The organism is Wenjunlia tyrosinilytica (assembly GCF_014646055.1).
Classification (GTDB): domain Bacteria; phylum Actinomycetota; class Actinomycetes; order Streptomycetales; family Streptomycetaceae; genus Wenjunlia; species Wenjunlia tyrosinilytica.
Map to the genome: position 1 here is coordinate 57,672 of NZ_BMMS01000021.1, position 57,671 is coordinate 115,342.

Sequence of the window (57,671 nt, forward strand, 5' to 3'; positions counted from 1 at the left end):
CGGGGTTGCGGAAGCGCTGGTCGAGGTTGGTGAAGGCATGCGGCATGTTGGCCGGGTCGAGCTTTTGCACCCAGCCGAGCCGGATGAGCCGGGAGGCCATCCAGTCGGTGAGCACCATCAGATCGCGGCCGGTGTCCTGTCCGGCGGCGAGCTGCGGCTTGATCTTGCCGAAGAACGCGTCGTTGTCGCTGATGTCCTCGGTGTAGTCGACCTTGATGCCGGTCTGCTTGCTGAAGGCGCGCAGGGAGGGCCGGAGGTTCTCGTCCTTGTCGTCGACGTCGATGTACAGGGGCCAGTTGGAGAAGTGCAGCACCTTCTCCTTGTCGGACCTGTCCTCGGTGCTCCCGCTGTTGGTGCTCGTCGCGGCGGGAATGCCGCAGGCGCTGATCGCGCCGAGGCCGAGCGCGGCGCCGCAGGCGCCCACCAGGGACCGGCGGGTCAGCGCCGCCCGCCCCGAGGTCAGACTGCGCTCCATCGCCGCGCGCACCGGCGGCGACAGGGTCTCGAAACTCTCCATACGTACAGCCCTCTCCGGCCGGCTCGCGGCTATCTGTCCCCGAAGATCGTCCGGTGCCAGTCCTTGCGGGCGACACCGGTCGTGTCCTGCATGACGTGCTTGATCTGCGTGTACTCGTCGAAGGAGTACTGCGACATGTCCTTGCCGTAGCCGGAGGCCTTGCAGCCGCCGTGGGGCATCTCGCTGATGATCGGGATGTGGTCGTTGACCCACACGCATCCCGCCTTGATCTCCCGGGTGGCGCGCAGCGATCGGTAGACGTCGCGGGTCCACGCGGAGGCGGCCAGGCCGTACGGGGTGTCGTTGGCCAGGGCCACTGCCTCGTCGTCGCCGTCGAAGGGCAGGACGACGAGTACGGGTCCGAAGATCTCCTTCTGCACGATCTCGCTGTCCTGGGCGGCGTCCGTGACCAGCGTCGGCCGGTAGTACGCGCCCTTGGCCAGCTCGCCGCCGGGGGCCCCGCCGCCGGTGACGACGGTCGCGTAGGAGCGGGCCCGGTCGACGAATCCGGCCACGCGGTCCGCCTGGCTCTGGGAGATCAGCGGCCCGAGGTCGGTGCTCGGGTCGAACGGGTCGCCGAGGCGGACCTGGCCGAAGAGGTCGGCGACGCCGGAGACGAATGCCTCGTAGAGCGGGCGCTGCACATAGGCGCGGGTCGCGGCGGTGCAGTCCTGGCCGGTGTTGATCAGGGAACCCGCCACCGCCCCGTTGACGGCGGCCTCGAGGTCGGCGTCGTCGAAGACCACGAACGGGGCCTTGCCGCCCAGCTCGAGGTGGAGCCGCTTGACGGTGCGGGTGGCGATCTCGGCGACCCGGCGGCCCACGGCGGTGGAGCCGGTGAAGGAGGTCATGGCCACGTCCGGGTGGCCGACCAGGCGCTCCCCGGCGTCCGGTCCGGCGCCGGTCACGACATTCACCACGCCGTCCGGGATGCCCGCCTCCTTGGCGGCCCGCGCGAACATCACCGAGGTCAGCGGGGTCAGCTCGGAGGGCTTGAGGACGATGGTGTTGCCCGCGGCGATCGCCGGGAGGATCTTCCAGGCGGCCATCTGCAGCGGGTAGTTCCAGGGCGCGATGGAGCCGACCACGCCGATGGGCTCACGGCGCACGTACGAGGTGTGGTCGCCGGAGTACTCGCCCGCGGCCCTGCCCTCGAGGCTGCGGGCGGCGCCCGCGAAGAAGGCGGCGTTGTCGACCGTGCCGGGCACGTCGAACTCGGTGGAGAGCTTGATCGGCTTGCCGCACTGAAGGGTCTCGGTGCGGGCGAACTCCTCCGCCCGCGCGTCGATGGCCCTGGCCAGCGCGGTCAGCGCGGCCGAGCGCTCACCGGGAGTGGCGCCCGCCCAGCCGGGCAGCGCTTCCTTGGCCGCGGCGACCGCTTCCTCCACGTCCTGCGCACCGGCGAGCTCGAAGCCGAGGACCGCCTCACCGGTGGCCGGGTCGACCACGTGGTGGCGCACCCCGGACGAGCCGTCGCGAAGCCGTCCCCCGATGTACTGGGCTCCTTCGGCGAACCGGGCACTCACATCCTGCCGGTCGTCCATTGCGCGTACTCCTCGGTTGTACGGGTGGCTGTGCGGGGTGTGGCTCTCAGCGGAGATGATGGCTGATCCTGACAGAATGACCTCACCTCAACAAGGGATTCCGTAGTTGCCATTTGGTTACGCGACGGAATCTGTCTTCTGCGGATACTCGCCAGGCAGGCCCGGCGATGCAAGTGCGCACTTCGCAAACCGATGCGAGAGCGGCTTTACACTTCGCCAAAAGCACAAGCCCGGAGGTCGCCCGTGTTCCCCACCGTCGCGCAGGTCCTCAAGCTCGGCGCCCTGCGGTCCGGGGCGCCTGAGGTGGTCGCCGGGGCCCAGGGGCTGCAGCGTCCCGTCCGCTGGGTGCACATCAGCGAGCTCGCGGACATCGCCGGGATGCTGCACGGCTCCGAGCTCGTCCTCACCACCGGAATCGCCCTTCCGGAGGACAAGGAGGCACTGGCCCGCTACATCAACGAGCTGTCCGAGGTGGGCGCCGCCGGGCTCGTGGTGGAGCTGGGCCGCCGCTACGCCGACGAGCTGCCCCGGCCCCTGATCCGCGCCGCCGACCGCCGCGGCCTGCCGCTGATCGCCCTGCGCAACGAGGTCAGGTTCGTCGCCGTCACCGAGGCCGTGCACGCCCATGTGGTCAACTCCCAGCTGACCGAGCTGCGCGCCTCCGAGTCGGTGCACCAGACCTTCAACGAGCTGTCCGTCGAGGGGGCGGAGCCGGAGGAGGTGGTCCGCGAGGTCGCCAGGATCGCCCAGGGCCCGGTGGTGCTGGAGAACCTCGCCCACCAGGTCCTCGCCTTCGACCCGGCCGGCCAGGAGCCGAGTGTGCTGCTGGACGGATGGGAGCGGCGCTCGCGAGGGGTACGGCCCGCCGGGCGGACCGGCCGCGATCCGCGCAGCGGCTGGCTGGTCACGGCGGTGGGCGCCCGCGGCCAGGACTGGGGGCGCCTGGTGCTCGTGGACGCCCCCTCGGACGCCCCGCGCTACAGCGTCGTGCTGGAACGGGGCGCGGCCACCCTCGCGCTGAACCGCCTGCTGGAGCGGGACCGGGAGAGCCTGGAGCGGCAGACCCACCGCACCCTGCTGTCGGGCATCCTCACGCACGCGCTCACCGTGTCCGACGTGGCGCTGCGGGCCCGGGCGCTGGGGGTGCCGCTGGAGGGCCGCAGGCTGGTGGGGGTGGTGCTGCGCCGCCGGGGCGGTCCGGCGTCGGCGGCGCTGGAGGCTCAGGCCAGGCTGCGCGACTTCACCGAGACGGTGGCGGTGGCGGCGCGCGACCAGCGGCTGAGCGCGCTCATCGGCTCCCTCGACGACGACGGCGTGGGCATGCTGATCTCGCTGGGGCCGCACGACGGCGAGCACAAGGCCCTGGAGGGGTTCGCCGCCGGTCTCGACGCGCTGTGCGGCAGCGGCGAGGACAAGGGACCGGCCTTCATCATGGCGGCCGGGTCCTCCGTGGGGTCGCTGCGCGATGCCCGGCGCAGCCTGCTGGAGGCCGCGCAGGTCGCGGACGCGGCGCTGCACGGCGGCCGGAAGGCGGGGACCTACTACCGGCTGCCGGACGTACGGCTGCGCGGACTGCTGCACCTGCTGCGCGACGACGCGCGGATGCAGACCTATGTCGAGCGGGAGCTGGGCCCGCTGCTCACCCATGACGCGGAGCACGGCACCGACCTGGTGCGGATACTGGCCGTCTACCTCGACCACGGCCGCAACAAGTCGGCGGCCGCCGACGCGGCGCACCTGTCCCGGCCGTCGTTCTACGACCGGCTGCACCGGGTGGAGCGCATCCTGGGCGTGGACCTGGATCAGGTCGAGTCGTGCCTGTCGCTGCACGTGGCGCTGCTGGCGCTGGAGGCGGTGCGCAGCGTGGGGTCGGCGGGAGCAACAGGGACGGTGGGGCAAGGGGGAGCAGTAGGGCAAGGGGGAGCAGTGGGACAGGCGGGAGCGGTGGGCCCGACGGGTTAGCGTCGCCACCATCGGGTTGATCACGCCGCCTCGGACAGCTGCGGCACCGCGGTCGCGGGGGTGCGGGCCGGGCGCATGCTGACCTGGGCGGACTCGCGGCGGCGGTGCGCCAGCAGGCCCGCGCCGATGGCACTGGCGGTGACCAGACCGCCGAGGACCAGGGCGCCCCGGGCACCCGCGAACTCCAGCAGGAGGCCGAGCACGGGCGGACCGGCGAGGCTCCAGCCGGTGCTCACACTGCGCCACACACCGAGGACACGGCCGCGCATGTGCGCGGGCGGGTCGGTCTGCAGGACCGTGGTGCCCGCGGTGTCGGAGACGGACTCCGCGACGGCCATCGGCACGACCAGCAGGATCAGCGGCATCAGCGTCGGGGACAGCCCCGCGAAGACCTGGAGCACGGCCCCGGCGGCGGCCAGCACGCCGACGAGGCGCACGGACGGGCGGCGCAGGCGTCCGGCGAGGACCGCCCCGGCGATGCCTCCGGCGGCCAGCACGGTGGAGACCGCGCCGAACGCCCCGGAGCTGCCGTGCAGCGGGCCGGTGACCAGGACGGCAAGGGTCAGCGCGTAGTTGCGCCCGAAGACCGAGCTCAGGCCGGTGATCGCCGCGAGCGCCACGAGCCGGGGGCGGCGCAGGAAGAACGCCAGCCCCTCGCGGGCGGCGCCGCCCTTGGGTGCCCGGTCCTCGGCGGCGAGGTCCTTCCGCGGCTGCGGAGCCGCGGGAGTCGCCGGGGCGGCCTCGGGCTCGCTCCGGGGCTCCTCGGCGGGGGCTCGCAGCGCGTTGTCGACCGGGCGCAGGAAGGGAATGACGGAGGCGACGAACAGGAAGGACAGGCCGTCGGCCACATAGGCGGAGGCGGTGCCGAACACCGCCACGGCGACGGCGGCCATCGCCGTTCCGGCCAGGCGGCCGACGCTGTGGACGACGGAGCCCAGCGCGATCGAGGACGGCACGTCCTCGGTCTCGACCAGGTCGTTGCCGAGCAGCGCGCACGCCGGGCCGTCCACGGTGGCGACCAGGCCGGTCACGGCGGCCAGCACCATCAGTAGCGTCACATTGAGCTGCCCGAACGCCACGAGGGCGGCCGTGGTGAAGGCCACCAGCCCCAGGACCGCCTGGCTGACGGCGGCGGTGAGCTTGCGCGGCCAGGCGTCGACCGCGGTACCCCCGACGAGGCCGAGCAGCAGGCCGGGCGCGGCCTGCACGGCCAGCGACAGACCGGTGGCCGCCGCGGAGCCGGTGATCTGGAGGACGAGCAGGTTCTGGACGGTGAGCTGCATCCACGTGCCCGCGTTGGAGACGAGGTTGGCGACGGACCACCAGCGCATGCTGCGGTAGCGCAGGCAGCGCCAGGGCGCACGGTCCTCGCGCTCGCCCGTCCTGCGGAAGCGGGCGGGGACAGGGAAAGAAGGCATGGTGGGGGTTCTCGCCGGAGCACGGCGGGGCAGGGGGCGGAGTCGTTCGGCACGCGAGAACCCCGACACGGGCCTGCCGGTCGAGGCTCTTTGGCGCAGTGCCATTCTCAGCACCGTTTGGCCCGCCGAAGAAGCGCCGATCGAGCGCCCCGGGACGGTCCCTGGCGCCAACTCCCCACCCCGGCAGGAGCCGTGGGGCGGTGGTGGCGTTGCTCACAGGGCCCTAGGTCCCGGGCCGCCTCAGGTCGAAGTACCAGTAGGCGCTGTCGTAGTGCCACCCCGGAGCGAGCTCGAGGTCCAGGACCTGTTCCTCTTGCGGCACGCTGAACGCGAAGTCGGCCGTCGCCGACCTTCCCGGCCCCACCGTCGCGGGGAGGCCCTGGCCGACGCGGTCGGTGTCCGACCAGATCTGGTCGAGCTGCGCCTCGTCACCGCCCTCGGCGAGCACGTGGTAGCGGGTCGTGTCGATGTCCCGGTCGCCCTCGTTGCGCACGGTGACGGAGATCCGGTAGGCGCGCTCCCCCAGAGTCCGGCCGCGGACCCCTGCCGCGGGGGTGAACTCCTTCGGGGCCGAGACCGTGACGTGCAGGCCGCCCCGGTACGTGGCGGTGCCGTTGTCCCCGAGGGGGCGGGAGACCGTGCCCTGGGCGCCGGTGAGCGGGACCGCGTCGAACTCGTCCATGAGCGTGCCGACCGCCAGCACGCCGATGGCCGCGGACAGCAGCAGCCCGCCCACCCCGAGGAGGACTGCGGTGAGCGCCATGGGTCCGTTGGTCGCCCGGCCCTTCTTCGCCCGGGCCCGGCCCATGAGGCCGAGGATGAGCGCGAGGGCGCCGAGGACCACGCCGATGAAGAAGAACAGGACGCTGCACGCGGCCAGGACCGAGAGGATCCCGAGGACGAGGGCGGCGACAGCCGCGCCGTTGCGCGGCTGGACCGGGTACGGGTACCAGCCCACGGACCCCATGGGGTAAAGCGGGACGGACCAGGGCGGCGACGGCCGCGCCGTGGCGGCGGGTTCAGCGGCGCGGGGCCCGGGCGCGGCGGGCTCAGGGGCGGGAAGCTCAGCGGGGGGAGGCTGAGCGGCGGGAGGCTCAGGGGTGGGAGGCCGGACGGCGGCGGGCGGGACGGCCGCCGGTGAGGACGCGGTGGGCGAGGGGGCCGCGGGGCGGACCCACGGGTGGTCGTGCCTGACCGGGTCCGGTGTCCCGGTGCGGTCCTCGGACGGGGCGGACCACGGGTCCACGTCCGGCTGCGGCTGCGGGGACGGCTGCGGGGACGGCTCGGTCACCGTTTCAGGTTAACGTCGGCGGCTAGGATGACCCGATTCGCCCTGACGCAGGAGGAGCAGCATGTCCGACACCGCAGCCGCAGCCGACCTGGAGACGTTCATCGCCGGTCTGCCGAAGGCCGAACTGCACGTCCACCACGTGGGCTCGGCATCGCCGCGGATCGTCGCCCAGCTCGCCGCCCGCCACCCGAACGCGAAGGTGCCCTCCGACCCCCAGCAGCTCGCGGAGTACTTCACCTTCCGCGACTTCGCTCACTTCATCGAGGTCTACCTGTCCGTGGTCGACCTGATCCGCGACGCGGAGGACGTTCGGCTGCTCACCTACGAGGTGGCCCGGGACATGGCCCGGCAGAACATCCGCTACGCGGAGCTGACGGTCACTCCGTTCAGCTCCACCCGGCGCGGCATCCCCGACCGGGAGTTCTGCGACGCCATCGAGGACGCCCGCAAGGCCGCCGAGGCGGAGCTCGGTGTCGTGCTGCGCTGGTGCTTCGACATCCCCGGTGAGGCGGGGCTGGAGTCCGCGGAGGAGACCGCGCGGATCGCCACCGAGCTCCAGCCGGCCGGCCTGGTCGGCTTCGGCCTCGGCGGTCCGGAGATAGGGGTGCCGCGCCCGCAGTTCAAGCCGTACTTCGACCGGGCCCGGGCGGTGGGCCTGCACAGCGTTCCGCACGCGGGCGAGACGACGGGCCCGCAGACGGTGTGGGACGCGCTGCGGCACCTGGGCGCCGAGCGCATCGGGCACGGCACGACCTCCACCCAGGACCCGGCGCTGGTGGACTTCCTGGGCGAGAACCGGATCCCGCTGGAGGTCTGCCCGACGTCGAACATCGCCACGCGGGCGGTGGCCACGCTCGAGGAGCACCCGATCAGGGAGATGTTCGCCGCCGGGCTGAAGGTCACGATCAACAGCGACGACCCGCCGATGTTCGGCACCGACCTCAACCACGAGTACGCGGTCGCGGCCCGTCTGCTGGACCTGGACGAGACAGGGGTGACGGCGCTGGCGAAGAACGCGGTCGACGCCTCCTTCCTCGACGACGCTGGCAAGGCGGCCCTGGGCGCCGAGATCGACGGCCATCTGGCCGCGCATCGGGCCGACCCGCGGCACCGGGCGTGACGGTGCCCCTCGGCTGCTAGAGCCCCACGACCTTGTTCCACGCCGACGAGAAGCCGGGGCGTTCCTCCGGGGTGATGTCCCGCATCACCTGGAGGCGCCTCCGCATGGAGGCGGTGGGGAAGATCAGCGGGTCCTCGGCCAGCGCCGCGGTGTCCTTGTCCTTGGAGGAGGCGAGGACATCGCGGGCGGCCGGGACGGGGCAGACGTAGTTGACCCAGGCCGCGAGCCGGGCCGCGACCTCGGGCTCGTAGTAGTAGTTCATCAGCGCTTCGGCATTGGCCTTGTGCGCCGCCTTGTTGGGGACCATGAGGCTGTCCGACCACAGCTCGCCGCCCTCCTCGGGCACGACGAACTCGATGTCCTCGTTGTCCGCCTGCAACTGGATGACGTCGCCCGACCAGGCCTGGCAGGCCAGCACATCGCCCGAGGCCAGGTCCTTGGTGTAGTCGTTGCCGGTGAACCGGCGGATGTGCTTCTTCGCCACCAGGCGGCGCACCTCGTCGACCATGTCGTAGTACTGGTCGGCGGTGAAGGCCCTGCTGTCCGCACCGCGTCCCATCAACAGCAGCGCGGGTGCCTCGTCCATCGCCGAGAAGAGCGTCACCCGGCCCCGCAGGTCGTCCGCCCACAGGTCGGAGACGGACCTGATCTCGCGGCCGAGGCGCTTGCGGTTGTAGGCGATGCCGGTGATGCCGGACTGCCAGGGCACGCTGTGGTGGCGCCCCGGGTCGAACGGCGGGTCGCGCAGGAGCGGGTCGAGATTGGCCCTGACGTTGCCCAGCCGCGCGGAGTCCAGCCGCTGCACCCAGCCGAGCTTCACATAGCGGGCGCCCATCCAGTCACTGGGCACGATGATGTCCCGGTCGAGGGGCTGCCCGTTCTGCAGGGCGGGGCTGACCTTGCCGAAGAACTCGTCGTTGTCGTTGATCTCCTCGACGTACTTCACCGAGATGCCGGTACGCCGGGTGAACTCCCGCAGGGTGGGCCTGACCTGTTCGTTCCCCTCCGCGACATCGATGTAGAGGGGCCAGTTGGCGAAGTCCAGGCGGTGCTCGCGCTTCGAGCGGTCGGGAGCGGCCCGCTCACCCGGGGGGACGTAGGCGGGCGGCACTCCGCATCCGGCGAGCGCGAGGGCTCCGGCGCCGCCGGCGGCGGCGCGCATCAGGGAGCGGCGGGAGAGGCTGCGGTCCATGGTGGACAACCTCACCCCGCCGCGTTCCCTTCCACAACGGGCAGACCGTCAGTCGAGCGGCGCCGCGCATGACACCCTGTCCGGCGCGCGCGGCCGACTCCGGTGTGCGCCGCGCCGTGCCTCAGGCCACCTGCCGCTCCTCCACGGACAGGTCGTAGACCCATTGGCGGCGCTCGCGGGGCGGCTCGGACTTGGCCCCGTTGAAGGTGCGCACGACCAGGTGCGGGTCGACGGTCACCGTGGTCACCCCGAGCGGCAGGAAGAGCGCCCTGAGCGGGCCCTGGGCCAGGCGCACCCACCGCTGCCCCCGGCCGAGGGCGCGTACGAGCTGCTGTTCACTGGTGAACGCCACGGCGGTCGGCGTCCCCCGCGGTGTGCGGTACATCTGCGGAACGCATCCGACGGGAGCGGTCCGCACGGGCACGTAGTACGGCCCCCGGCGCGACGGGTGGGGCGGCCGGTCCGCGGGCGCACCGCCCTGCGGACGACCGTCCCGCGCAGGGGCACCGCCCTCCGGAGGGGCACCGGCTGGTCCGTCCGGGACGGTCCCGGACGCTTGGGCGGTCCGCATGGCGCTCAGGCCCCCCGCTCGATCGGGTAGCCGCCCCGCTTCCAGTACTCGAAGCCACCGATCATCTCCTTCGTCCTGAAGCCCAGCTCGGCGAGCCTGGCCGCGCCCCGGGTCCCCCCGTTGCAGGCCGGGCCCCAGCCGTAGGTCACATAGAGCGTGTCCGGGTCCAGACCGGCCACCGCCTCCGCGGTGATCCCGGCGTGGGGCAGGCTCCTGGCACCGGGGACATGGCCCTCGGCATGGGCGGCCGGCTGCCGGACGTCCAGGACGACGAAGCCCTGGACCCCCTCGGTGAGGTCGTGGTGCACGTCGAACGGGTCGGTCTCACTGGCGAGCCGCGCCCGGTGGTACGCCGCCGCCTCCAGGGCAGGCGCCGCGGGGATGCCCAGGACCCTGGACGCAGTGCGGTAGCGGATCGGCCGGTAGCCGGCCAGGCGCTCGAAGTCCCGGTAGGCGGCGTCGTAGTCCTTGTTCGACACCAGGAAGGTGCCGCCGTTGGCGGTCAGGGAGTTGCTCTTCTCGATGCGCTCACCGACCCTGACCTTCCAGGTCATCTCGACGTCGCTCTCGAGGTCGGGCTCGATCAGCTCCTCGACGACGCCGCTGGCCTTGGGGACCACGCCGTCGAAGCAGTAGATCTGCTCGCCGTCGTAGGGAAGGCTCTTGATGCCCGACTCGATCTCGAAGGCGAGATTGACCAGCGCCACACCGTAGTTGCGCTGCATGGCGGCCAGTCCCGCGAGGCCCTTGAAGCGGGCGCCCACCTCGAGGAAGATCAGCTCGTCGTCCGGGGTGAGGAACAGCTCCAGGTGCGAGCCTCCGTCGAGCCGCCCGAGGGCGTCCAGGGCACGCTCCCCGAAGGCGACCATGCGGGGCACCCGGGGGTCGGAGTCGATGAGGTTGATGTCGGCGTTGACCTTGCCGTTGGGCACCTCGAAGGAGTTGACGAGGTACTCGGTGACACCGGCGAAGACGGTCGCGCCGTCCTCGGTCACGATGTTGACGCTGTAGATGGTCCCCTCGACGAACTCCTCGTACTCGTAGGAGCGTCCGAGGTCACCGGGCAGCGCGGCGAACTCCTCCCAGTCGGTGATCTTGTGGACGCCCTCGGCGCAGGCGGCGTCGACCGGCTTGAGGATGAACGGCAGGCCGACCTCCCCGACGATCCTGGCGTAGTAGGCGGCCTCGTCGAAGGCGCGCAGCTGGGAGTCGAAGCGGCCGAACTTCGGCACCCGCACCCCGGCGGCCACCAGGCGCTGCTTCATCAGGCACTTGTCGCGGTAGGGCAGGATGTCGGCGGTCTTCGGCCCCCGGATCCCGAAGTGCGCGCGGATCTCGGCGGCGACCATCATGTCCTGCTCGTCCCAGCAGTGCAGTGTCAGGTCCTCGAGCGCGACGTCGCGCAGGATCTCGCCGACCACCTCGCGGGTGGCGTCGAGGTCGACCAGGGAGTGGAGCATCGGTGTCGGGTCGGGCAGGCCGCACGGCACGACATGGACGTCGGCGAGCCCGTCGCGCAGCGGCGGTGTCAGGTTCTCGACGTCCCGGTCGGCGAAGACGCCGATGATGCGGACCCCGTCGGGTTCGGCGAGCAGGTCGTGGCGGAACGCCGCGTAGCCCCGCGTGGATATGACGACTGCTGTCTTCATGACTGGATGGTCCCGTCTCCTGCGAGCTCGCTCAGGGACGCCGCGACGGTGTCGAGGCCGAGCGAGAGGTTGACCTGGCTGATCGTCAGCGGGGGCAGGAGCTTGAGCACTTCGCTCCCCCGCCCGCACGACTCGATGACCAGGCCCTTCTCGAAGCAGAGCCTGGAGACCTTGCCCGCCGTCACTCCGGGGACGTCGCTGAGGTCGATGCCCCACATCAGCCCACGGCCGCGCACCGGTATCCCCAGGGGACCGGTGACCCTGCGCTGGAGGAAATCGGCGACGAGCTCGCCCTTCTTGCGGACCTTGGCGGCGAAGGCGTCGTCGGACCAGTAGTGGCGGATGGCGGTGGCCGCGGCGACGAAGGCGAGCTGGTTGCCGCGGAAGGTGCCGTTGTGCTGGCCCGGCTGCCACACGTCCAGCTCGGGCTTCATCAGCAGGACGGCCATGGGCAGGCCGTAGCCGCCGATCGACTTGGCCAGGGTGACCATGTCGGGTTCGATCCCGGCGGGTTCGAAGGAGAAGAACGTTCCCGTGCGCCCGCACCCGGCCTGGATGTCGTCCACGATCAGCAGGATCCGGTGGCGGTCGCACAGCGCCCGAAGCTGCTTGAGGAACGGGATCGGGGCGGCATAGACACCGCCCTCGCCCTGCACGGTCTCCAGCAGCACGGCGGCGGGCTTGTCCACACCGGAGCTGGGGTCCTCCAGCAGGCGGCGCAGCAGATCGAGGCTGTCGAAGTCCCCCAGCGGGGTCTGCGGGTAGGGGATGTGGGTGACGAACGGCAGCGTCTGGTGCAGCCCCTGGCGGAAGTACCCGGACGCGGTCGCGGCCAGCGATCCGGTGCTCACGCCGTGGAAGCCGCCGCTGAAGGCGATCACGGTGGAGCGGCCGGTGGCCAGGCGGGCCAGCTTGAGCGCCGCCTCGACGGCGTTGGTGCCCGAGGGGCTGGTGAACTGGACCTTGTAGCCGAGTCCGCGCGGACGCAGGATGTGCTCGCGGAAGGCGTCCAGGAAGTCCGCCTTGGCGGAGGTGGCCAGGTCCAGGCCGTGCACCAGGCCGTCGCCGCCCAGGTAGTCGATCAGCGCCCGTTTGATGCTGTCCGGGTTGTGCCCGTAGTTCAGCGAACCCGCACCGGCGAGGAAGTCGATGTAGTACCTGCCGTCGGCGGTGGACAGGCAGTCGCCCTTGGCGGTGGAGAACAGGGCGGGGAACGACCGCGAGTAGGAGCGGACCGCCGACTCCGCCGCCTCGAAGACCGTCTCGTCGATGACGCTCATGATTCCTCCGTGGGCCCTAGACGTGGTCCGAGTGGGCGGCCTGGAGGAGCGCGTCCCCCAGGTCCGGCCGGCCGATGTCCGTGCGGGGCGCGGGCAGCTCCGTGCGGGGCGCCCCGGTGGACGCCCGCCGTGCGCCGATGTCCGAGCGGCTGCGCGCGCCGGGGAACGAGATGCGGGCGACCTGCTCGTAGGCGTGTGCCCGTGCCTGCTCGAGCGTGGTCCCCGAGCCGACGACGTGCAGGACCCGGCCGCCGCTGGTGACCGGTCCGCCGCCCGGCCCCTTGCGCATCCCGGCGTAGAACACCTGGGCCCGCTCCGGGGCCTCGGTGCCGAGCCCGCTGATCGGCAGCCCGGTCTCGAACTCGCCGAAGGGCCAGCCCGGTCCGGCCGCCGGGTCCGAGGGGTCCACCGGGCCCTGGGTCACCGCCACACTGCAGCGCACCAGGTCGTCGGTGACCAGGCGGCAGCGGTCCAGGTCCTGCTTGAGCACCGCCCGGCACAGATCGGAGAAGTTGCTCCGCACCGACGGCAGGACGGCCTGGGCCTCGGAGTCGCCGAACCGGGCGTTGATCTCGATGACCTTCAGGCCGTCGCCGGTGATCATCGCGCCGATGTAGACGAAGCCGGTGAAGCCCAGTTCCTCGTCGCGCACGCCCCGTGTCAGCGGTTCGAGCAGCTCGCGGCGGATCCGGTCGCGCAGGTCGCCGCCGGCCAGCGGGTGGGGGGCTACCGATCCCATCCCGTCGCAGTTCTTGCCCAGGTCGCCGTCGAGGGCGCGCTTGTAGTCCTCGGCGCAGGGGAACATCAGGTGGTTCACCCCGTCGAGCAGGGCGAACACCGAGATCTCCCGTCCGAAGAGACGTTCCTCCACCACGACGTGGAAGTCCTCGCCCTGAGCGCGCGCGAAGGCGTCGACCGCTTCCTCGGCGTCGGCCGCGGTGTCGCACACCACGGCGCCGTCCCCGTAGGGGGTCAGCCCGTCGGTCTTGACCACCACCGGGTGGGTGCGGCCCCGGATGTAGGCCTTGGCCTTGTCCGGGTCGCCGAACGCCTCATAGGCGGCGGTCGGCAGGCCGTGGCGCTCGAGGAAGACCTTGCTGCGCTCCTTGCTCGACTCCAGCGCGGCGGCGGCCTTCGTGGGGCCGATGACCCGGTGCCCGCGGGCGGCGAGCACATCCACGTAGCCGATGGACAGCGCGTCGATGTTGGCGACGAGGACGAACTCCACCTGGTGCCGGCTCAGGAACTCCAGCGCCGTGGCGGGGTCGTCCAGGCGCACCTCGGGCACCGGCACGATCCGCTCGTGCTCGATGACGTCGCAGCCGGGACCGTAGTACACCGTCACGTCGGGATCGGTGCGGACGAACAGGTCGCACAGCGCGTGGCCGCGCCCGGTCCCCCCGACCAGCAGGACGCTCGTCATACCCGGCTCCCCTGCGGATCACGGCGCACCTGCTCGGGCGCCGGGACGGTGATGGCGAGGTCGTCGGGCAGCCCGACGCGGTTGTCGTCGACCTGCCCGGCGGCGCGCAGGTGGTCGGCGAGCGAGCCCCAGACCTCGGTGTAGCGCTCGGAGCCGCTGTCGATGTCCTCGCTGCGCACGTAGTTGGAGTTGGCCCAGTCGCAGGTCGGCTTCACATGGTGGACGTCGTGCTGCACGGTGTCGCCGACGAGCACGAACATCCGGTACGACGAGTGCACGACCAGCATCCGGTAGGTCCAGCGGGTCCAGGCGAGCGCGCGCCGCACACCGGTGGCCTCGGGGCCGGGGACCGCCTCGCCGCACACACGGCCGAAGGTCAGCAGGTCGCGCTGGTGGCGGGAGAGCTTCTCGCGGTTGCCGAACAGCCACCAGCGGTGCTCGGTCATCGTGTAGAGGTACGTGCAGGACTGGAAGACCACGGAGACGGGCACCAGCCACAGCACCAGGTACTCCACCCACCAGCCGGTCAGGCCGACGAAGGCGGCGGTGGCGGCGAGCCAGGTCAGCGACATCACCAGCCGGTAGCGGGGGCGGACACCGGCGACGTTGGACTTCAGCCGCCCGAGGAAGAACCCGCCGTGGTGGCGGGGCGAGAGCAGCGCGCCCCACAGGTACCGGCGAAACTCCGAGCGGGTCATGCCCGGCCGCATTCCGGTCGACATCAGATAGGTGGTGTCGATGTCCTTGGTGGAGCACGGGTAGGCGTGGTGGGTCAGGTGCTCCTTGCGGTTCTCGTCGTACGGGGTCCGCCAGAGCACCGTCGTGATCAGCTCGCCGACCGCCCGGTTGGCCCACGCGGTCCTGGCGAACATCCGGTGCAGGGTCTGGTGGACCACCACCACGTCGAGTCGCCGCATGCCGCCGCTGGTCAGCAGCCAGCTCAGGAGCAGCACCGGTACCGACCACGCGGTGAACGGGTGCAGTGCCCGGGCCCCGATGCCGATGCCGACGGCGATCTGGGCCAGGCCCAGCAGTCCCGCCTTGTTGGGGCTCCACGGGATGAGCTGGCGGCCGCCCTTGAGCGGCACCCCGGTCACCCAGGTCAGATACGGCTGGACGAAGCGGGGCAGACCACGCATCGTCTCGCGCGGCTCTACAGCTTCTTGCACGGCTCTCTCCTATGTCCTGGTGCGGTGGTCCTGTTCACGCAGCCTTCGGTGTCGGGGGCCGCGGGCACGCCCCGCGGCTCGGGGATGTCAGCGCAGGGAGGCGGGGTCGGGGGCGGCGCCGCCGAAGAGGATGTCGTTGGTCTCGTGGGTCATCGGGCGCTCGAGGTCGTCGGCGTTGACCCAGGTCATGTTCACGATCGTGCGGCGGCCCTCGCCTCGGATCGGGTACACCCGGTGCATCGTGGTGTCGGTCTTGATGACATAGGCGTCACCGGGCTGGAACGCGTAGGAGCGCACCTGGCTCTTGATGAGCGCCCCGTGGACATCGGGGTTCTCCTTGTCCCAGGAGGTGTGCGGCACCGCCTGCACGAAGCCGCCCTCGCGGTGATGGGGGGCCTCGAGGATCAGGACGAACCCGTAGGTGTAGTCGTCCCAGTGCCAGCCGTGGGTGTCACCGGTCCTGCCCAGGCGGCTGATGACGTAGTGCTCGCCCGCGTAGGGGCAGGTGAAGACCTCTTCGCCGACGACCCGGGTGAGCAGGTCCTTGACCGCGGGGGCGAAGTAGGTGGCGTGGATGAGCGGGCCGTGCTCGACGATGACGGGCTGGCCCACGGTGGTCATCTGGCGCGGGGTGTTGTCGGTGACCTTGAACGTGAGGTTCCTGGACACGCCGTGCTCGTCCATGATGCCGAAGGCCTCGGCCCTGAGCTCCTCCAGCAGGGCGGGCGGGCAGAACCCCCGCAGCGGAACGACGTGTTCGCGCTTGAACCCCTCGCGCAGCTCGGCCGTCGCCGCCTCGTCGTACACCCGCGCGAAGTGCTCCTCGTAGAGGGTGTCGAGGCGGGCGAGGGCGTCGGTTCCGGCGGGCGGGGCGGTCTGGATGTCGGTCACGGGTGTCCTTTCTCGGCGATCGCCGCCTGATGCGTCGCGGCGCAGCGGGATGAAGCGGGGGTGGGACAGGATGTTGTTGGGGTCGTCGCCCAGCGGTCTGCCGTTGACGACGAGGTCGCGGCGGGCCCGGAGCGCCTTGGAGTGCAGCTCGGCGAGGTCGTCGGCGTCGACCACGAACATGGCGATGACGTCGAGCTGGTCGGCGCGCCCCGACAGCGGCCCACCGAGCGGCTTGGTCACCCGGCGGCAGTCGGCCGCCTCGGGGAAGTCGACCGAGACGAGCTCGGTGGCGTCCGACGGCGGGAGCACCAGCATGTCGACGGCGTAGCGGGTGGGGCGGGCGATGAACGACAGGTCGGGTGCGATCCCGCAGGCGATGTCGGTCAGCGGCACCGCGTAGTCGATGCCGAACGCCTTGCCGTAGCTGACAACGTTGGCCACCCCTCCGACCCGGATGTTGAAGTCGATCAGTTCGATCGGGCCCTGCGGGGAGACCATGACCTCCAGGTGGGTCGCCCCGTGGGAGATGCCGAGGCTCTTGTGGAAGGCCTCGGCCTTGGCGGTGATCTCGGCCAGCCGCGGGTGCGGGTAGGGGAAGACGACGCCCTGCTCCACGACGGGGTCGGCGGCGAGCACATAGCGGCCGGTGAGGCCCACGGTGTTGACGCGGCCGCGGTCCACCAGGGACTCCACCGACAGCAGTTCGCCCTCGGCCTTCTCCTCCAGCACGAATCCGCCGTGGGCGCTGATGTACTCGCTCATCAGCGGGTTGCCGACCTCGACGGAGCCGGTCTGCCGGGCGGCCTCGTGCAGCTCCTCCAGGGAGGAGACGATGAAGCACAGCGCGCTGCCCGTGCCATTGGCCGGCTTGAGCACCGCCGGGCGCTCGAACTGCCAGCGGTCCCAGGTCAGCGCCTCGGTCAGCGTCGTGGAGCGCAGCTCGGACAGGCCCTCGGCGTAGAGCTTGCGGCGCACATGGGTCTTGTCGAGGGCGCGGGAGACGGATCCGGCACCGCTGTTGGGCAGTCCGGCGAGCTCGCGCAGCTCGGCCTCGAACGGCAGGACGGCCTCGAAGGCGGCGTAGGTGCCTACCACGTCGTAGCGGTGGTGCAGATCGAGGATCACGGTGCGGATGGTCTCGTTGTCGGACCAGGAGGCGATGGGGACCACCTCGTCGACGACGCCCTCGCGGACCTCGAACGGGCCCGAGTCACGCAGCGGGTCGTGGTTGAGGGCGATGACGCGGAAGCCGCGCCGTTTGGCCTCTTCCGCGATCAGAACCATGTGGTTCAGCAGTTCGAGCAGGACGAAGGCCCGCTGCTTCGCTGGCGTGTTCACGCTGGGACTCCTCTGGAGGCGGCGTTTCGGACTCGGACTCGGTCTCGGACTCGGGGAGTTGGGGGAGCGGGGTGGGGCTCAGGCGGCGCGGACGGCGGGCTCGGCGGGCTCCTGCGCGGCCGTCTCCTGCGTGGCGGGCTCGATCCGGCGGGCTCTGCGCGGCAGTTCCCAGCCGGCGACCAGCAGGGCGACGAGCGCGATGTTGACGTAGATCGTGGAGCCGATGCCCAGACCGTCCAGGCCCCAGGAGAAGACGGTGGCGAAGACGCCCATCAGGCTGTAGCCCATCGCCGTCTGGAGTCCGAGCACCGAGGAGACCTTCGCGGCGGGCGCCTTGGCGATCATCTGCTTGAACTGGTGCACCCAGATCAGCTCGCCTCCAACCACCATCAAGGAGAAGGCGACCAGGCACAGGTACACATTGCCTTCGAACAGCGGCACAAGGGCGTACAGGGCGGTGATGACCACGACGACGGCGAGGTTGAGGGTGCGCTCGTTCCGGTCGGTGATGAATCCGCGGCGGTTGAGGTACTGGTAGAGGAAGACGCCGGTCATGACGGCGACGGACTCGAAGGTGAAGAACAGCGCCGTGCCCGATTCCCCCTTGCCGTACCAGACCTGGGGAATGACGGTGATCAGCGTCTCGTAGGTGGCCTGGAAGGCCGTGACCGAGAGGATGATGTAGAACACCGCGGAGGCGATGCTCTCGTCCCGGGCGATGATGCCGAAGGCATTCCTGATGCCGCGCAGCTTGGTCTCCGCGGCGCCGCGGGCCGTGCGGATCGACTCCCTGGTCCGCTCCTCGTTCGGCTTCACCAGCAGCATCAGCGCCGCGGCGGTCAGGAAGGTCGCGGAGTCGATGTAGACGACGACGTTGAACTCGACGAACTTCAGGATGAAGGCACCGGTGGCGGCCGCCACGGCCATGGCGATGGGGAGGCTGGCGTTGAAGACCGGCGAGAAGAGGTCGGTCTCCTTCTTGGTGAAGAACTGCACCAGTGCCTTGACCCGGGCGTTGTTCACCGCGCTGTTGAGCAGGGCGCGGGCGAAGATGATCCCGATCGCGTAGGCGAACAGGTCGGGGTCGGAGAAGCCGAGGAAGACCAGGGTCACACCGGCCGCCACGACATTGAGCCACACCAGGAGCTGTTTGGCGTTCTGCCGGTCGATGTACTGGGCGCCCAGGAGTCCTATGAACAGGTTGGCCGTCCAGTCGGCGGCGAAGACGACGGCGGCCAGGGTGGCGCTTCCGCTCTCGCGGTAGACATACGCCACGTACGAGATCATGAGCAGTTTCGAGCCGAAGAGCGAAATGAACGATGCGGCGAAACTCAGCAGGAAGTTCCGGTGCAGGTACAGCTTCATGGCAGCCCTGACTCCTCGTCTCAATGGCCGGACACCATCAGGGAGCAGCGGACAGCCGATCCCTGGAGTTCCGCTTGAGCGGATTCGGAGGTGGGCCCTGACCTCGTCACTCGTGTGACGTGACGGCAGCAGGGAGCGGTCGTTCTCCGAGCGGCCGGTGCTCAGTGCTGTTCTCGGTACGGGCCGGTGCTGTTCTCAGCGCTGTCCTCGGTACGGGCTCGGTGCTGTTCTCCGTGCCGGCTCAGTGCTGTTCGGGGAAGGCGACGTCGAGCACGTCCACGCGGTCCCCGGGGCGGCGGCGCAGCAGGGGTACGGCCTTGTTGCGCGCGTAGCCGTCGTTGTCCAGGGTGATGTCCCCGCTGGCGCCCGGCACCTTGTTGGTGCCGCTCAGGGCGTACAGGTTCTGCGCCACGCCGTCGGGTGTGGGCAGTGCCTGCTCGTCCTGCTGTTCCTGCCGCTCCTGGCCGGGGCGGATGGCGAAGACGGCGGTGAGGACGGCGTCGTGGGCCATGACCGCCTGCCCGTCGGCGAGCGCGGAGCCGGGGAACATCTTCGGGCTGAGGAAGTCCGTCTCCTTGCCGCCCTCGGTGAAGAAGTCGGCGGCGATCCGGTTCACCGTGGCCTTGTGGCTGTCCTCCCACACCTCGGGGTGGGTCAGGCCCGTGTAGACGAGCGTGATGCGGTTGCGCAGCGACTGGTCGAACTCGGGGCTGCTGCGCAGGAGTGTCGCGTCGTCACCGGTCACGATGGTGAAGGTGCGGTCGCCGCACGTCCGGTTGCTCAACTGGTTGATGAACACCTGGAGTTCGGTGGAGCGCCCGGCGAAGAAGACGGTGTCCACCGTGCCGGCGCACAGATTGGCGTTCAGCGCGGAGAACCGGTTCCCCAGGGAGCCCTTGGTCGAGTCGTACGAGCCGCCGTCCTCGACGAGACGGCTCCCGTGGCCCTTGAACGCCTTGCGGAAGCCGTCGCGCAGGCTGGTGACGTAGGCGTCCTGCGCATTGCGGTCGAAGACGAGTTGGACGTCGTTCATCTTCCGGCTCTTGAGGTACGCGGCCGCCGCCTTGGCCTCGTCGCTGTTGGTGGGGGCGACCCTCGCGAGGGTCTCGACACCCTTGACCTTGTCGGCGGTGAGCACGTCGCTGACCAGCGGTATTCCCTGGTCCGACAGATAGCGCATCGCGTCGGCGGTGGCGCCGGTGCTGCGGCTGAGCCCGGCGACGGCCACGAGGTGGTCCGGGCTCTTGGCGGCGGCGACGAGCCTTTCCGCGGCGGCCCTCCACTGCTTGGAGTGGTCACCGAAGTTGGCGACGACGAGCCGGATCAGCGGGGTGTCGCCGCGCACGGAGGTGTTGTTGGCCCGCCACTGGGCGGCGTAGGCGCCCTGCACACCGTGCTCCACGGCCTCGCGGTGGCCCCTGCCCCCGGTGAGCGCGTCCATCGGGCGCGCGAACGCCACGGTGACATAGGCGCGGCCGTGGTCCCGGTGCTGTTTGGCCACCCAGTCGTTCTGGGCCTTGATCTTCGCCGAGACGTCGTTGAGCTCCGGCTTGAGGAAGGCGTAGGAGCCATCGGTGACGCCGACGCACTCGCCGGACCGCTTCTCCACCCCGTGGGCGCATCTGGCGCGGGAGTCCTGCCAGGCGTGCCAGCCCAGGAGACCGCCGACGACCGCGCCGACGGCGGCCACCACGAGGGCGCCGGTCAGCACCGGGTGTCTGAGGTAGAACGGTCCCCTGCCAACAGCCCGTGCCATCGTCGCCCCCTGGTGGTGCCGGTCTAGCGGTGCCGGTCTAGCGGTATCTGTCCGCCTCGTCGTAGAACAGCTGGAATCCGGTGCGCGAACGGGTGCCCAGCGAGCGCAGCAGATCGCCGACGAGCGGGCGCAGCTCGCCCACCGGGTCGGCCAGCGGGTCGCACAGGATCCACCGGGCCCCGGCGAGCAGCCACAGCAGCCGCTCCGACTCGGACAGGTCGGCGGCGGGTGCGGCGAGCCGTTCCAGCACACCGCGCGGCTGGGCCTGGCGCGGCAGCCGGTTCGGCGCTGTGGTGATGGTGTTGAACTCCTCCAGCCAGGCGGAGGGGCTGGTGACGCGGTCCTCCCAGCGCTCCTTGAGGTACGCCACGACCTCGGGCATCGCGTCCACGCTGAGCGCGTGGTGCAGCGCCCGCACGCTCAGCCCCCGCCTGGTGCCGGGGTCGTGGGCGGCCGCGGCCTCGCGCCGGTACTCCTGGCACAGCCCGGTGTGGACGGAGGTCCATGTGGGCCCGGTGCCCTCCTCGCCGCGGGCGAGGCGGTGCAGCAGGAGCGTGCGCAGCCATGGGTGGATGTCGCTGATCCGGCGCGGCTCCGGGACAAAGGGGACCATGCCGCGACTGGGCCGTGCCCGGGGGTCGGCGGAGGCGTCCTCCACGAGCCACAGGCTGTCCTTGAGCTTCTGGTACAGCTGCGGGAATCCGGTGGCGGGAACGGGGATCCACTGGTCGAGCTCGGCCGAGTCGTCGGGGTCCCAGGCGGCGGCGAGCGAGGCCAGGGAGGCGGCCTCGCCGGGTTCGAAGACCCCGCGCAGGGCGCTGTCCAGCGCGTACTCGCCGAGCGTGGGGCCGCCGCCGAAGTCCCCGCCGCCCGCGGTGGCGGTGAGCGGGTCGGGGCCCGGTCCCGGTCCTTCGCCGACCAGGCGCACGGGTGTGTCGAGGGCACGGCGCAGGGCGTCGGGGCGGCTGGTGCCCTGGGAGCGGTTGAGGATCGCGCCGATGAGTGCGCGCGCGGCCCAGGGGTGGCCCCCGGTGGCCCGGTGGACGGCGGCGGTCAGATCGGTGAGGGTGGCGGCCCGCTCGGGGTCGGCGGCGCGGGCGCGGCGGGTCTCGGCGGAGGAGATGGCGTCGAGGTCGCCCAGGCTCAGCCCCCGCAGCAGGACGGGGTACCACCACGACCCGTCGCTGCCGAGCTGTCGGCGCGAGCGCGTCCAGTCGCCGTATCCGGCGGCGTCGGGAGCGCGCGGGGGGACCTGGTCCTCACCGGGGGCGATCCGGCTCCAGGTGCGCGGGCGGCGGCGGCTCGCGGCGATCACGAGGAGGGAGTCGCGCTCGCCGGGCCCGGCGACGTCCCAGGCCTCGCGGACGCGGATGAGCGTGTCGAGGAACGCCGCCCCCGCGGGCGAGTCGGCGTTGTCCAGCACGGCCACGCAGACCCGGCTGCGGTGCTTGGCCCGGTAGGCGCGCAGGTCGGCGAGGAACGCGCCGCACTGCGCCTCGTCGACGCTGCGTTCCTCGTTGGGATCCCCGGAGTTCCAGTACTGGTTGAGGGTGGCGAGGGCGTCGCGGGGGTCGGTGCTGTCGCGTCCGTACCACTCCAGGGCGCTGCGGTGCGGGGAGCGGCCGAGGTTCAGGCGCCCGCCGAGGCCCTCGACGGCCAGGCCCAGGGCGAGGGCGCCGCCGGGCGGCAGCCAGCCGACCTGTTCGAGCAGATCGCCGACCAGGCCCATGCCCTCGCCCTCGCGGGAGCGCTCGGGGCGGCTGCGCAGGAGTTCGTCGATCTGGCGGCGGGCACGGGCGGGGTCGCGCAGGTGGAGCGGGGCGTCGAGGACGAGCTGGCCGAGCAGGAGGCGGGGGAAGTGCGGGTTGGGCACGCCGTCGAGGCGGTGGGCGAGCATGAACGCCAGCGCCGAGGCGACCTGTCCGGGGCTGGCCTGCTCGCGGCCCTCCAGATCGAGGCGGGCGACGGGGACGACCAGTTCGCGGCAGCGCTCCTCGATGCGGACGAGGACCGCGCTCTTGCCGCTGCCGCGCGGGCCGAGGAGGGCGACCAGCGGTAACTCCGGGCCGCTGCGGCCACTGCCCGCGGGCACCGTCGGGTTGAGGCATTCGTCCAGGAAGCGGTCGGTGATCTCGGTGCTTGCGCGCAGGACTGCGGGGCGCGTCACAGTGCCCCCTCCCCCGGTTTGTTCCGTCCCTCGGCACCTGACCCGATCAACGGCAGTGACGTTGTGTTGCCCCGTCAGGTGGTGGCTGTAACCTCCCCGGCGCCGCCCACTGGTTGGATCGGCTCGCCGCCGGGCGGCACGGTGCGCGGGACGCGGGGCCTCGTGGCGCCCGGGAACGGCGGCGCGCCCGCCCTCCGGGGTGGAGGGCGGGCGCGCGGCAGCGGTGCCGGTGGGCGCGGGGCCGCGCCGGTCGGGCCGTCTGCCCGTCGCAGCTCCCGTGGGATCAGAGGTCCAGCGAGGTCATCACGTGCTTGATGCGCGTGTAGTCCTCGAAGCCGTAGCTCGACAGGTCCTTGCCGTAGCCGGACTTCTTGAAGCCGCCGTGGGGCATCTCGGCGGCCAGGGCGATGTGGGTGTTGATCCACACGCAGCCGAAGTCGAGCTTCTTGGACAGGCGCATCGCGGTGGCGTGGTCCTTGGTCCACACCGAGGAGGCGAGGGCGTACTCGACGCCGTTGGCCCACTCGACGGCCTGGTCCTCGTCGGTGAACTTCTGGACGGTGATGACCGGGCCGAAGACCTCGTTCTGGATGATCTCGTCGTCCTGCTTGAGGCCCGAGACCACGGTCGGGGCGTAGAAGTAGCCCTGCTCGCCGACGCGTTTGCCGCCCGTCTCGACCTTGGCGTGCTCGGGCAGGCGGTCGATGAAGCCGGTGACCTGCGCGAGCTGGTTGGCGTTGTTCAGCGGGCCGTAGAGCACGTCCTCGTCGTCCGGCTGCCCGGTCTTGGTGCCGGCGGCGAACTTGGCGAGCGCGGCCACGAACTCGTCGTGGATGCCCTCCTGAACCAGCACCCGGGTGGCGGCCGTGCAGTCCTGGCCGGCGTTGAAGTAGCCGGCGACCGCGATGTCCTCGACGGCCTTGGGGATGTCGGCGTCGTCGAAGACGACGACCGGAGCCTTGCCGCCGAGCTCGAGGTGGACCCGCTTGAGGTCCTTCGAGGCGCTTTCGGCGACCGCCATGCCGGCGCGCACGGAGCCGGTGATCGACGCCATGGCGGGGATCTTGTGCTCGACCATCAGACGGCCGGTGTCACGGTCGCCGCACACCACGTTGAAGATGCCCTTGGGCAGGTCCATCTCCTCCAGCACCGCGCCGATGATCTCGGCGAGCAGGACGGTGGAGGCCGGGGTGGTGTCCGACGGCTTGAGGACGACGGTGTTGCCCGCGGCGATGGCCGGGGCGAACTTCCACACCGCCATCATCATCGGGTAGTTCCACGGGGCGACCTGGGCGCACACGCCCACCGGCTCGCGGCGGATGATCGAGGTCAGGCCCTCCATGTACTCGCCCGCGGCCTTGCCCTCGAGTACGCGGGCGGCTCCGGCGAAGAAGCGGATCTGGTCGACCATCGGCGGGATCTCCTCGCTCCGCGTCAGGGCGATCGGCTTGCCGGTGTTCTCCGACTCCGCCGCGATGAGGTCCTCGGCACGGGCCTCGACCGCGTCCGCGATCTTGAGCAGGGCGCGCTGGCGGACGGACGGGATGGTGTCGCGCCAGGCCGGGAAGGCGGCGGCAGCGGCCTGCATGGCGGCGTCCACGTCGGCTGCGCCGGACAGCGGAGCCGTGGCGTACACCTGGCCGGTCGCCGGGTTGATCACCTCGGTCGTGCGGCCGTCCGCGGCGTCCGTGAACTCGCCGTTGATGTAGTTGCGCAGGGCGCGGAGCTCGCTCACAGCGTCTCTCCTGTCCTCTCCGGTAGGTCCTGGGCAGCCACGACCGGCTACCGGATCGCGGCGCCGCGAGGCTGTATGCACCCAGCCTAACCGTCGTTCTGCCGTATTCGACACACCCCGAAGTGCCCAACAATGGAATCAGTGCTTTCCAAGGTCCCAGACCACGAAATCCTTTGATCCGGGGTTGCGCCACTGACGAGCGTCGTGCACAGTGGCGTCCGTGGCCACACGTGACAGACACGGCGCTCCCATGATCGACGCGGTTTCCAAGGCGATCATCGAGCAGCTCCAGGAGGACGGACGTCGCCCCTACGCGGCTATCGGCAAGGCCGTGGGGCTGTCCGAGGCAGCGGTCCGGCAGCGCGTCCAGAAGCTGCTCGACCAGGGAGTGATGCAGATCGTCGCGGTGACGGACCCGCTCACCGTGGGCTTCCGCCGCCAGGCGATGGTCGGCATCAAGGTCGACGGGGACATGGACCCGGTGGCCGACGCGCTGGCCGAGATGGACGCGGTCGAGTACGTCGTCATCACGGCCGGCTCGTTCGACCTGATGGTGGAGATCGTCTGCGAGGACGACGACCACCTTCTGGAAATGATCAACAAGCGCATCCGGTCCCTGCCCGGGGTGCGCACCACCGAGAGCTTCGTGTACCTGAAGCTCCGCAAGCAGACCTACACCTGGGGCACCAGATGAGCGCGGACATTTCAAAAACCGCGTACGACCACCTGTGGATGCACTTCACCCGCATGTCGTCGTACGAGAAGAACCCCGTCCCGACGATCGTTCGCGGCGAGGGCACCTACATCTACGACAGCAACGGGCGCAGGTACCTCGACGGTCTCGCCGGCCTGTTCGTCGTGCAGGCCGGCCACGGCCGCACCGAGCTGGCCGACGCCGCCTACAAGCAGGCCCAGGACCTGGCGTTCTTCCCGGTGTGGAGCTACGCCCACCCCAAGGCGGTGGAGCTGGCCGAGCGCCTGGCGGACCTCGCCCCGGGCGACCTGAACAAGGTCTTCTTCACCACCGGCGGCGGCGAGGCCGTCGAGACCGCGTGGAAGCTGGCCAAGCAGTACCACAAGCTCACGGGCAACCACACCAAGTACAAGGTGATCTCCCGCGCGGTCGCCTACCACGGCACCCCGCAGGGCGCGCTGTCCATCACCGGCCTGCCGGCGCTCAAGGCGCCGTTCGAGCCGCTGGTGCCCGGCGCCCACAAGGTCCCGAACACCAATATCTACCGCGCCCCGATCCACGGCGACGACCCGGAGGCCTTCGGCCGCTGGTGCGCCGACCAGATCGAGCAGGAGATCCTCTTCGAGGGCCCCGACACCGTGGCCGCGGTCTTCCTGGAGCCCGTGCAGAACGCCGGCGGATGCTTCCCGCCGCCGCCCGGGTACTTCCAGCGGGTCCGTGAGATCTGCGACCAGTACGACGTGCTGCTCGTCTCCGACGAGGTCATCTGCGCCTTCGGCCGCCTCGGCCACTACTTCGCGTGCGACAAGTTCGGCTACGTGCCCGACATCATCACCTGCGCGAAGGGCATGACCTCGGGCTACTCCCCGATCGGCGCGGCCATCGTCTCCGACCGGGTCGCCGAGCCCTTCTACAGCGGCGGCGAGGTGTTCCTGCACGGCTACACCTTCGGCGGCCACCCGGTCTCGGCCGCCGTGGCGCTGGCCAACCTCGACATCTTCGAGCGCGAGGGCCTCAACCAGCACGTGCTGGACACCGAGGGCGCCTTCCTGAGCACGCTGCGGAAGCTGCACGACCTGCCGATCGTGGGCGACGTCCGCGGCAACGGCTTCTTCTACGGCATCGAGCTCGTCAAGGACAAGGCGACCAAGGAGACGTTCACCGACGAGGAGAGCGAGCGCGTCCTCTACGGGTTCCTCAGCAAGGCCCTGTTCGAGAACGGTCTGTACTGCCGGGCCGACGACCGCGGCGACCCGGTGGTGCAGCTGGCGCCGCCGCTGATCTCCGACCAGTCGACCTTCGACGAGATCGAGCAGATCCTGCGCAGCGTCCTCACCGAGGCCTGGACCAAGCTCTAGCCACCCCTCGGCCGGCCCGCCCTGACCGGCCGAAGCACGCTCCCCGGGCCCCCGGCGCGGCCCCTCCTCCCGGCTTCCCCTTGCCGCGAGGAGGGGCCGTTTCCGTTTGCCCGTTGCCGCTTCATGTTTGCCCGTTGCCGCTTCGTCCCCGGCGCCGCGCCGATCGGGTTCTTACGTTTGTCGGTCCGCGAGTCGTCCAAGCCTCTCTTCGGATGGAACGTATGGTGCGGAATATGACAAATATGCCCGGAACCACCGCCCGGGCGTGACCGACCCCCCTCGCACTCGTTCGTCGGACGAGGCGATGAAACCCGGAGGTGCTCTCTTGACGGTGGCCCCGCCGGACAACGATGCGCTGTGGGCGCGCGCACTCGTGAAGTCCTACGACGGTTCGCCCGCACTGCGCGGAGTCTCCCTCGCCGCCCGGGAGGGCGAGATCCTCGCCGTCACCGGCCCGCGCGGCTGCGGCAAGTCGACCCTGCTGAACTGCCTGTCCGGGCAGCTTCTGCCCGACGACGGCGAGGTCTGGTTCCACAGCATCCCCGTGCACACCCTCAACGCCTCCTCGCGTGAGCGGCTGCGCCGAGAGCGCTTCGGCTGGATCGGCACCGAGCCCCACCTGGTGCCGGAGCTGACCGTCCGGGAGAACGCCGCCCTGCCCCTGCTGCTCGGCGGCGCCTCCCACAAGGCCGCCGCACTCGCGGCGCAGGAGTGGCTGGAGCGCCTGGACGTGGCCGACTGCGCCCGAAGGCGACCGGCCGAGCTTCTCCAGGCGCAGCGCCAGCGCGTGGCCATCGCCCGCGCCCTCGTCACCAGGCCCGCGGTGCTCTTCGCCGACGAGCCCACCGCCCCGCTGCACTGCGCCGACCGCGGCCAGGTGCTCCGCATTCTGACAACGGTGTCACGCTCGCACCGGATCACCATCGTCCTCGCCACCAACGACGACGAGGTGACCGCCTGCGCCGACCGCACCGTCGCCCTGCTCGACGGCAGGGCCGCCGCGGACGCGGGCGAGCGCAGCCGGGTCACCGCCGGAGCGAACGGGAGCCTCCAGGAGGGCGCGCAGGACGCCCAGCACACCGCCGACGCGGAGCCGGAGACCGCCGCTCCCGCCTCGGCCGTGGCCGCGGGCTCCACGGCATCGGCCCCGCCGACGGCTCCCCCGACGGCGACCACGGCCACGGGCAGGGAGGGCGCGGACCGGTGCTCTGCCTCCGCGTAGCCCGAGGTTCCCGTCCCACCACCCTGCTGCGCCGACTCCTCCTCGCCGCCGTCTCCGCGGGCGCCGGATTCCTGCTGCTGTGCGCGCTCGGATACGCCCTCGCCCATCCGGACCGGGCGACGGGGGCGACCGCCAGGCTGCTGTGGTGCCTGGTGCCCGCCGCGGCCGTCGTCCACCTGTCGGTGGCGGTCTCACGGGTCGAGCCGAGCCGGGAGCTGACCGCGGGGCTCAGCGCCACCGGATACAGCTCCAGCCGTCTGCCGATGCTCGCCGCGGTGGCGACCGGCTTCTGGTGTGCGATCGGGAGTCTGCTGGCGTTCGTGGCCTTCCTGCACCTGCGCGGGGACCTGCCGACCACCTCACCGCTGGCGCCGGGCCAGGAGGAGGCCCTGGGCTCCCGGCGGACGCTGCCGCTGGGGGCCACGCTGACGCTGCTGGCGCTCATCCCGCTCCTGGGCGCCGCCGCCTCCGCCGTGGCGCTTCGGCCCCGGCAGATCCGGCCGCCCAAGCAGCGCTCGAAGGACGACCACGACACCCATGACACCCCCGCCACGCCCGGGGACCAGGAAGCGGGGCTGCCCTCCGGTCTGCCCTGGGGGGTGGTGCTCGCCTTCGCCGGGCTGGCGCTCGAGCTGTACGCGGGGCACTGGGAGCACGTGGTGCCCCGCGCCGGTGTCAACCTGCCCAGCACGGTGGGCACCGTCTCCACGGCGATGCTCATCGGCTGGGTCGTGACCGCCGCGGGATTCGTGGTCGCGGGGCCGGGGCTGGTGCACCTGTGCGGTCAGCTGATCGCCTGGGGGCGGCCGAACGCCCTGCGCCTGCTGGCCGGGCGCGGTCTGGCGGCGGAGTCGCACCGGCTGGGACGGCCGGTGGGCGTGCTGTGCGCGGCGGCGTTCGCGGGGCTGGCGACGCTGCGCCTGTGGCACACCTCGGCGCGGCCGGCCATCGACCCGCTGACCGTGTTCGGGGCGGTGCTCGTCGCGGTGTGCTCGGTCGCCACCGTCATGGCGGCGGCGGTGGAGTCACGGGGAGCGCGGCGGCCGAGCACCGCCACGCTCGCCCGGCTCGGGGCGCCGCGTTCGCTGCTGCGCCGGGCGGCAGGGCTGCGGTGCGCGGCGCTTATCGGGGTGCTGGCCCCGCTGACCTGGATGTTCGCGGAACTGGCGGCGCTGCCGATGTATGTGTGAGCGTGGGGGCGTGAGCGCCGCTGGGGCCCCGGAAGTTGCCGGGGCCCCAGCGGCGTCCGGCGTTCAGCGCTTGGGGAGTCGGTCCTTCCCCGCGTCGGCGTTCAGCGCTCGGCGGCGGCGAGCTGGCCGCAGGCGCCGTCGATCTCCTGGCCGCGGGTGTCGCGGACGGTGACCGGCACACCGTGCTTCTCCAGCTGGCGGACGAACTCCCGCTCGTCCTCCGGCCGCGACGCGGTCCACTTCGACCCCGGAGTGGGGTTGAGCGGGATCAGGTTCACATGCACCCGGTGGTTCTTGAGCTTGCGCGCGAGCAGGTCGGCGCGCCAGGCCTGGTCGTTGATGTCCTTGATCAGCGCGTACTCGATGGAGACCCGGCGGCCGCTGCGCTCGGCATAGTTCCACGCGGCGTCCAGGACCTCGGAGACCTTCCATCGGGTGTTGACGGGCACGAGCGTGTCGCGCAGTTCGTCGTCCGGGGCGTGCAGGGACAGCGCGAGGCGGACCTTCATGTCCTCGTCGGCCAGCCGGTGCATCGCCGGGACCAGGCCGACCGTGGAGACGGTTATGCCGCGCTGGGACAGGCCCAGGCCGTCAGGCTCGGGGTCGGTGAGGCGGCGGATGGCGCCGACGACCTTCTTGTAGTTGGCCAGCGGCTCGCCCATGCCCATGAAGACGATGTTGTTCAGGCGGGCCGCGCCGCCGGGGATCTCACCGTCGCGCAGGGAGCGCATGCCGGCGACGATCTGGTGGACGATCTCCGCCGTCGACAGATTGCGGGTGAGCCCCGCCTGGCCGGTGGCGCAGAACGGGCAGTTCATCCCGCAGCCTGCCTGCGAGGAGATGCACATCGTCACCCGGTCGGGGTAGCGCATGAGCACGGACTCGACGAGCGTGCCGTCGAACAGCCGCCACAGGGTCTTGCGGGTGGTGTCGCCGTCGCAGGAGACGTGCCGCACCACCGACATCAGGTCGGGCAGCAGGTCGCTCGCGAGCCTGTCGCGGGACGCGGCCGGGATGTCGGTCCAGTGCGCGGGGTCGTCGGCGAGGCGCGCGAAGTAGTGGCGGGAGACCTGGCCGGCGCGGAACGGCTTCTCGCCGAGCGCGGCGACGGCTTCCCGGCGCTCCCCGGGGGTGAGGTCGGCAAGGTGCCGCGGGGGCTTGGCCCCTCGCGGCGCGGCGAAAGTGAGTTCTCCGGGTACAGGCATGGTCGTACCAGTGTCGCAGACGTGGGAAGGGCTCCCGGCACGCTGCCGGGAGCCCCTCCATGAGGCCTCGTTCCTTCGCCGTGCCTCGCCGTTCCTCGCCGTGCCTCGCCGTGCCTCGCCGTGCCTGCGTTCCTTCGCCGTTGCTTCGTTTCGTACGCGGTTTCCTTCGCGCCCGGCCGACCGGACCGGTCGGGTCAGCCGGCTCCCACGAAGATCACGAACAGCAGCCAGACCACGGGCGCGGTCGGCAGCAGGGAGTCGAGCCGGTCCATGATGCCGCCGTGCCCGGGGAGCAGGGTGCCCATGTCCTTGATGCCGAGGTCCCGCTTGATCATGGATTCGCCCAGGTCGCCGAGGGTGGCGCTGACGGCGACGGCCAGGCCCAGGATCAGGCCCTGCCACCACGATCCGCCGTCGATGGCGAACTGCATGCACAGCGCGCCCGCGGCCATCGAGAAGGCGATCGCGCCGAGCAGGCCCTCGCGGGTCTTGCCGGGGCTGATCCTCGGGGCGAGCTTGCGCTTGCCGAAGCGGTAGCCCACCGCGTAGGCGCCGGTGTCGCTGCAGACGGTGAGGAGCAGGAAGGTCAGCACCCGCCAGGCGCCGTCGTCCGCGGCGAGCGTCAGCACCACGAAGGTGGCCAGGAACGGGACGTAGAAGGCGGCGAACACCCCCGCCGTCACATCGCGCAGGTAGTTCTCCGGCGGCTCGATCATGCGCCAGACCAGCACCGCGAGGACGGTGAGGGCCATGGCGACCCAGGCGCCCTCGGCCCCGCGCACATATCCGGCGATGAGCATCCCGGCCCCGCCGACGACCAGCGGGACCAGGGGGACCTTGATCTCCTTGCGCTCGGCCAGGCGCGAGGTGAGCTCCCACAGGCCCACGACGACGGCGACCACGACGACGCCGAGGAACGCGGGCTTGTAGACGAACAGCGAGGCGAGGATCACCGCGCCGAGGCCGACGCCGACCCCGATCGCCGCCTTGAGGTTGCGGCCCCCGCGGTTCACCGGGGCCGCCGGAGCCGGTACGGGCTCCGGCTCGTGCCTGCCCAAGGGCTCGCCGGGCTTGTCCGGGCCGCCGCCCGAACCGTTCGCCGTGCCCGGACCGTTGGCCGTGCCCGGCTCGCCGGTGGTGCCCGGCTCGTCCCGGAACAGTGGGCGGCCGCGGTGGGCGCCGCCCTCCGGGCCGCCGTTGCCCCACCCGCCACCGTTGCGCCCCTCGCCGTTCCACCCCTCGCCGTTCGGCTCGGGGTCCGGGACAGCGTCGGGCACGGAGGGCATGTACCGAGTCTGCGCCGCATCCCCGTCCCCGTACACCGGACTGCCGGGCTGCTGGTACGCCCGACCAGGGGCGTATCCGTAGCCCGGGCCCTGGCCGGGGCCGTGCTCGGCCGGGCCTCCCGCCGGGGCCCCCAGGTGCGGAGTGTGGGCCGAACGGGTGAGGGAGCCCAGGTCCGCGCGGCCGTCGGCCACGGGTGGCAAGAGCTGTGTCTCGTCCTGGTCCGCCGGGGTGTGCTGGTAGACCGACGCGTCCCCGTGGGCACGGCCGTGCGGGGTGGCCGGCCCGGGGGCTGCCGGCGGCTGGGCCTGCTGCCGGTCTCCCGACGGAGCTCCCCAGGAAGACTCGTTCATCAGACCTCGAGGAGCTCGGATTCCTTGTGCTTGAGGAGCTCGTCCACCTGGGCCACGTACTTGTGGGTGGTGTCCTCGAGCTCCTTCTCCGCGCGGCGCACCTCGTCCTCGCCGGACTCGCCGTCCTTGACGCGCTTGTCGAGGGTCTCCTTGGCCTTGCGGCGGATGCTGCGGATCGAGATCTTCGCGTCCTCGCCCTTGCTCCGGGCGACCTTGATGTACTCCTTGCGGCGCTCCTCGGTCAGCTGCGGGAACACCACCCGGATGATGCTGCCGTCGTTGCTGGGGTTGACGCCCAGGTCCGAGTCGCGGATCGCCTGCTCGATGTTGCGCAGCGCGCTCTTGTCGAAGGGCGTCACCACGGCCATGCGCGGCTCGGGCACCGAGAACGACGCGAGCTGGTTGATGGGCGTCAGGGCGCCGTAGTAGTCCGCCACGATCTTGTTGAACATCGCCGGGTGGGCCCGGCCGGTGCGGATCGCGGCGAAGTCCTCCTTGGCGACCAGTACGGCCTTCTCCATCTTCTCCTCGGCCTCGAGGAGGGTCTCTTCGATCACTTCACAGCTCCCTGTCCCTTGCCCCTGCCCGCCGGTTCACCCGCGGGTCGCTACCTGCACGGTGTCGATAAGGCAGCGGGTTGTCCATCCCTCGTTGAGAGGGCTCGCCGCTCGCGTTGCCGATGGCGTCTCGCGTTGCCGGTGGCCTCGTGAGTGGCGCTGTCAGTCGCGATTGCCGTGGTGGCTGACGAGCGTGCCGATCTTCTCACCCCGTACGGCGCGGGCGATGTTGCCCTCGCTCAGCAGCTCGAAGACGAGGATCGGCAGTTTGTTGTCCATGCACAGGCTGATCGCCGTGGCGTCGGCGACCTTGAGGCCGCGCGCGAGCACCTCGGAGTACTCCAGCGCGTCGAACTTCACGGCGTCGGGATTGTGCTTGGGGTCGGAGTCGTAGACCCCGTCGACGCCGCTCTTGGCCATCAGCAGTGCCTCGGCGTTGATCTCCAGGGCACGCTGGGCGGCGGTGGTGTCGGTGGAGAAGTAGGGCATGCCCATACCGGCGCCGAAGATCACGACACGGCCCTTTTCCAGGTGCCGCACGGCGCGCAGGGGGATGTAGGGCTCGGCCACCTGGCCCATGGTGATGGCGGTCTGCACCCGGGTCTCGATGCCCTCCTTCTCCAGGAAGTCCTGGAGGGCGAGGCAGTTCATGACCGTGCCGAGCATGCCCATGTAGTCGGAGCGGGCCCGGTCCATGCCGCGCACCTGGAGCTCGGCGCCGCGGAAGAAGTTGCCGCCGCCGATCACGATGGCGATCTCGTAGCCGCCGCGTACGACGGCCGCGATCTGCCGGGCGATGGCGTGCACGACGTCGGGGTCGACGCCGAGGCCGCCCCCGCCGGAGAACGCCTCACCGGACAGCTTGAGAAGGAAGCGGCGACGTGTGGCGCCGTCCTTGGTTGCGGGCCGGCCGGTCTCGGCCTTACCGGCGTCGGGTTGCATCGACTTCTCCTCGTACACGTACGAAGGAGGCCACTGCCGCGGGTTCCGGTCCGGTTCCCTGCACGGCAATGGCCTCCTCGCGTCACAACTGGTGCCGGCCTGAGCCTGCCGACGGGTCCGACCCTAGCGGGTGGACGGTGGTCAGACGCCGACGCGGAAGCGGGCGAAGCGCTTCAGCGTCACGCCGGCCTCGTCCAGGACCTTCTGGACGGTCTTCTTGTTGTCCTTGGCGAACGCCTGCTCCAGAACGGCGTTCTCCTTGACGAAGCCCGTCACGCGGCCCTCGACGATCTTCGTCAGAGCGGCCTCCGGCTTGCCCTCCTCACGAGCGGTGGCCTCGGCGACGCGGCGCTCGTTCTCGAGCACGTCGGCGGGGATGTCCGCGCGGGAGAGGAACTTCGGGGCGAACGCGGCGATGTGCTGGGCCACGTCCTTGGCGACCTGCGCGTCCTCCTTGTCCAGCTCGACCAGGACGCCCACCTGCGGGGGCAGGTCCGGGCTGGTGCGGTGCAGGTAGGAGGCGACGAAGCCGTCGTTGAACTGCGCGAAGCGGCTCAGGACGATCTTCTCGCCGAGGGTCGCGTTGGCCTCGTCGACAAAGGCCTGCACGGTCTTGCCGGACTCGATCTCGGTGGCGAGCAGGGCCTCGAGGTCGGCCGGGGAGGTCTTGGCGACGTGGTCCGCGATCGTGTTGGCGACCTCGACGAAGCGGTCACCCTTCGCGACGAAGTCGGTCTCGCAGTTGAGCTCGACCAGCACGCCGGCCTTGCCGCCCTCGAGCTTGGCGACAACAGCGCCGTTCGAGGCGTTGCGGCCCTCGCGCTTGGCGACGCCCTTCTGGCCCTTGACGCGCAGGATCTCGACGGCCTTCTCGACGTTGCCCTCGGCCTCGTCCAGCGCCTTCTTGCAGTCCATCATGCCGGCGCCGGTGAGCTCGCGGAGCTTCTTGACGTCGGCGGCGGTGAAGTTCGCCATGGTCTGTAAATCTCTTCTCGGTATGTCGGTGGATCTACCGGTGAACGGCGGGGGCCTGGTGGGGCCCCCGCCGATCGGATGCCGTGTCGGCGCCCGGAAGAAGGTCGAACCGTCAGGCCTTGTCGGCCTCGGCGGCGGGCTGCTCGGCGGCGGCCTCGTCGGACTTCTCCTCGGCCGCGGCGCCGGCCGGCTCGGCCTCGGCCTCGGCGGGCTTGGCGGCATCGTCGGCCTTGGCGGCATCGTCGGCCTTGGCCTCGGCGGGCTTGGCTTCGTCGGCCTTGGCCTCGTCGGCCTTCTCGTCGCGGACGAGGAGCTCGCGCTCCCAGTCGGCCAGCGGCTGGTCGGCGCCCGGCTCCACCTTCGCGTCACCGGTGGCGGCACCGGCGCGGGCGATGAGGCCCTCGGCGACGGCGTCGGCGATCACGCGGGTGAGCAGCGTGACGGAGCGGATCGCGTCGTCGTTGCCCGGGATCTTGTAGTCGACCTCGTCGGGGTCGCAGTTGGTGTCCAGGATCGCGACGACCGGGATACGCAGCTTGCGGGCCTCGCCGACGGCGATGTGCTCCTTCTTGGTGTCCACGATCCACACGGCGCTGGGCACGCGCTGCATGTCACGGATACCACCGAGGGTGCGCTCGAGCTTGTCCTTCTCGCGCTGGAGGACCAGGAGCTCCTTCTTGGTCATGCCGGAGCCGGCCACGTCCTCGAAGTTGATCTCCTCGAGCTCCTTGAGGCGCTGGAGGCGCTTGTGGACGGTCGAGAAGTTGGTGAGCATGCCGCCCAGCCAGCGCTGGTTGACGTAGGGCATGCCCACGCGGGTCGCCTGCTCGGCGATGGCCTCCTGGGCCTGCTTCTTCGTACCGACGAAGAGGACCGAGCCACCGTGGGCGACGGTCTCCTTCACGAACTCGTAGGCGCGGTCGATGTACGACAGCGACTGCAGCAGGTCGATGATGTAGATGCCGTTGCGCTCCGTGAAGATGAAGCGCTTCATCTTCGGGTTCCAACGGCGGGTCTGGTGCCCGAAGTGGACGCCGCTTTCCAGCAGCTCCCGCATCGTGACGACGGCCATGGCCGTACTCCTTGGTGTTGCGCCCCCGAAGTGCGTGGAGGCTTGTTCCCGGTTGCCCACGGCTGCCGGGTGGCGGCCGTGCCTGACGCCCCGGTAGCGCCGTGCCTCGGAAACGGGTTTCCTTCGGACCAGGAGCGCTGCCGCCGCTGGGAGCCTCGGGGGCATCTCCAGGGGTGGTGGGGCGTGCGAAGTCGATCCGGTGACCCGGATCGCCAGGGAAAGTGTACGGGACCGGCCGAGCGCCGGGCGACTTGGTGATTTTCTCCCGAACGGGTGACCAGGTTTTCCACATGAGCGGCGTTTTCCACAGAATCACACCAAGATCCACTGCGTCCCGGGCGTGGGGCGCATGGTCTTCGCATGAAGCGCTCGAAAACGGTACTCGGGTGCCGGGGGGCCCTGGCTGCGACCGCGGTCATGGCCGTGGGCATGGTCATGGGCATGGTCTTCGGCATGGCCGTGCCCATGACCACGGCCCTGGTCCTGCTGGGCCCGGGGGCTGCGGTGGCCGCCCCGATTCCGGGGCCGGAGTCCGGGTCGGGGTCCGAGCCGGGTCCGGGGCCGGAGTCTGAGCCGGAGCCTGGGCCGGGGTCTCGACCGGGGTCTGGACCGGGGTCCGGGCCGGGGTCTGAGCCGGGGTCTGAGCCGGAGCCTGGGCCGGGGACTGAGCCGCGTCGGGGGCCTGGGCCAGGGTCTCGACCGGGGTCTGGACCGCGTCCGGATCCGGATCCGGGGCCGGGGTCTCGACCGTGGCCTGGACCGGGGTCCGGGTCGGGGTCTGAGCCGGAGCCTGGGTCGAGGTCTGAGCCGCGTCCGGGGCCGGAGCCTGGGCCGGGGACTGAGCCGCGTCGGGGGCCTGGTCCAGGGTCTCGACCGCGTCCGGATCCGGATCCGGGGCCGGGGTCTCGACCGTGGTCTGGACCGGGGTCTGAGCCGGAGCCTGGGCCGGAGTCCGGGTCGAGGTCTGAGCCGGGGTCTGAGCCGCGTCCGGATCCGGGGCCGGGGCCGGGGCCGGGGCCGGGGCCGGGTGCGGGGCCGGGGCCGGGTGCGGGGCCGGGGCCGGGTGCGGGGCCGGGTGGGGGTGACCGGGCCTGGCCGGTGGACCCCGGCGGCGGCCGGGTGAGACCGGTCGTGGTGCGGGGGTGGGACCCTCCGCTGTCGCCCTACGGAGCGGGACACCGCGGGGTGGACCTCGGCGCGGCGACCGGCCGGGCGGTGCGGGCGGCGGCGCCCGGAACGGTGTCGTTCGCCGGCCCGGTGGGTGGCCGGGGCGTGGTGTCGGTGGTCCTGGAAGGCACCGGGGCACCCCCACTGCGCACCACGTACGAGCCGGTGGCTCCGTCGGTGAGGAAGGGCGACCGCCTACGCGCGGGCGACGTCCTGGGCACCATCCAGGCAGACGTCCCGTCGCACTGCGCGGCGCAGTGCGTCCACTGGGGCCTCCTGCGAGCAGACCAGTACCTGGACCCGCTGTCCCTGCTCCCGGAGTCACTGCTCCACGCGGGCCACTCCCGCCTGCTCCCGATCTTCGGCGTCCCAAGGCAGGGCATGGCACCGGCCGCCGCCATGGCGCGGAAGCGGAAATCCCGCGGCGGCCCGCCAGGAGCAGCCGCTGCCCTCCTCGCCGCCTCGGCCCTTTGGGCCCGCACAAGGCTGAGCAAGGGGCGCCCGCAGGCGCAGCGACCGCCGAAGGAGGCGACCGGGTGAGGGAGGGGGCGGGGGGAGAGGGCGGGGCGGGGGCCCGGAGGCCGACCCGGGGCTGCGTCTGCTGGGCATGGGGCGCCCGCAGGGCCGGGCGGGCGCGCGAAGGGCCCGGGCGTCAGGGGCGGTGAACGCCTTGGAGGGCCATACTCACCGCGGCTTCGGTGATCTCCTGCGGGGGTTCGGCGGCGCCGAGTTCGAGGCGGCGGACGGCGGCGTCCACGAGGCCCTGCAGGAGCATCGCCGTCAGTCGGGGCTGGTCGTGGCCGAGGGCGGCCAACGCTTCGACCACCATCGCGATCAACTGGCCGTGGGCGGCGCGGATCTTCTCCCTCGCGCCCTCGTCCAGTTCCCCGGCCGAGATGGCGACGACGGCGCGGTGCCGACGGTCCCCGACGAGGGCGAGCTGGCGGCGGACGTAGGCCTCGATCTTGGCCTCCGGAGTCGCGACCAGCTCCATCGCCGCCTCGACCTCCGCCGCCCAGACGGGGAAGTCCACGGCGCACAGCTCCTCCACGACCGCGGCGCGCGAGCGGAAGTACTCGTAGACCGAGGACCTGGCCAGCCCCGTGCGCTCGGCGAGGGCGGGGAAGGTCAGCGCCTCCGTTCCCCCTTCGGAGAGCAGGGCGCGCGCGGCGTCCAGCAGGGCGTCGCGCTGCATGGTCCGGTGCTCGGCCACCGAGGCCGCTCGAATCTTCGGCACGGTCCTACTGTACGTAGATGTCCTGGATCGGTGGGTGGTGCGGCACTGTTGCCACCACCGGGTTGGCGCAAAACATTCGGTGGAACTCACGCGGGCCCGGGTCAGCGGCCCGCCTCGGCGAGCTTGGCCCGAAGTTGCAGGACCGACTTGGTGTGGATCTGGCTGACCCTGCTCTCGGTGACGCCGAGCACCTGGCCGATCTCGGCCAGGGTGAGGCCCTCGTAGTAGTAGAGCGTGACGACGGTCTTCTCCCGCTCCGGAAGGGTGTTGATCGCGCGGGCGAGCAGGCGCCGCAGTTCGCGGCTCTCGGCGATCTCCACGGGGTTGTCGGCGGCGGTGTCCTCGAGGGTGTCCACGAGGCTGAGCCGGTCGCCGGTCTCGGTGCCGCCGTGGAGCAGTTCCTCGAGCGCGACCACATTGGCGAGGGAGAGCTGGCTGAAGACGGCCCGCAGTTCCTCGACCGAGATGTCCATCTCATGGGCGACCTCGGGCTCGCTGGGGGTGCGGCGCAGCTTGGCTTCGAGGGTGGCGTAGGCGCGTTCGACGGCGCGTGCCTTCTGGCGGACGGAGCGCGGGATCCAGTCGAGGGCACGCAGTTCGTCGATGATGGCGCCGCGGATCCGGCTGATGGCGTAGGTCTCGAACTTGATGGAGCGCTCGGGGTCGAACTTCTCGATCGCGTCGATGAGCCCGAACACTCCGGAGGAGACGAAGTCGGCCTGCTCGACATTGGAGGGCAGGCCCACGCTGACGCGTCCGGCGACGTACTTCACCAGCGGTGAGTAGTGCAGGATCAGCTGTTCCCGAAGGCGTGGGTCGGCGGTGGACTTGTAGGAGCGCCACAGCTCGGCGAGCGCCGCGGTCCCGGGGGCGGCCGTCGCGGCGGACACGCGGTCAGGCCCGGAGGTGTGCTTGGGCATACGTCGCCTTGAGCCGTTCTACCGATGCTGGAGTGCGGATGCGGATATTCGCGAGCGTAGCGTGACGGGTCGGTCGCGCAGTGCCACTGCGGCGGATGCGGGGGCGGCGCGCAGATACGTTCCGCTGGAGCCGGGGCCGCCCGGCGCGGTGGAGGCTGGGCCCTCGCGGCGGCTCCGGCCGCACGGGAGGCGCGGCGGGGGCGGCCTCGGGCGAATTGGGGGGGTGTGCGGTCACACCCCCAACCTCATCACCCGATCGCCCCAGGTCAAGAACCGTCTTGTCACCTGATGGTGTGTTGACCCGCCCGCGGGGGAAGGGCTGCACGCCTGTTCGTCAGCCCGGCATCCATCACCCGCGCACGCCGTAGCGTTCGGCGGGGGCCGTCATGTCGGACCGTTCGGCGGGGCCCGTTGTGGCGGCCTGAGGCGACGCGCGGGTGTTGGCCACGCTGGGGACCAGGCGCCAGCGGGTGGCGCGGCGCGCGACGAAGCCCATGGGCAGGAGTTCGTGCAGCGCGGCCAGTGCCTCGTCGAGGACGACTCCCGCGGCCTTGGCGATGGCTTGGGGCGAGGCGCCGTCGCCCGGTGGCACGGCCTCCAGGACACGTGCCGCCCTCGAGGGCAGCAGGTCCCTGGCCATCATGTGGCCGCGCCGCTCGGAGGCGAGGTCGCCGATGCTGCCGCACAGCTCCACGACCTCGGCCGCTCTGGTGACCAACACCGCCTCCCCGCGCAGGAGTTCATGGGCGCCGCCGGACAGGGCGCTGGTGACCGGGCCGGGCACGGCCATGGTAAAGCGGCCCAGCTCGGCGGCGCGCCGGGCCGTGATCAGGGCTCCGCTGCGGTACTCGGCCTCCACGACCACGGTGCCTGGGGTGAGCGCGGCGATGACGCGGTTCCTGAGGATGAATCGGCTTCGGGTGGGATGCTCGCCCGGGGGCAGTTCGGCGATGAGCAGGCCCTGTTCGGCGATGCGCCGCAGGAGTTGGGCATGGCCTCTCGGGTAGGGGACGTCGACGCCGGAGGCGACGACGGCGACGGTGGCGCCGCCGACGGACAGGGACCCCCGGTGCGCTGCCGCGTCGACACCGTAGGCCGCTCCTGAGACGACGGCCCAGCCCAGCTCCCCCAGATCGGCGCACAGGCCGCTCGCCACATGGGCGCCGTAGGCGGTGCAGGCGCGGGCGCCGACGACCGCCACCGAGCGCAGGGCCAGCAGGCGCAGGGAGGGTGCGCCGCGCACCCACAGGCCGTAGGGGCGCTGGTCGCCGAGGTCGTCCAGCTGCCGGGGCCACTCGGGGTCGCCGGGGCAGACGAATCTGCCGCCGAGTGAGTCGATCGCGGCCAGGTCGTCCTGGGGGGCGGGGCCGTCGAGCCTGGTGCGGTATCCGTCGAGCTTGCGCTCGCTGATCCCCGGGAGGTCCGCGTCCGTGGTCAGTCGCCGGAGAGCCTCCTCGGGGGTGTGGTCCCGCAGGAGGCGGCCCATGGCGGTGTCGGCGGGCTCGGCGATCCTGGTGAGGGCGGCTCGGGCGTGCCTTTCCTGGTCGCTGACGGTCATGGCACGCGTCCTGCCGTCAGTGCTCCCCTTCTGACCTCGGTGCGCAGCTCGAGGGCGACACGGATGTCGTCGGCCTCCGGCCGGTCGCGGCCCGCGAGGTCGGCGACGGTCCAGGCGACCCTGATCACCCGGTCGAGTCCTCGGGCGGTGAGAAGGCCGCGCTCCATTTCCCGTTCGGCGGCGTCCATGGCTCCCGGGTCGACCCGCCACCGGGTGCGCAGTTCATGGCCGGGCACTTCGCTGTTGGTGCGCCAGGGGGTGTCGGCGTAGCGCTCCGCGGCGCGTTCCCTGGCGTGGTGGACGCGGGCGGCCACCGCGTGGGTGGGTTCGGCGTCCTCGCCGCGGCCGAGGAGTTCCTCGCGGCCGACCGGCTGGACCTCGACTCGCAGGTCCACCCGGTCGAGCAGGGGGCCGGACAGGCGGGACTGGTAGCGGCGGATCATGGCGGGGGTGCACTGGCAGCCCTCCCGCAGGAGGGAGAATCTGCCGCACGGGCAGGGGTTGGCGGCCAGGACGAGCAGGAAGCGGGCAGGCAGGCGCAGGGAGCCGGCCGAGCGGGCCACGACGACATGGCCGGACTCCAGGGGCTGGCGCAGGGCGTCGAGGACCCGGCCGGAGAACTCCGGGGCCTCGTCCATGAAGAGCACGCCTCGGTGGGCGAGGGAGACCGCTCCGGGGCGGGGCAGGCCGCTGCCTCCCCCGACGATGGCCGGCATGGTGGCGCTGTGGTGCGGCGCGCAGTAGGGCGGGACGTCCACCAGGGGTTTGCCCGCGGGCAGGAGCCCCGCGACCGAGTGCACGGCGGTGACCTCCAGGGCCTGCCGGGCGGTCAGCGGGGGCAGCAGGGCGGGCAGCCGTTCGGCGAGCATCGTCTTGCCGGCTCCTGGCGGCCCTTTCAGGTAGAGGTGGTGGCCTCCGGCGGCGGCGATCTCCAGGGCTTGGCGGGCCTCGTACTGCCCGGCGACGTCCGCCATGTCGAGGCGCCGGTCGACGCCTTCGGGGCAGCCGAGCGCCCCCGCTCCGGGGAGCGCGAGGCCGGCGAGCATGGGATCGGGCCTGCCCTGTTCCGCGTCGTCCGGGGTCTGCTCGGGGACGGGTTCGTCGTTGAGTACGGCGATGAGCTGGCGCAGGGTGCGCACCCCGAGCACCGACACGCCGGGGACGAGGGCGGCCTCGGCCGCGGTCTGCTCGGGGACGACGACATGCCGGTAACCGGCGTCGGCGGCCGCCAGGACGGCGGGCAGGACTCCGCGGACGGGCCGCACGCGGCCGTCGAGGCCGAGTTCGCCGACCATGAGGACATCGGCGATGTCCCTGGGCGCGATGCGCTCGGCGGCGGCGAGGACCGCGCAGGCCACGGCGAGGTCGAACCCGCTTCCGCTCTTGGGCACCGATGCCGGACTCAGGCCGACGGTGAGCTTGCGCTGGGGCCATTCCTCGCCGCTGTTGACGACGGCGGCCCTGACCCGGTCCTTGGCCTCGGACAGGCTCTTGTCGGGAAGCCCGACCAGGGCGAAGGCCGCCAGGCCCGGCTCGAGGTCGGCCTGGACCTCGACCACGACTCCGTCGACCCCCACGAGGGCGACCGCGCAGGTGCGTGCGAAGGCCATCACAGCACCCCGCGGACGTGCTCGACCGCTGCGGCGCCCCGCCTTCGGCGCAGCACGCCGACCACATCGATGCGCACTCCGCCCGGTGGGGCTCCTCCGTGCTCGGTGAGCCACCGCTCGGCCAGGAGTCTGAGGCGATCGGTCTTGACCTGTCCAACGGCGGCGAGCGGATGCTGATATCCGCCGCCGGAGCGGGTCTTGACCTCGCACATGACGATTGTGTCGCCGTCGCGAGCGATGATGTCGATCTCGCCGTACCGACAGCGCCAGTTGCGCTCCAGGACGGTCATCCCCCGGTCGGCGAGCCAGCGTCCCGCGACCCGCTCGCCGTATCTGCCAAGTGCCGCTCGGGCGTTCATGGCCACCACCTCCGCGACCGACTGTGGCGGTTGCGGAGAATTCACGCCGAGCGGCGGCGAAAACTGTGGATTACCCGGCAGTTGTGAATATCTCGGGCACTCGAAGGAGTGAATTATGAGCTTTACATGGATGTGTCGGAGGGCAGTTCCAGGTCATTCTTGGTGAGTTCCTCGATGTTGACATCCTTGAACGTCAGCACTCTCACCTTCCGGACGAAGCGAGCCGGGCGGTACATGTCCCACACCCAGGCATCCGCCATCGAGACCTCGAAGAACACCTCGCCCTGCACCGAGTGCACCTGCATCTCGTAGTCGTTGGTGAGGTAGAAACGCCGCTCCGTCTCGATCACATACTTGAACAGCCCGACGACGTCGCGGTACTCCCGGTAGAGCTTGAGCTCCATCTCGGTTTCGTACTTTTCGAGGTCCTCCGCACTCATGGCATATCCCCTTCTGCCTTACGTCCCCCCATTGTGAACCAGTCACTCGTCCTGCGAGTCCAGCACCAGCGGAACGGCCGGCGGACCGGCTTCCAGCAGGGCCCCGAGCAGGCCGCCCAGGCCCGGCGGATAGACGGTCTCCCGGGTCTCCAGCAGCTCCTTCCGGCTCCACCAGCGCAGACCGGCCGTGGTGGCCCGCTCCAGCTCGGTCAGACCGGAGGTGTCCCAGGCCGTCACTTCGGTGCGGCCGAGGAAGTACCACTCGTCGTTGGACCACCGGCGCCCGGCGAAGGCGAAGGAACTGCGCCGCCGCCAGATCACCGGACCGAGCTCGAACGCGTCGATCCCTGTCTCCTCGGCCACCTCCCGCCGGGCCGCCTCCTCCAGGCTCTCCCCCGCCTCCGCCCCTCCACCGGGTGTGAACCACCAGGTCCGCGAGGTGTCGGCCGGTTCGAAGCCGTGCATGAGAAGGATGCGGTCGTCCGGGTCGAGAAGGACGACCCGGGCCGCCCGGCGGACCTCGGCAGGCGCCTCAGGCACGCCGCGCCCTGCGTCGTGCGGCTCGGGCGGCCACGGGCCCCGCGGCGGCCCCGGCGAAGACGAGCACGGCTCCGGCGAGGCAGGCCGCGAGCAGCCACTTGAGCGGGCCGGGCCGCGAGACCGAGCCGACGTCGGCGAATGCCGTGACGTGCTCGGTGAACCCCATCCGTCCCATCGGCCACACGGTGGCGTCGACACGGGCGGTCACGGCGGAGCGCGGCACGGTTCCCTGGTCGTCGGTGAGGTGGCTGCGCGAGTCGGCGGAGGTGTTGCGGTTGTCGCCGAGGAGGAACAGGTGGCCGGCGGGGACCTTGGCAGAGAACCCGGTGGGCGAGGCGGGGCTGTCCTTGGACTTCAGGTACGGCTCGTCGACGGACTTGCCGTTGACCTTGAGACGTCCCCGCTTGTCGCAGCAGGCGACCTTGTCGCCGCCGATCCCGACGACGCGCTTGAGCATCGGGACATCGCCCCACACGGCGTCGTTGAAGATCACCACATCGCCGCGGCGCACGTCGCCGCCGTCTATCCGCTGGGCCATCAGCCGGTCACCGGCCGCCACGGTGGGGTCCATGGAGTCCGTGGGCACGGAGAACGGCCGGTAGTCGATGGCGCCGAGCACGAAGCCGCCGATCAGCAGCGCCATGCCGAGGGCCACGGCCGTGCCGGAGAGCACACGCAGCCCGCGGGAGCCGGCTTTGCCGTCCTCCCTCGCGGAACCACCGCTCCCGCCGTTCACCGCTGGAGTACTGCTCGTGGTACTGCTCCCCATCGGCCGCTCTCCCGCCCCGCTGGCTGTTCCTGGCAGACACGTCGGAAAACGAGTCTCGCCAGCGCACACTACCCGGCAGTACGGGATTCAGTCAGCAGAGCGGGTGGGCGGGGCACGGTCCGCGCGGCCGCGCGCCCCCACCGATCCGGGAACACGCTCCCGGAACGCGCCTGCTCAGCGGTCCCCGCTGCGCAGCAGGCGCCTGCGGTTGAGCAGGACCAGCGGGACGGCTCCGGCCAGGCCCAGCGCGGCCGGTGCCGCGCCGCCCGCACCCGCCCCGGCGCCGAGTCCGAGCTGGTCGAACGTCTTCGGCACGGGCAAGGTGTCCCACCGGCCGATCGGCCAGGCGATGACGAAGGCGCGGCCGACGACCTGGTCCTGGTCGATGGTGCCGTGGCCCGGCAGGTCCTGGTGGTAGCGGGAGTCCAGTGAGTCGTTGCGGTGGTCGCCCATCACCCACAGGCGCCCCTGGGGCACCTTGACGGGCTTGAACGGGCGGTCGCCGCAGGGGGTGGCGCCGGGGAAGATGTACGGCTCGTCCAGTGCCTTGCCGTTGACCTTGACCGGGCCGGTGCCCTCGCACTCGACGGTGTCGCCGCCGACCGCGATGACCCGCTTGATCAGGTCCTTCTCCTCGGCGGACGGCATGAGGCCGATGAAGCTGAGTGCCTTCTGCAGGGCGTTGGGCCTGGCCGTCGGCTCGTTGAGCCAGCCGCCCGGGTCATGGAAGACGACGACCTCGCCGCGCTCGGGCTGGGCGCCGAACCACGGGGTGAACTTGTCGACGAGCACCCGGTCACCGCGCTGCAGCGTGTTCTGCATGGAGTCGGAGGGGATGGAGAACGCCTGGACGAAGAAGGTCTTGATGACCAGGGCGAGGACGAGCGCGATGCCGACGAGGATGGGCAGCTCTTTCCAGAACGAGCGCTGTTTCTTCTCGCCGCGCGCGGCACGATGGCTGCCGCCTCGCGGTCCGTCGCTCCGGCCGTCACCCGACCCGCCACCGCGTTCGCCGCCGGATCCGCCCGTGCCGGAGCCGTCCGCGCCGCCGCGCGGGATCCCCGCGCCCGCCTCGGCGCTCTCACGGCCCCCGGCGTCCTCCGGGCGCTCCCAGCTCACTGTCCTTCCTTCCACGGACGGGGCGGCCGTGCCGGACGCCTCGGTCGTCTCGCTCGTCGTCTCCGGTTGTGCCGCGCCGGCCGGGACACCCCGACCCTCCGGTTCACCGGACCCGGACCGTGCGCCGACCACCAGGTCCCCCACAGCTACTCCTCCCTGTCCCTGCCATGCGTGTCGTCGCCATGAGTGTCGTCCCGGGTCCGCCTGCGGACCCGGGGTCGGAGAGCCACCGCCCTGCCTGGCAGCAGGCCCACCACAGTCATAACGAGCGGAAGTTCCGGGGGAACCGGGGGTACGCGCGTTTCCGGCGGATTCTTGGTGATTGCGGTGCTTCCGAGGGCAGTTGCGGTCCTTGCGCGATCGGGCACCGAGGCATACGTCTCGGGTTCCTCCAGACGCCGCCAGTGACCGGTCGGCCACGCGATGACGAACGCCCTGCCCACGACGAGGTCCACCGGGACGGTGCCATTCTTGCCGTCGTCGAGGTGGAAGCGCGAATCGGCGGAGTTGGCGCGGTGGTCGCCCATGACGAAGATGCGTCCGCGGGGCACGTTGACCTTGAACTTGATCTTGGACGGCTCATTGCCGGGGTGGAGGTAGGGCTCGTCGAGCGGCTGGCCGTTGACGGTGACCTTGCCGTTCTTGTCGCAGCACTGGACCGTGTCGCCGCCCACCCCGATGACCCGCTTGATCAGGTCCTGCTCATTGGCGGACGGCAGCAGTCCGATGAACGTGAAGAACGACTTGACCTGCTTGACTCCGGGCGGGTCCTGCTTGGCGGGGGGCTGGCCGTCGAGCCAGTGGCCGGGGTCCTTGAAGACCACGACGTCCCCGCGGCGCGGTGTGGAGCCGAACCAGGGCGTGAGCTTGTCGACGACCACGCGGTCGCCGATGCGGATGGTGTTCTCCATCGACCCCGAGGGGATGGAGAACGCCTGGAGCAGGAAGGTCTTCAGCAGCAGCGCGATCAGCAGCGCCGTGACGACGAGGATCGGCACTTCGCGGGTGGCCCTCAGCCGGCGCCGGGTCTTGGCCCGCTTGGCGGCCCTGCGGCGCTCGGCACGCCCCCCCGTGGGTGGGGCGGGGGCGTCGGCGCGGCCGGCGCGGGCGACCGCGCGGTCCTCCTCGGTGGGCAGGAACTGGTCGCCCTGGAGGAGGTAGTCGGCGCGCTCCACCCGTGGCGGGGGCTGGCCCCAGCCGACACCGTTGACCCGTCCCGGATCGGGGCGCCCAGGATCGGGGCGTCCCGGGTCGGGGCGTCCCGGGTCGGCGCGCCCAGGAGCCGGCGGCCCGGGGTCCCGACGTCCACCGCCCGCACGTCCACTGCCCGACCGCCCGCCGTCCGCCGGTCCTCCGGCGCCGTGCCGCGGCCGTTCCGGTCCATTGCCGCCCCGTGGACCGCGCGCGTGGCGGGTCCGCCCCCGATTACCCATGAGCACCGTCCGGCACACGCGTATATCCCGGGGGCCGCTTCAGCTCCCCCGTTCGGCCCAGCGGCCACACGATCCAGTCCGCGCGGCCGATCACCTTGCCCACGGGCACCATGCCGCCCCCCGGCTCACCGAGGTGGTCCCGCGAGTCCCGGGATCGGGAGCGGTGGTCTCCGAGCACGAAAAGCTTCCCCTCCGGCACGACGATGTCGAACGGGACGCCGGACGCGGCGTCCCCGGGGTAGAGATTCCCCCTCTCGTCCACCGCGACGCCGTTGACCTCGATACGTCCCCGCTTGTCACAGCATGTGACCCGGTCCCCGGCGATTCCGATCACCCTTTTGGTGTAGTCGGTCTCCCCCGGGCGGGCGAAGCCGACGAGGCCCGCGCCCTTGCGGAACAGCTCCGCCACCGGGTTCGGTCGCGGGAACTCACCCTCCTGGACGAACGATCCGGTGCCGTCGAAGACCACGACGTCACCGCGCCGCACCTGGTTGCCGAATCGGTACGCCAGCTTGTTGACCAGGATCCGGTCGCCGACCCGCAGGGTGTTGTCCATCGAGCCGCTGGGCACGAGGAAGGGCTGGGCCACGAAACCGTTCACCACGGCGAGGCCGGTCAGGCACAGCACGGCCACCCAGGCGGCCTCACGACGGCGGCTGCCGCGCCCGCGGGCGTACCGCGCCCGGAGCACAGCGAAGCGCGACCGCTCCTTCCGCCCTGGGGCCGAAGTGCGGTCGCGCTCCGAGAGTCGATCGCCGGTGTCCATCGCGGCTGAGCCTATCCGGCCGGTGGTGAACACCTGTTAAGAGTCCGAAGACCGCGCGCCGCCGGATCAGGCGTTGTCGCGCTTCTCCTTGATCTTGGCGGCCTTTCCGCGCAGCTCGCGCAGGTAGTACAGCTTGGCGCGGCGCACGTCGCCGCGGGTCACGACCTCGATCTTCTCAACGATCGGGGTGTGCACCGGGAAGGTGCGCTCCACGCCGACGCTGAAGCTGACCTTGCGGACCGTGAAGGTCTCGCGCACGCCCGCGCCCTGGCGGCGGATGACGACGCCCTTGAACTGCTGGACGCGGGAGCGGTTGCCCTCGATGACGCGAACGTGGACGTTCACGGTGTCGCCGGGGCGGAACGCCGGGATGTCGTCGCGCAGCGATGCGGCGTCGATGTCGTCGAGAAGGTGCATGACCGTCTGCTCTCCTCGCTGATGCCACAGGTCATCAGCGGTGTGTCGTGATGCGGTAGGGGGTGCTGGCGGGTCCGGCGATCGGCGTTCCCCCTGTGGCAGGGGCACCGGTCGCGCCTCGCGCTCTGGCGTGGCGTTCGACGGCCGTACAGCAGCGGCCTATTCTTCCACAGCCGCGGGCGACCGCCAAAACCGTCCGTCGGGGCCGGGCACCCAGCCCAGCTCCTCCAGCAGCCGGCGGTCGTGCTTGTCGAACGTGGCCGGGTCGCACCGCTCGATCAGGTCCGGTCGCAGGGCCGCGGTGCGGCGGAACGCCTCGTCGCGGCGCCAGCGGGCGATCTTCCCGTGGTGGCCGGACAGCAGCACCTCGGGGACGGTCCGGCCGCGCCACTCGGGGGGCTTGGTGTAGACGGGGCCCTCGAGGAGGTCGGCCATGGCGCCGGGGGCGAAGGAGTCGTCGCGGTGGGACTCGGCGTTGCCGAGCACTCCCGGCAGGAGCCTGGCCACGGCCTCGACGATGACGAGGACGGCCGCCTCGCCGCCCGCGAGGACGTAGTCCCCGATGGAGACCTCCTCGACCGGCATACGGGTCGAGGCCTCATCGATCACCCGCCGGTCGATGCCCTCGTAGCGTGCGGGGGTGAAGACGAGCCAGGGCCGCTCGGCCAGCTCGACGGCGAGCTCCTGGGTGAACGGGCGCCCGCTGGGCGTCGGGACGACGAGGGTCGGCAGCTCCTCGCCCGACGCGGCGACCGAGTCCAGGGCCTCACCCCACGGCTCGGGCTTCATCACCATGCCGGGGCCGCCACCGAACGGGGTGTCGTCCACGGTGCGGTGCTTGTCGTGCGTGAAGGACCGAAGGTCGTGCACGCGCACGTCGAGCTGCCCGCGCGTGCGGGCCTTGCCGACCAGGGACACGTTCAGCGGTTCCAGGTACTCGGGGAAGATCGTGACGACGTCGATGCGCATCAGCGGTGGGTGTCCTCGTCGAGGTCGCCGAGCAGACCCGGGGGCGGGTCGATGACGGCCCGCTGCTCCTCGAGGTCGATCTCGGGGACGATCTCGGAGACGAACGGGATCAGCACCTCACCACCGTCCTTCCGGCGGACCACGAGCAGGTCCTGGTAGGGCAGGTGCGCGATCTCGGCGATCCGGCCGACCTCTGCGCCCTCGACGGTCACCACGTCGAGGTCGATCAGCTGGTGGTCGTAGAACTCCTCGGGGTCCTCCGGGACCTCCTCGGGGTCGACCTCGGCGATCAGCAGGGTGTTGCGCAGCCCCTCGGCGGCGGTGCGGTCGGGCACACCCTCGAAGCGCAGCAGCAGGCGGCCGCTGTGCACACGGCCGGTCTCGATGGTCAGGGGGCCGACGGAGGGCGGGTCGGTGAGCAGCACCGCGCCCGGCCCGAGCCTCAGCTCGGGCTCGTCGGTGCGCACCTCGACCGTGACCTCGCCCTTGATGCCGTGGGCGCGGCCGATGCGGCCAACTACGAGCTGCACGGTGTGACTCTCCTGTGGGAACGGCCTGCGTCGGCGGCCTTCGTGAACGGTCTGCCTCCGCGGCCTTCGTGAACGGTCTGGCCCCGCGGCCTTTGTGAACGGTCTGCCCTGGCGGCCTGGAAGCGACTGCGGGCCGGGCAGGACGTGGCGTCCCACCCGGCCCGAGCCGGCGTTTTCGAGCAGTTACGAGCTCAGCGGACCTGGTCCACGTCGACGAGGTCGACCCGGACGCCCCGGCCGCCGAGTGCGCCGACGACGGTGCGCAGCGCACGAGCGGTGCGGCCGTTGCGGCCGATCACCTTCCCGAGGTCGTCGGGGTGGACCCGGACCTCGAGTACGCGCCCGCGGCGCAGGTCGCGGGAGGCGACCGAAACGTCGTCGGGGTTGTCGACGATGCCCTTCACCAGGTGCTCGAGGGCTTCCTCGAGCATGCTCAGGCCTCGGTGGAAGAGGTCTCGGCCGACTCGGCGGCAGCGGCCTCGTCGTCCTTCTTCTCGCTCTTCTTGGCCTTCGGCGTGATGGCCTCGCCCTTGGGCTCGTCCCCGGCCTCCTTGGCCGCGGCCTCGAAGAGGACGCGCTTGTCGGCCTTGGGCGCGGCGACCTTCATCGGCTCAGGAGCCGGGAGGCCCTTGAACTTCTGCCAGTCGCCCGTGACCTTGAGGATGGCCAGCACGGGCTCGGTCGGCTGGGCGCCGACGCCCAGCCAGTACTGCGCGCGCTCGGAGTCGACCTCGATGCGGGAGGGGTTCTGCACCGGGTGGTACAGGCCGATCTCCTCGATCGCGCGACCGTCACGGCGGGTACGCGAGTCGGCGACGACGATGCGGTAGTGCGGCGACCGGATCTTGCCCAGTCGCTTCAGCTTGATCTTGACTGCCACTGGAGTGGTGTCTCCTGGTCTTGACGTGGTTGAGCACGCGGAGCACCACGTGGGGTTGTGGGAGCCGAATGCTCGAACGGACGCGCCAGCCGGAGGAGAGAGGGTTCCTGTGCGGCTGCCGAGTACTCAGCGGTCCATTCTGCCACACGCTGGACACCGGCCGGACACCCCCTGCGCCCTGCCCCGGCCGGTCCCCTCGACCACTGCCCCCGCAGTGCCACCCGGCGGGGGCGGGGCGTCATCCGACCGCCATCACCTCCGGGATGCGGAACGGCTCACCGCACGCCCCGCAGGTGATCGGCGCCTGGGCAAGGACGGACGGGACGACCCGTACGTTCCTCCCGCAGTCGCACACCGCTTTGACGCGCACACCGCCGCCGGAGGAGCCGTGCCGGGCGGCAGGTCCGCGGAACGACTTCGCCGTGTCGGCGGCGGTGGCCTTCGTGTGCGCCCCCAGGGCCCGCTGGAGCCGCTCGATCGTCGTGCGGTAGCGCCGCTTGGTCTCCGGACGCATGACGACGAGCGAGAAGCCACTGCTGGGATGCGGCTGTTCGGAGTGGTCCAGGCCCATCTCGTCGGCGATGGCCAGGAACCGTCGGTTGTGGTACCGGCCGGCACGCGAGGTGTCCCGGACTCCGCGGGCGGCGGCGATTCCGTGGACGGCCTCGTGCAACAGCCGTTCGAAGGAGAGCTCGGTCCCGCATGCTGACGAGGACTCTCCGATGAGCGATTCGGGCGCGGCCAGATTCGGCAGCTCCGGGTGGTGACGCTGGATGTCTGCCCAGGCGGCTGCCAGTTCGGCGGCAAGTACAAATGGTGTCGTGCTCACGTCGTGTCAACGAAACGGGATGGCCCGGTGTTCCGATTCCGGGCCATCCCAAATAATTTGCACGTACTGGTCAGTACCCACTCACCCGCCGTACCGAGGGCGGCTGCGGATAACAGCGGAGGGACTACGCCAACCCGCCACCGAAGGTACGTATCGCCTTCTACGCACGGATGTGTAGCCGTTGATCGTCAGGCGCGCGACGTGATCCGATCACGTTCATACCAGGTCCGACCGGCGGATTGAACCGCCCTGCGACTGAACGCCGGTTCAGTACCACGGCCGCGTTCCCCTTCCGACGGCGCACGCTCCCCGCCGGAATCGGCGGGGAAAACCCGAACGGGCCTGCCCCGCAAGCCCGTTCAGCTCCGTTCGGGCCCTGTCGGGCCCCGTTCGGCAAGCGGTCTCAGTATGCGCGGCCCACCACGGCGAGCGTGCCGGAAGCGTCCTCGCTGTCCGGAACCGATCCGTCGGGGGCGACGAGGCAGCGCACGGTCACGGCCTCCTCGGCGAGCTTGGCCTCGCCCTCCGGGCCGAGGTCGGCCCACGGGATGCGGGCCCAGCCGCTGGAGGAGGCCTCGAGGGCCTCTCCGATCGTGCTCACGTCCGCCGTGTTGGCCTCGCGGCGCTCCCTGGACTCGCGCAGGAGCTGCGCCTGGTCCTCCTCCAGCGCCGCCGTGACGAGCTCGGCGATGCCGTCGACGGGCACCGGTTCCTTGCCGCCGGGGATACGGCGGGCCAGCATCGCGGTGCCGCCCTCGAGGTCGCGGGGGCCGATCTCGACGCGCACCGGGACGCCCTTGAGCTCCCAGTCCACGGCCCGGCGTCCGAACGGGGTGTCGGTGCGGTCGTCGACGACGACGCGCACGCCCGCGGCCTTGAGCCGGTCCCCGATCTCACGGACCTTGGCGATCACGGCGTCGTCGCCCTTGATCGCCATGACCACGGCCTGGACCGGCGCCAGGCGCGGCGGCACCCGCAGCCCGTTGTCGTCGCCGTGCGACATGATCAGGCCGCCGACCATACGGGTGGAGACACCCCACGAGGTCTGCCAGACGAGTTCCTGCCGGCCGTCCTTGGACAGGTACTGCGTGTTGAACGCCCTGGCGAAGTTCTGGCCGAGTTCGTGGCTGGTGCCCATCTGGAGCGCCTTGCCGTCGCGCATCATGCCCTCGAGCGCGAGGGTGTTGATGGCCCCGGCGAACCGCTCCCTGCCGGTCTTGCGGCCCAGCACCACCGAGATGCCGAGGACCTCGACCATGAAGTCGGCGTAGACCTCGTGGAGGATGCGGGCGGCGTAGTCGCGGGCGTCCTCGTAGGTGGCGTGCGCGGTGTGGCCCTCCTGCCACAGGAACTCCGTGGTGCGCAGGAAGACCCGGGGGCGCATCTCCCAGCGGACGACGTTGGCCCACTGGTTGATCAGCAGGGGCAGGTCCCGGTAGCTCTGCACCCACTTGGAGAAGTACTCGTTGATGATCGTCTCGGAGGTGGGGCGCACGACGACGGGCTCTTCGAGCTCCTTGCCGCCTCCGTGGGTGACCACCGCGAGCTCGGGGCTGAAGCCCTCGACGTGCTCAGCCTCACGAGTCAGGTAAGACTGTGGGATGAAGAGCGGGAAGTAGGCGTTGGAGGCGCCCGCCTCCTTGATCCGGGCGTCCAGCTCCTGCTGCATCCGCTCCCACAGGGAATAGCCGTACGGGCGGATGACCATGGTGCCGCGCACCGGGCCGTTGTCCGCGAGTTCGGCCTTGTTGATCAAATCCTGGTACCAGCGCGGGAAATCGTCCGCCTGGGGAGTGAGCACGGGAGCCTTTGCCATGGCGCTGATGGTACGGCGAAGCCCGCCCCGACCGTGAATCGGAGCGGGGTCCGATACGGGGGCGAAGGCATGCCCCCCGCCCTCTGGACGCCGGGGCCAAACAGGGGTTCCCTGGCGTAGTGGAAGCTCGACCGTGAGCCACCGAGCGGGAGCGCACGACCGAGCGCGGATGCACCGACGAGGTACCGATGCACCCATGGGGAGCACGACTGGGGGCGCAACCGACCGCAGCTCGAAGGGGCGGCGTCTGATGGCTTCTGTTCTGGCACGACAGGCACCCCGCGGGCGCCGCGGCGAAGGTGCCGCGGACTTCCGGGCCCGTGCGCGCGACTGGGCGGAGATTCAGGAGCGCATGCTCGTACCGCTGTACGACGCCGTCTACCAGCGGCTGGACGTGGGGCCCGACTCGCGGGTGCTGGGCCTGGGCTGCGGCTCCGGTCTGGCGCTGCTGATGGCGGCCGCTCGCGGGGCGTCGGTCACCGGTGTGGAGGACGAGCCGGAGCGGCTCGCGCTGGCCCGGGAGAGGTTGCTGCCGGCCGAGGCCGCCCCTGGCGGAACGATTCCGCGGCTGAGTCCGAGGACCCGCTCCCGGATGTCCGCCGTGGCCGCCCTGGTGCCGTCGGTCCCGTCGAGGCCGCTGGGCCGCGCACCCTGCGACCCCTACAACGTGATCACCGTCTTCGACGACCTGTGCACCCTGGCGGAGCCCGAGCGGCTGCTGTCCGCCGCCGCCCGTCTGGCCGAACGCGGCAGCCCGGTCGTCCTGGCCGGCTGGGGGCCGCCGGAGCGGTGCCGGACGGGTCAGGTGCTGCGGCTCGCCGCCCGTCTGGCCGAACCGACACAGGGCTATGCCGCCTGCGACCCCTTCCGCCTGAGCGGGCCGGACGACCTGGAGGACATCGCGGTGCGGGCGGGGCTGCGGCCCGACGGCTCCGGCCGGGTGGCCTGCCCGTTCGCCTATCCGGACATGGACAGCGCGGTGCGGGGCCTGTGCTCGACGGGGCTGTTCGACGCCGCCGTGGAGGCGACGGACCCGACGCAGGTGGAGAAGGAGCTGACGGAGGCGCTGCACTGCTTCCGGCTCTCCGACGGCAGTATCCGGATGGACAACGTCTTCCGGTATGTCATCGCCCGGACGGCGTAGCGAACCCCGGCCACTCCTCCGCGGTGAGCGCGAACCGCTCGTGGTCGCGCCAGGCGTCGTTGATGAAGAGCATGCGCGGCGAGAAGCCCTCGTGGCGGAAGCCGAGGCGCTTGGCCATCGCGATCGAGCGGTCGTTCTCGGGCTGCACATTGATCTCCAGACGGTGCAGCCCCAGGCCCTCGGGGTATTCGGTGAAGCACCGGTCCACGACCAGGCGCATGCCCTCGGTCATCCTGCCCGTGCCCTCGTAGGGGACGTAGGAGTCGTAGCCGAGGGCCCCGTTGCGGAAGCGGGCGCGGACGATGTTCGCGACGTTCACCTTGCCGACGATGCCGCCGTCCTCGTTGTCGATGATGAGGAACGACCGCAGGGACGGACCCTGGCGCCGCAGCAGCTCGGGCAACCCGTTCGGGTCAACGGGGTTCCACGGGCCGATGTGCTCGGCCGAGCGCAGGACGGCCGTGGTGTAGGCGTCGGCGTCGCTCGGCTGCGGGGGGCGGATGTGGACGCGCATACGTCCATCATCGCAACCGCCCGCACACCGGCGCCGACGGGGTCCTTGACCTGAGCCGCCCGGCTCAGCCCATGAACTTCTTGAACTCGTCCGGGAGTTCGAAGTCCTGCGGGGCCTGGGCGGCACCCGGCATCCCGAACGCTCCCCCGCCGGTCGCGGCACGCTCGGCGGCGGCCTTCTCCTCGGCGGCGCGCTTGGCGGGGTTGCCGCTGCGCTTCTTGCCCTTCTTGACCTGCGCCTTGGGCTTGCGCTTGGCGCCGCCCCCGCCCATGCCGGGGATCCCCGGCATACCGGGCATGCCACCGCCCTGGGCCATGCGGGACATCATCTTGCGGGCCTCGAAGAAGCGCTCCACGAGGTTGTTGACGGCGCTGACCTCGACACCGGAGCCACGGGCGATACGGGCGCGGCGCGAACCGTTGATGATCTTCGGGTCCTCGCGCTCGCCCGGGGTCATCGACTTGATGATCGCGGCGACACGGTCGACGTCCCGGTCGTCGAGGTTGTTGATCTGGTCCTTGATCTGCCCCATGCCCGGCAGCATCCCGAGCAGCTTGGAGATGGAGCCCATCTTCCGGACCTGCTCCATCTGGGCCAGGAAGTCGTCGAGCGTGAACTCCTTCGGGCCGCGCGCCAGCTTCTCGGCCATCTTCTCGGCCTCGGCCTGGCTGAAGGTGTCCTTCGCCTTCTCGATCAGGCTGAGCATGTCGCCCATGCCGAGGATGCGGGACGCCATGCGGTCCGGGTGGAACTGGTCGAAGTCGTCCAGCTTCTCACCGTTGGAGGCGAACATGATCTGGCGGCCGGTGACCTGGGCGACCGACAGCGCGGCGCCGCCTCGGGCGTCGCCGTCGAGCTTGGACAGGACCACGCCGTCGAAGCCCACGCCCTCGAGGAAGGCCTGCGCGGTGTTCACCGCGTCCTGGCCGATCATGGCGTCGACGACGAAGAGGATCTCGTCGGGGTTCACGGCGTCGCGGATGTCCGCGGCCTGCTGCATCAGCTCCTGGTCGATACCCAGGCGGCCGGCGGTGTCGACGACGACGACGTCGTGCTGCTTGATGCGGGCGTGCTCGATGGAGTCCTTGGCGACCTGGACGGGGTCACCGACGCCGTTGCCCGGCTCGGGGGCGAAGACGGCGACACCTGCGCGCTCGGCGACGACGGCGAGCTGGTTGACCGCGTTGGGGCGCTGGAGGTCGGCGGCCACGAGCAGCGGGGCGTGGCCCTGCGACTTCAGCCAGCGGCCGAGCTTTCCGGCGAGGGTGGTCTTACCGGCACCCTGCAGACCCGCGAGCATGATGACCGTCGGCGGGTTCTTCGCGAACCGCAGCCGGCGGGTCTCGCCGCCGAGGATCGCGATGAGTTCCTCGTTGACGATGTCGACGACCTGCTGGGCGGGGTTGAGCGCCTGGGAGGCGGCGGCGCCGAGGGCGCGCTCCTTGACCTGCTTGATGAAGGCGCGGACGACGGGCAGCGCCACGTCGGCCTCGAGCAGGGCGATGCGGATCTCGCGGGCCGTGGCGTCGATGTCCGCCTCGGTGAGGCGTCCCTTGCCCCGGAGGCTCTTGAATGTCGCTGCGAGGCGGTCGGAAAGGGTGTCGAACACGTCGGTCGCGGATCCTCAGGTCGGGGGGCGGTCAGGGCACAGAACGAGTCCCAGGGTATCCGGCCGCCGAGGGTGCGGTCTGCCCCGCGTGGGCGGGAACGCCCGGAACGGGGCAGAACCGCTTTCCCCGAGGACGGGAACCACTTCCCCGAGGACGGGAACCGCTTCCCCGGAGACAGGGACCGCTTCCCCGACCGGAGCCGACCAGCGGTCGTACGCACCTGGGACCGCCGTACGCGCGGGACCGCCGCACAGGCGTGGCCCACGCCCTCCAACCGGTCGGACAGCGCTCCCCTCAGACCAGCGCCCGTTCCACCTCTTTGGCCACTTCCGCCGCGCGCACCGGGGAAAGCGGTGCCCCGTCGGCGCCCACCACGTAGAAGGCGTCGACCGCGTTGGCACCCAGGGTGCTGATCCGTGCGGAGCGGACGTTCACCCCCGTCGCCTCCAGGGCGCGCCCGATGCGGTGGAGCAGGCCCGGCGCGTCCTGGGCGCGGACCTCCAGCACGGTCGCCGCGGACGAGGCGCCACCGGGAGCCACCGTCACCTGGGGCGGCGGTGCGGGGCGGCCCCTGCGGCGGGGGTAGGCCGCTTCGCGTTCGGCGAGCCGCCGGGGGATGTCGAGAGTGCCGTCGAGCGCCCGCCCGAGGTCCTGGCGCAGCCGCGCCGCCTCGGGCAGGGCCCCGTACTCGGCCTCCACCCGCCAGCTCAGCAGGGTCACGGTGCCGGCGCCGACGGGGTCCAGGCCCCGCAGGTCGGCGGTGCGGACGGTGAGGCGGTTGAGCGCGAGGACCCCCGCGGCGGCGGCGAGGAGTCCGGGGCGGTCCGGGACGGCGAGGTGGAGCTCGACGCCCACGGGTTCGGAGTCGTCGCCCTGGGGGCGGTCATGGGCGTGGGCCCACATGGACAGCACGGGGCCGCCGGTGCGGGCAGCCTCGACGGCCAGGCGCTCCTGCTCGGCCGTGATCTCGGGCGCGGTGGGCTCGGGAACCGGTTCCCCGGCCAGGACCGCCGAGGCGCGCTTGACCAGATCGGCGACGAGGGAGGCACGCCAGGTGCTCCAGGCCGCCGGTCCCGTGGCGAGGGCGTCCGCCTCGGTGAGGGCGTGGAGGAGTTCCAGCGCCTCGGCGCCGCCGACGGCCTCGGTGACCACACGCACGGTCGCCGGGTCGTCCAGGTCGCGCCGGGTGGCGGTCTCGATCAGCAGGAGGTGGTGGCGCACGAGCAGCGCGAGCAGTTCTATGTCGGCGCGGCCGAAGCCGACCCTGGCCGCCATGTCCCGGGCGATGACCTCGCCCGCGACGCTGTGGTCGCCGGGCCAGCCCTTGCCGATGTCGTGCAGCAGGGCCGCCATCAGGAGCAGGTCGGGGCGGCCGACGCGCCGGGTCAGGTTGGAGGCGTTGACGGCGGTCTCCACCAGATGCCGGTCGACGGTCCAGCGGTGGACGGGATTGCGCTGCGGGCGGCACCGCACCCGCTCCCAGTCGGGCAGCAGGCGGGTGACCAGGCCCTCGGCCTCCAGCGCCTCCCACACCGGAACGGTGCTCTCACCGGCGTCGAGCAGGGTGATGAGCTGCTCGCGGGCCTCCTCGGGCCACGGCACGGGCAGCGGGCGGGCGGTGGTGGCCAGGCGGCGCACGGCGTGCGGGGACAGCGGCAGTCCGGCCTGGGCCGCGGCGGCCGCGGCGCGCAGCGGCAGGACGGGGTCGCGGTCGGGGCGGGCGGCGCGGGCGAGGACGGCCTCGCCCTCGTGCTCGACGACGCCCTCGGCGAGGGGGGTGCGCTCGACGGGGACCACCTGTTCA

At 71.5% G+C, this 57,671-nt stretch carries 49 protein-coding genes and 1 pseudogene (2 of these 50 cut by a window edge); 8 read left to right on the forward strand and 42 right to left on the reverse strand.

Going from position 1 to position 57,671, the window contains the following annotated elements; all coding sequences use genetic code 11:
* Together IEY86_RS23075 and IEY86_RS23080 are read right to left on the reverse strand one after the other, a co-directional pair.
* Positions 1 to 517: the start of a polyamine ABC transporter substrate-binding protein gene (locus IEY86_RS23075; RefSeq protein WP_189133734.1), read on the reverse strand. 713 nt of this gene lie to the left of the window's left edge; 517 of the gene's 1,230 nt are visible here — the first part of the coding sequence; the start codon lies at positions 515 to 517; its stop codon lies beyond the left edge, outside the window.
* 29 nt (positions 518 to 546) lie between these two features.
* Entirely contained in the window at positions 547 to 2,061 is a 1,515-nt protein-coding gene (locus IEY86_RS23080; RefSeq protein ID WP_189133735.1) for a gamma-aminobutyraldehyde dehydrogenase, read from the reverse strand.
* Between the two features lie 243 nt (positions 2,062 to 2,304).
* On the opposite strand from IEY86_RS23080, the gene IEY86_RS23085 reads away from it, so the two are divergent.
* Complete coding sequence (locus tag IEY86_RS23085) at positions 2,305 to 4,023, forward strand: PucR family transcriptional regulator (RefSeq protein ID WP_189133736.1); 1,719 nt, start codon at positions 2,305 to 2,307, stop codon at positions 4,021 to 4,023.
* Between the two features lie 20 nt (positions 4,024 to 4,043).
* Here IEY86_RS23085 and IEY86_RS23090 read toward each other — a convergent pair whose 3' ends face one another.
* Together IEY86_RS23090 and IEY86_RS23095 are read right to left on the reverse strand one after the other, a co-directional pair.
* Entirely contained in the window at positions 4,044 to 5,441 is a 1,398-nt protein-coding gene (locus tag IEY86_RS23090) for an MFS transporter (protein ID WP_189133737.1), read from the reverse strand.
* 223 nt (positions 5,442 to 5,664) lie between these two features.
* Positions 5,665 to 6,732 (reverse strand): DUF4352 domain-containing protein, encoded by a 1,068-nt coding sequence (locus IEY86_RS23095; RefSeq protein ID WP_189133738.1) that lies wholly within the window; start codon positions 6,730 to 6,732, stop codon positions 5,665 to 5,667.
* 61 nt (positions 6,733 to 6,793) lie between these two features.
* On the opposite strand from IEY86_RS23095, the gene IEY86_RS23100 reads away from it, so the two are divergent.
* Positions 6,794 to 7,852, forward strand: a complete 1,059-nt coding sequence (locus tag IEY86_RS23100) for an adenosine deaminase (RefSeq protein ID WP_189133739.1) — start codon at positions 6,794 to 6,796, stop codon at positions 7,850 to 7,852.
* Between the two features lie 16 nt (positions 7,853 to 7,868).
* Here the strand turns inward: IEY86_RS23100 and IEY86_RS23105 are convergent, their stop codons facing one another.
* From IEY86_RS23105 to IEY86_RS23155, 11 genes are all read right to left on the reverse strand, one after another.
* Entirely contained in the window at positions 7,869 to 9,044 is a 1,176-nt protein-coding gene (locus IEY86_RS23105; protein ID WP_189133740.1) for a polyamine ABC transporter substrate-binding protein, read from the reverse strand.
* Between the two features lie 121 nt (positions 9,045 to 9,165).
* Entirely contained in the window at positions 9,166 to 9,462 is a 297-nt protein-coding gene (locus IEY86_RS23110) for an SAV_915 family protein (RefSeq protein ID WP_189133741.1), read from the reverse strand.
* Between the two features lie 158 nt (positions 9,463 to 9,620).
* Positions 9,621 to 11,264 carry a rhodanese-like domain-containing protein gene (locus tag IEY86_RS23115; protein ID WP_189133742.1) on the reverse strand — a complete coding sequence of 548 codons (1,644 nt, stop codon included), beginning with the start codon at positions 11,262 to 11,264 and terminating at the stop codon, positions 9,621 to 9,623.
* Positions 11,261 to 12,544 (reverse strand): diaminobutyrate--2-oxoglutarate transaminase, encoded by a 1,284-nt coding sequence (ectB, locus tag IEY86_RS23120; protein ID WP_189133743.1) that lies wholly within the window; start codon positions 12,542 to 12,544, stop codon positions 11,261 to 11,263. The genes IEY86_RS23115 and ectB overlap by 4 nt, the downstream gene beginning before the upstream one ends.
* A 16-nt stretch (positions 12,545 to 12,560) precedes the next feature.
* On the reverse strand, positions 12,561 to 13,967 hold the full coding sequence (purD, locus tag IEY86_RS23125) for a phosphoribosylamine--glycine ligase (RefSeq protein WP_189133744.1): 1,407 nt from the start codon (positions 13,965 to 13,967) through the stop codon (positions 12,561 to 12,563).
* A complete protein-coding gene (locus IEY86_RS23130) occupies positions 13,964 to 15,136 on the reverse strand; it encodes a fatty acid desaturase (RefSeq protein WP_189133745.1) in 1,173 nt (390 codons plus the stop codon). The genes purD and IEY86_RS23130 overlap by 4 nt, the downstream gene beginning before the upstream one ends.
* A gap of 87 nt (positions 15,137 to 15,223) precedes the next feature.
* Positions 15,224 to 17,365: an ATP-grasp domain-containing protein gene (locus IEY86_RS23135; protein WP_189133746.1), complete on the reverse strand. Its 2,142-nt coding sequence runs from the start codon at positions 17,363 to 17,365 to the stop codon at positions 15,224 to 15,226.
* Positions 17,366 to 17,443: 78 nt separating this feature from the next.
* Complete coding sequence (locus IEY86_RS23140; protein WP_189133747.1) at positions 17,444 to 18,730, reverse strand: MFS transporter; 1,287 nt, start codon at positions 18,728 to 18,730, stop codon at positions 17,444 to 17,446.
* A 241-nt stretch (positions 18,731 to 18,971) separates the two neighbouring features.
* On the reverse strand, positions 18,972 to 20,486 hold the full coding sequence (locus tag IEY86_RS23145; protein ID WP_189133748.1) for a type 1 periplasmic-binding domain-containing protein: 1,515 nt from the start codon (positions 20,484 to 20,486) through the stop codon (positions 18,972 to 18,974).
* Positions 20,487 to 20,523: 37 nt separating this feature from the next.
* Positions 20,524 to 22,653: a hypothetical protein gene (locus IEY86_RS23150; protein ID WP_189133749.1), complete on the reverse strand. Its 2,130-nt coding sequence runs from the start codon at positions 22,651 to 22,653 to the stop codon at positions 20,524 to 20,526.
* A 283-nt stretch (positions 22,654 to 22,936) separates the two neighbouring features.
* On the reverse strand, positions 22,937 to 24,388 hold the full coding sequence (locus IEY86_RS23155; RefSeq protein ID WP_189133750.1) for a gamma-aminobutyraldehyde dehydrogenase: 1,452 nt from the start codon (positions 24,386 to 24,388) through the stop codon (positions 22,937 to 22,939).
* 220 nt (positions 24,389 to 24,608) lie between these two features.
* Between IEY86_RS23155 and IEY86_RS23160 the strand changes: the two genes are divergently transcribed.
* The 4 genes and pseudogenes from IEY86_RS23160 (at position 24,609) to IEY86_RS23175 (ending at position 28,852) form a co-directional block, all read left to right on the forward strand.
* Complete coding sequence (locus tag IEY86_RS23160) at positions 24,609 to 25,082, forward strand: Lrp/AsnC family transcriptional regulator (protein ID WP_373287078.1); 474 nt, start codon at positions 24,609 to 24,611, stop codon at positions 25,080 to 25,082.
* Positions 25,079 to 26,440 carry an aspartate aminotransferase family protein gene (locus IEY86_RS23165; protein WP_189133751.1) on the forward strand — a complete coding sequence of 454 codons (1,362 nt, stop codon included), beginning with the start codon at positions 25,079 to 25,081 and terminating at the stop codon, positions 26,438 to 26,440. Before IEY86_RS23160 ends, IEY86_RS23165 begins: the two co-directional genes overlap by 4 nt.
* A gap of 304 nt (positions 26,441 to 26,744) precedes the next feature.
* Positions 26,745 to 27,449 (forward strand): annotated as a pseudogene (locus IEY86_RS23170) (ABC transporter ATP-binding protein); the annotation flags it as partial.
* 194 nt (positions 27,450 to 27,643) lie between these two features.
* The gene (locus tag IEY86_RS23175; RefSeq protein WP_189133752.1) at positions 27,644 to 28,852 is read left to right on the forward strand and encodes a hypothetical protein; all 1,209 of its coding nucleotides are present in this window, start codon (positions 27,644 to 27,646) and stop codon (positions 28,850 to 28,852) included.
* A 101-nt stretch (positions 28,853 to 28,953) separates the two neighbouring features.
* Here the strand turns inward: IEY86_RS23175 and rlmN are convergent, their stop codons facing one another.
* The 6 genes from rlmN to rpsB all read right to left on the reverse strand — a co-directional run bounded on the left by rlmN (position 28,954) and on the right by rpsB (position 35,240).
* Positions 28,954 to 30,057, reverse strand: coding sequence for a dual-specificity RNA methyltransferase RlmN (gene rlmN / locus IEY86_RS23180; protein WP_189133753.1), 1,104 nt, complete (start codon positions 30,055 to 30,057; stop codon positions 28,954 to 28,956).
* Between the two features lie 194 nt (positions 30,058 to 30,251).
* Positions 30,252 to 31,694, reverse strand: coding sequence for a phosphatidate cytidylyltransferase (locus tag IEY86_RS23185; RefSeq protein WP_189133754.1), 1,443 nt, complete (start codon positions 31,692 to 31,694; stop codon positions 30,252 to 30,254).
* Positions 31,694 to 32,251 carry a ribosome recycling factor gene (frr, locus tag IEY86_RS23190; RefSeq protein WP_189133755.1) on the reverse strand — a complete coding sequence of 186 codons (558 nt, stop codon included), beginning with the start codon at positions 32,249 to 32,251 and terminating at the stop codon, positions 31,694 to 31,696. The genes IEY86_RS23185 and frr overlap by 1 nt, the downstream gene beginning before the upstream one ends.
* A 162-nt stretch (positions 32,252 to 32,413) precedes the next feature.
* Positions 32,414 to 33,193: a UMP kinase gene (gene pyrH, locus IEY86_RS23195; RefSeq protein WP_189133756.1), complete on the reverse strand. Its 780-nt coding sequence runs from the start codon at positions 33,191 to 33,193 to the stop codon at positions 32,414 to 32,416.
* A gap of 141 nt (positions 33,194 to 33,334) precedes the next feature.
* Positions 33,335 to 34,168, reverse strand: a complete 834-nt coding sequence (gene tsf, locus IEY86_RS23200) for a translation elongation factor Ts (protein WP_189133757.1) — start codon at positions 34,166 to 34,168, stop codon at positions 33,335 to 33,337.
* Positions 34,169 to 34,280: 112 nt separating this feature from the next.
* Entirely contained in the window at positions 34,281 to 35,240 is a 960-nt protein-coding gene (gene rpsB / locus IEY86_RS23205) for a 30S ribosomal protein S2 (RefSeq protein ID WP_189133758.1), read from the reverse strand.
* A gap of 1,119 nt (positions 35,241 to 36,359) precedes the next feature.
* On the opposite strand from rpsB, the gene IEY86_RS23210 reads away from it, so the two are divergent.
* A complete protein-coding gene (locus tag IEY86_RS23210) occupies positions 36,360 to 36,947 on the forward strand; it encodes a M23 family metallopeptidase (protein ID WP_308425164.1) in 588 nt (195 codons plus the stop codon).
* Positions 36,948 to 37,059: 112 nt separating this feature from the next.
* On the opposite strand, the gene IEY86_RS23215 is transcribed toward IEY86_RS23210, so the two are convergent.
* From IEY86_RS23215 to proS, 18 genes are all read right to left on the reverse strand, one after another.
* Positions 37,060 to 37,620 carry a TetR/AcrR family transcriptional regulator gene (locus IEY86_RS23215; RefSeq protein ID WP_189133821.1) on the reverse strand — a complete coding sequence of 187 codons (561 nt, stop codon included), beginning with the start codon at positions 37,618 to 37,620 and terminating at the stop codon, positions 37,060 to 37,062.
* Between the two features lie 125 nt (positions 37,621 to 37,745).
* Positions 37,746 to 38,564 (reverse strand): RNA polymerase sigma factor WhiG, encoded by an 819-nt coding sequence (whiG, locus tag IEY86_RS23220; protein ID WP_189133760.1) that lies wholly within the window; start codon positions 38,562 to 38,564, stop codon positions 37,746 to 37,748.
* Positions 38,565 to 38,913: 349 nt separating this feature from the next.
* On the reverse strand, positions 38,914 to 40,122 hold the full coding sequence (gene dprA, locus IEY86_RS23225; protein WP_189133761.1) for a DNA-processing protein DprA: 1,209 nt from the start codon (positions 40,120 to 40,122) through the stop codon (positions 38,914 to 38,916).
* The gene (locus tag IEY86_RS23230) at positions 40,119 to 41,732 is read right to left on the reverse strand and encodes a YifB family Mg chelatase-like AAA ATPase (RefSeq protein ID WP_189133762.1); all 1,614 of its coding nucleotides are present in this window, start codon (positions 41,730 to 41,732) and stop codon (positions 40,119 to 40,121) included. The genes dprA and IEY86_RS23230 overlap by 4 nt, the downstream gene beginning before the upstream one ends.
* Positions 41,732 to 42,091, reverse strand: a complete 360-nt coding sequence (locus IEY86_RS23235) for a YraN family protein (RefSeq protein ID WP_189133763.1) — start codon at positions 42,089 to 42,091, stop codon at positions 41,732 to 41,734. The genes IEY86_RS23230 and IEY86_RS23235 overlap by 1 nt, the downstream gene beginning before the upstream one ends.
* Before the next feature lie 122 nt (positions 42,092 to 42,213).
* A complete protein-coding gene (locus IEY86_RS23240; RefSeq protein WP_189133764.1) occupies positions 42,214 to 42,531 on the reverse strand; it encodes a DUF2469 domain-containing protein in 318 nt (105 codons plus the stop codon).
* Positions 42,532 to 42,573: 42 nt separating this feature from the next.
* The gene (locus tag IEY86_RS23245; RefSeq protein ID WP_189133765.1) at positions 42,574 to 43,071 is read right to left on the reverse strand and encodes an NUDIX hydrolase; all 498 of its coding nucleotides are present in this window, start codon (positions 43,069 to 43,071) and stop codon (positions 42,574 to 42,576) included.
* Positions 43,064 to 43,840 carry a signal peptidase I gene (lepB, locus tag IEY86_RS23250; RefSeq protein ID WP_189133766.1) on the reverse strand — a complete coding sequence of 259 codons (777 nt, stop codon included), beginning with the start codon at positions 43,838 to 43,840 and terminating at the stop codon, positions 43,064 to 43,066. The genes IEY86_RS23245 and lepB (IEY86_RS23250) overlap by 8 nt, the downstream gene beginning before the upstream one ends.
* Positions 43,841 to 44,014: 174 nt before the next feature.
* Positions 44,015 to 45,103 carry a signal peptidase I gene (gene lepB, locus IEY86_RS23255; RefSeq protein WP_373287079.1) on the reverse strand — a complete coding sequence of 363 codons (1,089 nt, stop codon included), beginning with the start codon at positions 45,101 to 45,103 and terminating at the stop codon, positions 44,015 to 44,017.
* A gap of 2 nt (positions 45,104 to 45,105) precedes the next feature.
* Positions 45,106 to 46,134: a signal peptidase I gene (lepB, locus tag IEY86_RS23260; RefSeq protein ID WP_229698684.1), complete on the reverse strand. Its 1,029-nt coding sequence runs from the start codon at positions 46,132 to 46,134 to the stop codon at positions 45,106 to 45,108.
* Positions 46,135 to 46,384: 250 nt separating this feature from the next.
* A complete protein-coding gene (gene lepB, locus IEY86_RS23265) occupies positions 46,385 to 47,158 on the reverse strand; it encodes a signal peptidase I (protein WP_189133768.1) in 774 nt (257 codons plus the stop codon).
* Between the two features lie 66 nt (positions 47,159 to 47,224).
* Positions 47,225 to 47,575, reverse strand: a complete 351-nt coding sequence (gene rplS / locus IEY86_RS23270; protein ID WP_189133769.1) for a 50S ribosomal protein L19 — start codon at positions 47,573 to 47,575, stop codon at positions 47,225 to 47,227.
* A gap of 159 nt (positions 47,576 to 47,734) precedes the next feature.
* A complete protein-coding gene (gene trmD, locus IEY86_RS23275; RefSeq protein WP_189133770.1) occupies positions 47,735 to 48,544 on the reverse strand; it encodes a tRNA (guanosine(37)-N1)-methyltransferase TrmD in 810 nt (269 codons plus the stop codon).
* Positions 48,544 to 49,074 (reverse strand): ribosome maturation factor RimM, encoded by a 531-nt coding sequence (gene rimM, locus IEY86_RS23280; protein ID WP_189133771.1) that lies wholly within the window; start codon positions 49,072 to 49,074, stop codon positions 48,544 to 48,546. The genes trmD and rimM overlap by 1 nt, the downstream gene beginning before the upstream one ends.
* Before the next feature lie 191 nt (positions 49,075 to 49,265).
* Entirely contained in the window at positions 49,266 to 49,505 is a 240-nt protein-coding gene (locus IEY86_RS23285; RefSeq protein ID WP_189133772.1) for an RNA-binding protein, read from the reverse strand.
* Between the two features lie 2 nt (positions 49,506 to 49,507).
* The gene (rpsP, locus tag IEY86_RS23290; protein ID WP_189133773.1) at positions 49,508 to 49,954 is read right to left on the reverse strand and encodes a 30S ribosomal protein S16; all 447 of its coding nucleotides are present in this window, start codon (positions 49,952 to 49,954) and stop codon (positions 49,508 to 49,510) included.
* Between the two features lie 238 nt (positions 49,955 to 50,192).
* Positions 50,193 to 50,783, reverse strand: coding sequence for a hypothetical protein (locus IEY86_RS23295; protein WP_189133774.1), 591 nt, complete (start codon positions 50,781 to 50,783; stop codon positions 50,193 to 50,195).
* A 403-nt stretch (positions 50,784 to 51,186) separates the two neighbouring features.
* Positions 51,187 to 52,599, reverse strand: coding sequence for a proline--tRNA ligase (gene proS / locus IEY86_RS23300; RefSeq protein WP_189133775.1), 1,413 nt, complete (start codon positions 52,597 to 52,599; stop codon positions 51,187 to 51,189).
* Positions 52,600 to 52,849: 250 nt separating this feature from the next.
* Between proS and IEY86_RS23305 the strand changes: the two genes are divergently transcribed.
* Positions 52,850 to 53,743 (forward strand): class I SAM-dependent methyltransferase, encoded by an 894-nt coding sequence (locus tag IEY86_RS23305; RefSeq protein WP_373287080.1) that lies wholly within the window; start codon positions 52,850 to 52,852, stop codon positions 53,741 to 53,743.
* On the opposite strand, the gene IEY86_RS23310 is transcribed toward IEY86_RS23305, so the two are convergent.
* From IEY86_RS23310 to IEY86_RS23320, 3 genes are all read right to left on the reverse strand, one after another.
* On the reverse strand, positions 53,724 to 54,257 hold the full coding sequence (locus tag IEY86_RS23310; protein ID WP_189133776.1) for a GNAT family N-acetyltransferase: 534 nt from the start codon (positions 54,255 to 54,257) through the stop codon (positions 53,724 to 53,726). The two genes, IEY86_RS23305 and IEY86_RS23310, sit on opposite strands and share 20 nt — an antisense overlap.
* Before the next feature lie 64 nt (positions 54,258 to 54,321).
* The gene (gene ffh, locus IEY86_RS23315; RefSeq protein ID WP_189133777.1) at positions 54,322 to 55,866 is read right to left on the reverse strand and encodes a signal recognition particle protein; all 1,545 of its coding nucleotides are present in this window, start codon (positions 55,864 to 55,866) and stop codon (positions 54,322 to 54,324) included.
* A gap of 295 nt (positions 55,867 to 56,161) precedes the next feature.
* Positions 56,162 to 57,671 carry the 3' portion of a [protein-PII] uridylyltransferase gene (locus tag IEY86_RS23320; protein WP_189133778.1) on the reverse strand. The gene runs 1,031 nt beyond the window's last position, so only the last 1,510 of its 2,541 coding nucleotides appear in the window; its start codon lies beyond the right edge, outside the window; it ends in the stop codon at positions 56,162 to 56,164.

Bases quoted from the DNA above. Each gene is read 5' to 3' on its own strand.
- IEY86_RS23080 (WP_189133735.1), bottom strand. From the start codon at position 2,061: ATGGACGACCGGCAGGATGTGAGTGCCCGGTTCGCCGAAGGAGCCCAG.
- IEY86_RS23090 (WP_189133737.1), bottom strand. From the start codon at position 5,441: ATGCCTTCTTTCCCTGTCCCCGCCCGCTTCCGCAGGACGGGCGAGCGC.
- IEY86_RS23100 (WP_189133739.1), top strand. From the start codon at position 6,794: ATGTCCGACACCGCAGCCGCAGCCGACCTGGAGACGTTCATCGCCGGT.
- IEY86_RS23105 (WP_189133740.1), bottom strand. From the start codon at position 9,044: ATGGACCGCAGCCTCTCCCGCCGCTCCCTGATGCGCGCCGCCGCCGGC.
- IEY86_RS23115 (WP_189133742.1), bottom strand. From the start codon at position 11,264: ATGAAGACAGCAGTCGTCATATCCACGCGGGGCTACGCGGCGTTCCGC.
- ectB (WP_189133743.1), bottom strand. From the start codon at position 12,544: ATGAGCGTCATCGACGAGACGGTCTTCGAGGCGGCGGAGTCGGCGGTC.
- purD (WP_189133744.1), bottom strand. From the start codon at position 13,967: ATGACGAGCGTCCTGCTGGTCGGGGGGACCGGGCGCGGCCACGCGCTG.
- IEY86_RS23140 (WP_189133747.1), bottom strand. From the start codon at position 18,730: ATGAAGCTGTACCTGCACCGGAACTTCCTGCTGAGTTTCGCCGCATCG.
- IEY86_RS23145 (WP_189133748.1), bottom strand. From the start codon at position 20,486: ATGGCACGGGCTGTTGGCAGGGGACCGTTCTACCTCAGACACCCGGTG.
- IEY86_RS23165 (WP_189133751.1), top strand. From the start codon at position 25,079: ATGAGCGCGGACATTTCAAAAACCGCGTACGACCACCTGTGGATGCAC.
- rlmN (WP_189133753.1), bottom strand. From the start codon at position 30,057: ATGCCTGTACCCGGAGAACTCACTTTCGCCGCGCCGCGAGGGGCCAAG.
- IEY86_RS23185 (WP_189133754.1), bottom strand. From the start codon at position 31,694: ATGAACGAGTCTTCCTGGGGAGCTCCGTCGGGAGACCGGCAGCAGGCC.
- pyrH (WP_189133756.1), bottom strand. From the start codon at position 33,193: ATGCAACCCGACGCCGGTAAGGCCGAGACCGGCCGGCCCGCAACCAAG.
- tsf (WP_189133757.1), bottom strand. From the start codon at position 34,168: ATGGCGAACTTCACCGCCGCCGACGTCAAGAAGCTCCGCGAGCTCACC.
- rpsB (WP_189133758.1), bottom strand. From the start codon at position 35,240: ATGGCCGTCGTCACGATGCGGGAGCTGCTGGAAAGCGGCGTCCACTTC.
- whiG (WP_189133760.1), bottom strand. From the start codon at position 38,564: ATGCCCAAGCACACCTCCGGGCCTGACCGCGTGTCCGCCGCGACGGCC.
- dprA (WP_189133761.1), bottom strand. From the start codon at position 40,122: ATGACCGTCAGCGACCAGGAAAGGCACGCCCGAGCCGCCCTCACCAGG.
- IEY86_RS23230 (WP_189133762.1), bottom strand. From the start codon at position 41,732: ATGGCCTTCGCACGCACCTGCGCGGTCGCCCTCGTGGGGGTCGACGGA.
- IEY86_RS23235 (WP_189133763.1), bottom strand. From the start codon at position 42,091: ATGAACGCCCGAGCGGCACTTGGCAGATACGGCGAGCGGGTCGCGGGA.
- IEY86_RS23240 (WP_189133764.1), bottom strand. From the start codon at position 42,531: ATGAGTGCGGAGGACCTCGAAAAGTACGAAACCGAGATGGAGCTCAAG.
- lepB (WP_189133766.1), bottom strand. From the start codon at position 43,840: ATGGGGAGCAGTACCACGAGCAGTACTCCAGCGGTGAACGGCGGGAGC.
- lepB (WP_189133768.1), bottom strand. From the start codon at position 47,158: ATGGACACCGGCGATCGACTCTCGGAGCGCGACCGCACTTCGGCCCCA.
- rplS (WP_189133769.1), bottom strand. From the start codon at position 47,575: ATGCACCTTCTCGACGACATCGACGCCGCATCGCTGCGCGACGACATC.
- trmD (WP_189133770.1), bottom strand. From the start codon at position 48,544: ATGCGCATCGACGTCGTCACGATCTTCCCCGAGTACCTGGAACCGCTG.
- IEY86_RS23285 (WP_189133772.1), bottom strand. From the start codon at position 49,505: ATGCTCGAGGAAGCCCTCGAGCACCTGGTGAAGGGCATCGTCGACAAC.
- proS (WP_189133775.1), bottom strand. From the start codon at position 52,599: ATGGCAAAGGCTCCCGTGCTCACTCCCCAGGCGGACGATTTCCCGCGC.
- IEY86_RS23305 (WP_373287080.1), top strand. From the start codon at position 52,850: ATGGCTTCTGTTCTGGCACGACAGGCACCCCGCGGGCGCCGCGGCGAA.
- IEY86_RS23310 (WP_189133776.1), bottom strand. From the start codon at position 54,257: ATGCGCGTCCACATCCGCCCCCCGCAGCCGAGCGACGCCGACGCCTAC.